Genomic DNA, 42,865 nt, shown 5'->3' with positions numbered 1-42,865 from the left:
CGCGCCGCGGCCGAGACCCACAAGGTGGGCGATCCGCTGGCGGAAGACACGGTGCTGGGGCCCCTGGTCTCCCAGCTCCAGTTCGACAAGGTGCAGCGCCTGATCAAGGCCGGCATCGACGAGGGGGCGACGCTGGTCAGCGGCGGTCTCGGCCGCCCGGCCGGGCTCAACCGCGGCTATTACGCCAAGCCGACCGTGTTCGGCGACGTGCAGCACGAGATGACGATCTCGCGCGAAGAGATCTTCGGCCCCGTGCTCTCGATCCTGCCCTACAAGACCGAGGCGGAAGCGATCGAGAAGGCGAACGACACGGTCTACGGCCTCGCTGCCTATGTCGCTTCGACCGATCTCGACCATGCCCGCGCCGTCGCTCGCCAGCTCCGCGCCGGCACGGTGAACATCAACTACCCCGATTGGGATACCCACGCGCCCTTCGGCGGCTTCAAGCAGTCCGGCAACGGCCGCGAATATGCCGATTGGGGCATGCACGATTTCCTGGAGATCCGGGGTATCGTCGGCTACGGCGCCTGAGCATCCGTCCCGTGCCCGGTTTCCGCCGGGCACGGGACCCATCATAACGGGGGAGGATTGGGGTGAGCGATACCGTGGCCCCGCGCCCGATCACGCTGAAGCCGATCGTCGAGTGCAGCCGGGCGCAGCAGGAAGCGATCCGCGACATCCGCAACCAGCCCGCCATCCGGGCCGCCATGTACAGCGACCATGTGATCGGCGAGGCGGAACATTTCGCCTGGCTCGAACGCCTGCGCGGCGACGAGCGGCAATTGATCTTCGCCGTGCTGGACGACACGGAAACCCCCCTCGGCATCGTCTCGGTCAATGCCTGGGACCGGCGCCACAAGCGTTCCGACTGGGCCTTCTACCTCGATGCGGCGGCGCGTGGCGGGCTCGGCGCGGCGCTGGAATTCTTCTTCCTCGACTTCGTCTTCGACACGCTCGGCATCGAGAAGCTGAATTGCGAAGTGCTGGAGACCAATCCCGCCGTGGTCGCCCTGCACCGGAATTTCGGCTTCGCCGAGGAAGGCTTCCGCCGCGCCAACGTGGAGAAGGACGGTCGGCGCATCGGTGTCCATTTCCTGGGCCTGACACGCGAGGAATGGCACGCCGGGCGTGCCGGCGTGGCCGAGCGTTTCGCCGACAAGCTGGCCCGTTTCTCGATCGCGCTGGCACCCGCTGCATGACCCTCGAGCTGATCCGCGTGCGCCGGACGGAGGAACATGTCGCGGCCCTCTACGAGCTTCTGAAGGCGCGCGTCCACAGCATCAGCCACCGGGACTTGCCGGATTACGCGGCGCACCGCGCCTTCGTGCTGAAGCATCCCTACCGGGTCTGGTACCTGCTGCGGGACGGCGGGCGCCTGGTCGGCACGCTCTATATCCTGTCGAGCAATTTCATCGGCATCTCCACCCTGCCGGGGGAGGAAGGGCAGGTCGCGGCGGCGCTGGACCAGGCGACGGCGCGCCACCGGCCGCTGCCCGCCATCCCTTCGGTCCGGGCCGGGCACTATGGGATCAATGTGGCGCCCGGCAATGCCGTCCTGATCGCCGAACTGGAGAAATATGGCGCGCGCCTCGCCCAGGTGACCTACGCCTTGCCTTGAGGGGCGGCCGGTCCTGGGGCTAGACTTGGCCCTGCACGTCCGGGGGAGGAGCGCATGAGGTTGGGGCTCGCGGTCGCTGTCCTGGCGGCATTGCTGGCGGCCGCCGTGGGGCCGGCGCTGGCCGAGGTCTCGGGGACCTATCGCTCCCAATTCGGCGAGCCCGTCGCCTTCGCGCTGAGCCACGGCGTCGCCGCCTATTACGACGACGCCGAGGGTCGGGAAGGGGGCAAGCCCTATTACCGCATCCTGCTCGCCTCGAAGCCGCTCGATGCTGCCCTGGCCTTGGTCGACATCGGCGTGGTGAAGTACCGGGGCACCGCTGAGGGTGGCGCCGTCCTGGCGCTCGAAGTGCCGGTCGAGGCGCCGGGGGCCGGGTCCTATAACGCCTACCTGCCCGGGGACGCCGGCTTGCAGTTCGGCACCGCCGACGTCGAGGCCCTGAAGGCGGGCGGCGACCGCCTGTCGGGTCGGGCGCTGATCGACGGCCAAGCGATCGCCTTCGACGTCGACCTGGTGCCGCGCCCGAAGGCCGAAGTGCTGGAAGGCGCCGCGGCGCGTGCCTCCGATCCCTACAAGGCCTATGACGCCATGCTGACCGCGGTGATGGCCGGCAAGCTGGAAGACGCCCTGAACTATGTCGCCGCAGGGGAGGAGGACAAGCTCAGGGCCGATTTCCCCGAGATGGTGTCCGTCTTCGAGGAATTCGGCGAGAATCACCTGAAGACGGTGCGCAGCAGCCCGCTCAAGGTCTTCGTCCGCGGCGATCAGGCGACCCTGGTGTGGGATGACGGCCTGTCCGCCGTGGCGGTGCGCGCCGGCGGGCGTTGGGGCATCTCGCTGATGTGACGGCTCAGCGGCCTTCCCAACTGCCGACGATCCGGTAGATCGCCTTCACGCGGGTGACGGGGAAGCTCAGGTCCCGGGTTTCCGGGTTGAATTCGCGGAGCACCAGCGTGTCGTCTGACTGGCGCAGGAACTGCTTCACGTAAGCCTCGTGGGCGCCGAGCTCGACCACCACGAAACAGCCCTTCACCGGCGGCAGGTTGGGGTTCACGAACAGAAGATCGCCCGCCTGATACTTGGGCTCCATCGAGTCGCCGACGGCATAGACGGCGAAGGCATTGGCGACGCCGGCCAGTTGCGCCGGCCGGTAGACATGTTCGAGCGCCTGGCCCTGGTCGACGAAAAGGGCGTTGGCGCCGCCCCGCGCCGCGCCGCAGACCGGCAGGTCGCGCGCCGGCACGCCGCCCGGGCCGAGCGCCCAGGGGCTGGCCGGCAGGGCATTGGTCGCGGGTTCCTCCGGCGGCAGCAGGTCCTTGGGCTCGCAGCCCAGCGGCTTTGCCAGGCGCAGCATCCAGTCGACCGTCAGGCGGCGCTCGCCCCGCTCCAGCTTCACGATCTGCGAGCGGACGGTGCCGGCCGCTTCGGCCAGCTGGTCCTGGGTCAGGCCGGCCCGGCGGCGCATTTCGGCCAGGCGATTGGACATGGATTGCTCCCGTTCCGTGTACATCCCTTCTACAGCATTTGCCCGGATTGGGCAAATTGTTCTTGTTTTGTTCCTTTTCAATGGTAGGCTTTGGCCCGTACAACGCAGGCGGGAGGGGCGGCATGTGGACGAGTGAGATGGTCGCGGCGCGGCTCGAGGAAGCGGCGGACACGCTGCGCCGCCTGCCCGATGCGGACGCCAAATTCCGCGCCGGCCTGCATTCCGCCTGGCCGGACGTGGTGCGGGAAGCGGTCACGGCCTATGCCGCCGCCGGCCCGCGTGTTCGCCTGGGGCCGCCGGCACCCGGGGCGATCGACCGGCTGGAGGCGACGATTTCCTGGCTCGCCTGGCTCACGGAAGCCCAGCGCCGCATCGCCTGGGCGCTCGCCTCCGGCCTCTCGGCCGCCCGCCTCGCCCGCATGATCGGCTGCCACCGCAACACGATCGCCAACCGCCAGGCCGCGGCGCTGCGCATCATCGCCGGAAGACTGAACAACGCCCCAGCGCCCGCCCTTCCAGGTGCAAGGGCCGGTGCATCTGGCGCCTGAGAGCCAAAGTAAATGGGCCATTGAGGCCCCGCGGCGCTTCAGCGGAGCGAGCCAAGGCCGCGGCCGCGGCCGCCCGGCGCCTGAGGGCCAAAGGAATATGGGCCATTGAGGCCCCGCGGAGCTTCAGCGGAGCGAGCCAAGGCCGCGGCCGCGGCCGCCCGGCGCCTGAGGGCCAAAGAAATATGGGCCATTGAGGCCCCGCGAAGCTTCAGCGGAGCGAGCCAAGGCCGCGGACGCGGCCGCCCGGCGCCTGAGGGCCAAAGAAATATGGGCCATTGAGGCCCCGCGGAGCTTCAGCGGAGCGAGCCAAGGCCGCGGACGCGGCCGCCCGGCGCCTGAGGGCCTGCCAGAGGCCTAAGGCGCGAACTGCTCGGTCAGGATGCGTTCGCCGAGCGCGCCGCCGGGATCGAACAGGAGCTGGAGGGCGATCGAGCGGTCTTCCTCGATCTCGACTTCGACGATGCTGCGCACTTCATTGTGGTCGGCCACGGCGGAGACGGGGCGCTTTTCCGCTTCCAGGACTTCGAGGCGGACGACGGCCTCGTGATGGAGCAGGGCGCCGCGCCAGCGCCGGGGGCGGAAGGCGCTGATCGGGGTCAGCGCCATGACGCCGGCGTTGAGCGGCAGGATCGGGCCATGGGCCGAGAGGTTGTAGGCCGTGCTGCCGGCCGGGGTCGCCAGCAGGATGCCGTCGCAGGTGAGCGATTCGAGGCGCATCCGGTTGTCGACGAAGATCCGCAGCTTGGCCGCCTGGTGGGTCTCGCGGAAGAGCGAGACTTCGTTGATGGCATGGGCCTCGGTGATCTTGCCGTTCCGGCCGCGCGCCTTCATGCGCAAGGGATGCAGGGTCGAGGATTCGGCGACCGCGAGGCGGATCAGCAGGTCGTCCTCGGCATAGGGGTTCATCAGGAAGCCGAGGGTACCCTGGTTCATGCCGTAGATCGGCAGTTGCTGGCCATGGAAGCCGCCGGTCATCACCCGGTGCAGGCAGGACAGCATGAGCCCGTCGCCGCCCAGCGCCACGATCACATCGGCATTGTCGCCGGCATCGCCATAGCGCTGGCGCAGGCGCTTCAAGGCGGCCTGGGCTTCCGGGGATTCGGAAGCGACGAAAGTGACGCGGTCGCGAGTCATGATGCTGGTCAGCCGCCCGTGGTGTTCATGTGGCGCTTGACCGCCGGTGCAGCGCCCGGCCGGTCGATCACGAAGTCGTGGCCCTTGGGCTTGCGGGCGATCGCGGCATCGATCGCGGCGTGGAGCACGCGGTCGTCGTCGGTCTCGCGCAGCACGGCGCGAAGATCCGCCGCGTCGTCCTGGCCGAGGCAGAGGTACAGGGTGCCGGTGCAGGTGAGACGCACGCGGTTGCAGGATTCGCAGAAATTGTGGCTGAGCGGGGTGATGAAGCCGATCCGCCGCCCGCTGCCCTGGACATGCATATAGCGGGCCGGCCCGCCGGTCCGATAGGCGCTCGGCGCCAGGGTGTAACGCGTCTCGATCTGCCGGCGGACGGCGTCGAGCGGCAGGTAGTGATCGGTGCGGTCACCGTCGATGTCGCCCATCGGCATGGTTTCGATGAAGGTGATGTCCAGGCCGGCTTCATGCGCGAAGGCGACCAGGGGCAGGATCTGCTCCTCGTTCACGCCCTTGAGCGCCACCGTGTTCAGCTTGACCGCGATGCCGGCCGCCCGCGCGGCCGCGATGCCGTCCAGCACGGGGGCGAGGTCGCCCCGGCGGGTGATGCGGCGGAATTCGTCCGGATCCAGCGTGTCCAGGCTGACGTTCACCCGGCGCACCCCGGCGGCCGCCAGCTCGGGCGCGAAACGGGCGAGTTGGGAGCCGTTGGTGGTCAGGGTCAATTCGTCGAGCGCGCCGCTCTTCAGGTGGCGGCCCAGGCTCGAAATCAGGGTCGTCAGGCCCCGGCGTACCAGGGGCTCGCCCCCGGTCAGGCGGAGCTTGCGCACGCCGCGTGCTACGAAGGCGCTGCACAGCCGGTCCAACTCCTCGAGCGTGAGGAGGTCGGCCTTGGGCAGGAAGGTCATCTCTTCCGCCATGCAGTACTGGCAGCGGAAGTCGCAGCGGTCGGTCACCGAAACGCGCAGATAGGTGATCCGCCGGGCGAAGGGATCGACCAGCGGGCTGTCCTGCGGCGGGGCAAAGGTTCCGTGCATGGCCCCTCTTATGGCACGGAATTTCCGCCGCCACCATTGCGCGCCGCTTGACCTGGACTTGCGCTGCCGGAACCATCCCGGCAACGACGGGGGAGCGCATGGCGGGCAAGCGGCAGATTCTGGCGATCGATCAGGGCACCACCTCGACCCGGGCGATCCTCTTTTCGGAAGATGGCACCCCAGGGGTGGAGGCGCGGCGCGAGCTTCGCCAGATCTATCCCGCCGAAGGCTGGGTCGAGCACGACGGCGAGGAGATCTGGGCCGCGACCCTGGAGGTGGTGCGCGAGGTGCTGGGCCATGCCGGCGTCGCCGCCCGCGATATCGCGGCGATCGGCATCACCAACCAGCGCGAGACGACATTGGTCTGGGAGCGCAAGACCGGCCGGTTGCTGCACCATGCCATCGTCTGGCAGGACCGCCGCACGGCCGAGACCTGCGCCCGCCTGAAGGCGCAGGGGGCGGAGGCCCTGGTCACCGCCCGCACCGGCCTGCTGCTCGATCCCTATTTCTCGGGCACCAAGCTCGCCTGGATCCTCGACCATGTACCGGAGGCGCGCCGCCTGGCGGCACGGGGCGAGCTCGCCTTCGGCACGGTCGACTGCTATCTCCTGTGGCGGCTGACCGGCGGCAAGGTCCATGCGACCGACGCCACCAATGCGGCGCGCACGCTGCTCTACGACATCCATGCCCAGCGCTGGGACCCGGAACTGCTCGACCTCCTCGGCATCGACGCCAGCCTGCTGCCCGAGGTGCGGGACTCGGCGGGCGATTTCGGCGCCACCGATCCCGGCCTGTTCGGCGCCGCCATCCCGATCCGCGGCATCGCGGGGGACCAGCAGGCGGCGGCGGTCGGCCAGGCTTGTCTCGCCCCCGGCACGATCAAGGCGACCTATGGCACCGGCTGCTTCGTCCTGGTCAATACCGGGGACTGCGCCATCGCCTCCGGCCACCGGCTGCTCTCGACCGTGGCGCTGCGCCTGGGGGGCAGGGCCAGCTATGCCCTGGAAGGTTCGATCTTCGTCGCAGGCGCCGCCGTGCAATGGCTGCGCGACGGCTTGCATCTGTTCAAGGGCGCGGCCGAGACGGAAGCCCTGGCGCGGGCGGCGCGGCCGCGGTCGCAGGCCTATATGGTGCCGGCCTTCACCGGCCTCGGCGCACCCTATTGGGACCCGGATGCGCGCGGTGCCCTGCTCGGCCTGACGCGGGATACCGGCATTGCGGAAATCGTCCGCGCCGCCCTCGAATCCGTGGCCTTCCAGACGCGCGACCTGATCGAGGCGATCGGCGCCGATCTCGCCGCGCAAGGGCGGCCGCTGCCCGCCTCGCTCCGCGTCGACGGCGGCATGGTGGTGAACGACTGGGCCATGCAGTTCCTGGCCGACATGCTGGGCATTCCGGTCGAGCGCCCGAAGGTGACCGAGACGACGGCGCTCGGCGCCGCCTTCCTGGCCGGGCTCGGCGCCGGGATCTATGGTTCGACCGACGCCATCGCCAAGGCCTGGGCCCTCGACCGCGCCTTCGAGCCCGCCATGGGCGCCGACGAGCGCCAGGCCCGCTGGGACGGCTGGCGTGCCGCCGTCGCCCGGGTGTTGAGCCGGGCGGAGGGGTGACGCCGGTCGCTGCGGGCGGTCGCCCCGGCCATTCTCAAGCGGCCGCCAGGGCGCGCATGACGGCTTCCGGGTCCCGGCTGATCACGCGGAGATAAGCGGTCAGGGCGGTATCCGGCCTGGTACCGCGGGCCTGCTCGATATCGCGCAGGCGGCCATGACTGATGTGAAAACGAGCGGCGAATTCGCGCTGGGTCAGTCCGAGCGCCTTGCGGGCACGCTGGGCCAGGGCGGCGACGCGGATCCGCTCGATTTCGTCTTCCGACATCGGCGGATTGTCGGGGTCTGTCAGGGCTGCGGCGGTGATTTGCTCGTCGGTCATGGTGTCCTGGGCAGCCAGCTCGGCGGCGGAGAACTTCGGCGGATTGGCGGGGTCAAGTTTCAAGCGGGCCATAAGTGCGGTCCTCCTGTTTGTTCGTGCGACGGGCGGAGATCACCCAGCAAATGTCGCCGCGCATGGTGAAAACGAGGGCATAGAGTTTGGTGCCGATGCGACCGATCGCCTTGAAGCGCTCCTCGCCGTCGTCGACGCGGATGGTGGGAACGACGACAGCCTTCGGGTCCAGGAAAACCGCGATGGCACCATTGGACGAAACATGGTGCTTGGTCGCGTTGGCCGCGGCTTTGGCGGGATTCCAATCGAATTCGGTCGGCGTCCTCATGACGCGAATGTACTGAATTTCCGCACTTTTGGCAAAGGAGCGGATGCGGAAGTTCCGTATAGTTTTGTTGATGCCACGCGGGGGCGCACCCCCGGGAACCGCTTTTTTCATTGGAGCCACCGGTTCCGCCCGCGTAGCATCCCGCTTCGATCCTCGGAACGGTGAGTGGAATGCGGGCGCGTCTCTGGCCGGCACGAAAACGCCGGCCGGCGCCGGAAGCGGCCCCGGTCGATGCGGTCGCGAGCCTCGTCCAGCAGCGCAAGGCGGCCGGCTCGCGCCCCGGGCAGCGGGACGACGGCTGCCGCCTCGCCCTGGTGATCGAGGGTGGCGGGATGCGCGGCGTGGTCGGGGGCGGCATGGTCGCGGCGCTCGAGGCGCGTGGGCTGGTCGATTGCTTCGACGCGGTCTATGGCACTTCGGCGGGGTCCTGCGCCGCCGCCTATCTGCTGGCGGGCCAGGCGCTCTACGGCACGCGGATCTTCTACGAGAATATCAACAATCCGACCTTCCTTCGCCTCGGCCGGGCGCTGATCCGCCGGCCGGTGATGAACATCGATTATCTGATCGACCAGGTGATGACCCGGATCCGTCCGCTCGATACGGCGCGCATCCTGGCCTCGCCCATTTCCCTGACCATGATGGCGACCGACGTGGCCGACGGCTCCGCCGTGGCCCTGACGGGCTTTTCCAGCGGGGAGGAGATCCTGACCGGGCTGCGCGCCTCGACCCGGCTGCCCCTGGTGGGCGGGCCGCCGGTCGCCGGGCCGGGCGGGCGGCGATTGGTCGACGGCGCCCTGTCGATGCCGATCGCCTATGCCCTGGCGGCGGCGGAAGGGGCGACCCATATCCTGGTGCTGGCGACGCGGGCGGAAAAGCCGGGCATCGACGGCGGTCCCAGCCGGCCCACGGTGGCGCGCCTGCTCGCCCGCCACATCTCGCCCGCCATCGCCGAAGCCTATATGAACCGGCCGGCCCGCTATTACGACATGGTGGCCAAGCTGGCCGGCCCGCGCCTGCCCATGGGCGCGGAACCCCATCTGGCCGTGGTGCGGCCGAGCCGGCGGCTTCGCGAGGTGCGCAAGATCGAACGCGGCCGCGGCCGCCTGCTCAAGGGCGCCAATGCCGGCTGGAAGGCCGTGCTGTCGTGGCTGGGCGAGGCGGAACCGCCGCCGTTCCCCGATCTGGCGGTCCGGCGCCTGCGCATATCCCCCATCTCCAGGCGGCGATAGAAGGGCCGGCGGCTTCGTCTATCGTGTTCCCCCGATAAGGGAGGGACCGAATGGCCGACTACACGCTCTATTGCTTCGCCCAGTCCGGCAACGCCTATAAGCCGGCGCTCTACCTGGCGCTGGCCGGGGCCGACTGGACGCCCCGTTTCGTCGACTTCTTCAATGGCGAGGTAAGGACGCCCGCCTATCTCGCCATCAACGAAATGGGCGAAGTGCCGGTCCTGGAGCACGGGGCGGTGCGCCTGTCGCAATCCGGCGTGATCCTGGATTATCTGGTCGAGCAACTGGGCCAGTTCGGCTGGCGCGACGATACCGAGCGGCGCGAGATCCTGCGCTGGATCCTGTTCGACAACCACAAGTTCACGTCTTATATCGCGACCTATCGCTTCCTCTTGAATTTCGCGCCCAGGCCGGCGGCGCCGGAAGTCTTGGAATTCATGAAGGGCCGGGTGCGCGCCGCCATCAAGGTCCTGGCCGGGCACCTGAACGGGCGGGATTTCGTGGTCGGCGACCGCCTCACCATCGCCGACCTGTCGCTCGCCGGCTATGTCTATTACGGCGCTGAATTCGGCGTCGACTGGGCCAAGGATTATCCGCCGATCCATGCCTGGGCCGAGCGGATCAAGGCGCTGCCCGGCTGGCAGCACCCCTACGACCTGATGCCCGGCCATCCGCTGCCCGGGCGCTGAGATCAGGCGTTCAGGTCCTCGCGGCGGCAGCCCTCGATTTCGAGGATGAGGTCGGGGCCATAGGCCCCGGCCGGCGTCTGATAGCCGGGCAGGGCGCCGCCATGGGCTGCCTTGCCGGCGATCAGCAGGGCGGTTTCCGCGGTCAGGGCATAGGGCTCGATCACCTCGAGCCGGCTGCGCACCACCCGGCCCGCGGCATTGCGCGCTTCGCCGAGCAGGGTCGCCCGCGCGGTCTGGCGCACGCGGGCATCGGGGCCTGGCGGCATGGTCCAGGTGACGAGCTGCTTCAGGATCGCCTGCATGGGCCCGGTGCCCATGAATTTCCGCACCGCCCTGGGCAGGCCCAGCGCCCGTTCCAGGGGACCACTCGATTCGAAGAAGACTTCGATGTCGGGAATCCCGGTCGAATGGAAGGCGGTGGCGACATCGCCCCAGGAAACCCCGATCGCGGCGACCGGCCCCTTGCCGAAATCGATCTGCCGCCGGGGCACGCCGTCGATCTCCATGATCCGGCCGCCGCGGCGGACGGCGGTGCCGCGCGCGACCGCCTCGATCGAGGTCTTGGCCGTGCCGCGCGACATGTTGGTGAGCCCGGCCATGGCGAGGGTGAGCGAGGTCGCATCCGGCAGGCGGCGCTTGACATGGAGGGCGAGGCAGTCCGACGGCACGACGTCGAAGCCGACGCCGGGCATCAGCATGACGCCGGCCGCCCGTGCCTTCTCGCCGAGGGCCGCGCAACGCTCGAAGATCTCGATCTCGCCCGTGATGTCGAGGTAATGCACGCCGTTTCGCAGGCAGGCTTCGACCATGGGGGCGGAGGTCGCGGAGAACGGCCCGGCGACATGGAGCACCACCGCCTTGCCCTGGAGCGCGCGGTCGAGGCCGGCCGGATCGCCCAGCGAAACCGCCAGATGCTTCAGGCCGAGGGGCTGCGCCACCGCCGCGACACCCTGGGCGTCGCGCCCGGCGCAGACGAGGTCGATGCCCCGCCGCGCCGCCTTTTCGGCGATCAGGCGGCCGGTATAGCCGGTCGCGCCATAGAGAAGGATGGTCCCGGTCATCGTCTCTCTCCTCGTTTGCCGGCAGCAATAGCACGGATGGCGCCTGCGCGGCACGGGTTGCATCTCCGGCCCGGCGCCACCACAATCCCGCGGGCCACGGGGGATGACATGATCGAGGTCGAAGGGCTGATTTTCGACTATCCGGCCAAGCGCGCGCTGGATGGGGTGAGTTTCTCGATTGCGCCCGGCACGGTGACCGCCCTGGTCGGCCCGAACGGCGCCGGCAAGACGACGCTGCTCCGCTGCCTCGCCTCGCTCGAAGTGCCCTATGCCGGCACGGTGCGGCTGGGCGGCATCGACACGGCCGAAGAACCGCGCAGGGCGCGCCGGCTGCTCGGCTTCCTCGACGAATTCTTCGGCCTCTACGACGACCTCACGGTGTTCCGCTGCCTGCTCTATTGGGCGGGGGCGCATGGCGTGCCGGGGGACCAGGCCCAAGCCGCGCGCGACGCGGCGACCCGCCTCGGCCTCGGCGACCGGCTCGAGGAAAAGGCCGGCGGCCTGTCGCGCGGGCTGCGCCAGCGCCTCGCCATCGCCCAGGCGATCATCCACCGCCCGCGCATCCTCTTGATGGACGAGCCCGCCTCCGGCCTCGACCCGGAAGCCCGCGCCGGTCTCGCCGACCTGATCCGTGGCCTGCAGTCCGAAGGCATGACGGTCGTCGTCTCGTCCCACATCCTGGCCGAGCTCGAGGATTATTCGAGCCATATGCTGATCGTCGACAACGGCAGGATCGTCGACCATGCGCCGATCGGCGGCCGCGAGCCGGGCCATGTGCCCACGCGCCGGCTCCGCCTCGTGCTGGCCGGGGCGGCGGACCCGTCGGCGCTCCTGGCCGGTTACGCCGATGTCGTCGTCGGCCCGGACGGGCACAGCGCCACCTTCGATTTCCCGGGCGATCTCGCGGCCCAGGCGGCGCTGCTGCGCGACCTGGTGGGCCGCGGCCTGCCCGTCGCGGCCCTGGCCGAGGACCATGGCAGCCTGCAGGACCGCTATCTCGAAAAGGTGAGGGCGGCACGGACATGAGCGCACTCAATCCCGAATTCCGCCGTAACCTCTGGCTCGAACTCTCGACCCAGCGGCTGATCGCCATGCCGGCGATCCTCTTCCTCGTCTTCCTGCTCGGCTGGACCTTCGACAAGGCCGCGGGCATGGCCGGCGCCGCCATGATCGTGGGCTGGCTGCTGCTCGTCTTCTGGGGCACCAGGCTCGCCTGCGACGCATGGTTTCCGAGGTCCAGGCGCGCACCTGGGACGGCCAGCGCCTGTCGGGTATCGGGCCTTTCGCCATGACCCTGGGCAAGCTCTTCGGCGGCACCTCCTATGCCTGGTACGGCGGCCTCATGTGTCTCGCCGCCGTGCTGCTGGGCGGCGGCCTCGCGGGCGATCCTTGGGCGCCCGTCCGCCTGGTCGAGACCGGGCTGTTCGCCCAGGCGGTGGCGCTCTGGTTCGGGCTGGTGCAGCTTCGCCTGCAGGCGGGTGTCCGCCGCTTCCAGATCACTTTCGCCCAGATCCTGGCGATCCTCGTCTCGGCCCAATTCGCCCCGGCGCTGACCCGTTTCGACGTTTCCGTGACCTGGTACGGGATGAGTTTCCCCGCGGCCGATTTCGCCCTGTTCGCGACCGGACTCTTCACCGTCTGGGCCTGGGTCGGCTGCTGGCGCCTGATGCGGGCCGAGCTGCAATACCGCTGCCGGCCGATCGCCTGGGTCACCTTCCTGTGCTTCCTCTTCGTCTTCGTCGGCGGTTTCACCGGGGGCGTGTTGCAGGCGATCGCGATCCGCGAGTTCGAAGGCGGGCTGATCGCCAATACGCTGGGCTTCCACGTCCTGCTCGGGGCCAATTGGCTGGCCGCCTTGCTGGAGCCGAAGAGCATCGTCCGCCTGCGCCGGCTGGGTGAACGGGCAAAGCGCGGCGAGATCGGCCGTGCCCTCGAAGACCTGCCGATGTCGGTCGCCGGCCTGCCGGTCGTCTTGCTGCTCGGCATCGCGGCGGTGGCGAGCCTGGGAGGGGACGGCGCTGCGGCGGGCCAGCTCGGCTCCGAATTCCTGTTCCTGCTGCGCGACGGGCTGCTGATTTATTACGTCGTCCTCGGGCCGTCGGCCCGGCGCGGCCATGTCGCCGCCATGCTCTATCTCGTCGTGCTCTACGGCCTGGTGCCGGCGCTCCTCGAAGGGGCGGGCGGGGGCGAGGTGATCGCCGCCTTCCTGCCGCTCGGCGGCATTTCGCCGGTGATCGGCATCGTCGGGCCGCTCGTCCAGGTCGCGGGTTTCGCCGTCCTGCTGGCGACCCGCTTCACCACGCCCCGGAGGGACCGGCCATGACGGAAATCTGGCGCAATTGGTCCGGGCTTCAGACCGCCTCGCCGGCCGTCGCCTTTACCCCGGTCGAGGAGACCGGGATCGTCGCCGCCGTGCGCGAGGCGGCGGCGCGCGGACTGCCGCTTCGCGTCGTCGGCAGCGGCCATTCCTTCACGCCGCTCTGCGTCACCGGGGGCGCCCAGCTCACCCTCGCCGGCCATGCCGGGCTGATCGCGGTCGAGGGCGAGCAGGCGACGGTGAAATCCGGCACCACGATCCGCAGCCTCGGCCCCTTGCTGCGCCAGCGGGGCCTTGGCCTCGCCAACCAGGGCGACATCGATGCCCAGGCGATCGCCGGTGCCGTGGGCACCGGGACCCACGGCACGGGCAAGGGCCTCGGCAATTTTTCCTCGATGGTGCGGGGGCTCAGGCTGGTCACTGCGGATGGTTCGGTGATCGATTGCGACGGGGAGCACGAGCCCGAGATCTTCGCCGCCGCACGTTGCTCGATCGGTGCGATCGGCATCTTCTCGACCCTGACGCTGGCCTGCGTGCCCGCCTATTCGCTCCGCGAGGGATTGACGGTCCGCTCGCTCGACAGCGCGCTTTCAGGCTTCGCGGAGGAAGCGGCGGGCCATCGCCATGCCGAATTCTTCTGGTTCCCGCTCTCCGACAAGGCAGTGGTGAAGACTCTGGACCCGACCGATGCCGCTCCCTCGCGCGGGCGCCGTTTCCGGGGTGTCAAGGAACTGGTGCTGGAGAATGGCGCGCTCTGGACTATGGCCCAGCTCGCGCGCGTGCTGCCGCCGCTGACCGGCCCGCTCGCCCGCTTTTCGGCAGTGCTGGGCGGCGGGGGCGGTTTCGTCGACCATTCGGAACGGCTCTTCCCCTCGAACCGGCTCGTCCGCTTCAACGAGATGGAATATGCCGTGCCGGCGGAGCAGGGGCTCGACTGTATCGCCGAGATCCGCGCCTGGTTCCGCCAGACCGGAACCCGCGTCTATTTCCCGGTCGAATTCCGTTATGTCGCCGGTGACGACGTCTGGCTCAGCCCCTTCTCGGGGCGGGACAGTGCCACGATCGCCGTGCACCGCCTGGCGGGCGAGGATTTCACCGCCTATTTCGCCGCTATGGAGGCGATCTTCGCCAATCACCGCGGCCGGCCTCATTGGGGCAAGCTCCATACGCTGAAGGCGGCGCAACTGGCCGCCCTCTATCCCGACTGGGAGCGTTTCCAGGCGGTGCGCCGCCGGCTCGATCCCAAGGGCCTGTTCCTGAACGACTATCTGCGCGGGCTGTTCGAGCCTCAGGCGTGATCGTGGCCGCAGGGGCGGAAAGTCTCCGCCTCTGCAAGCCCGGCCACGTCCGCCTTGCGGAAGAAGCAGGTGCGGGCGCCGGTGTGGCAGGCAGCCCCGGTCTGGTCGACGATGGCGAGCAGCGTGTCGCCGTCGCAGTCGATCCGAAGCTCGCGCAGGTGCTGCTCGTGGCCCGAGGTATCGCCCTTCCGCCACAGCGCTTGGCGCGAGCGCGACCAATAGACGACGCGGCCGCTCTTCAGCGTCTCGATCAGCGAGTCCCGGTTCATCCAGGCCATCATCAGGACTTCGCCGCCGTCATGGGCCTGGGCGATCGCCGGCACCAGGCCCTGGGCGTCGAATTTCACCGCCGCGAGCACCCGTTCGATCGCGCTGTCGTCCATCACCGTCCACTCCTGCGTGATAATATCACATGGGCTTGTAGCATCCCCGGCCCGAGGCGGTATAGTGCATGGCAATGAGTAACCACCATCCCCACGCGCATGACCACGACCGCTGCATCGCCGACGCCCTGTCGCGCGCGGAGGCGCTGTGCGCCGATCGCGGTGCCCGCCTGACCGATCTGCGCCGCCAGGTCTTCGAGCTGGTGCTGGGTAGCCACCGGCCGGTCGGCGCCTATGATCTGGTGGCCCGCCTGGGCGAAGTCGAGGGCAAGACGGTGGCACCCCAGACGGTCTATCGCGCCCTGGATTTCCTGATCGAGCAAGGCCTGGTGCACCGCATCGCCTCGCTCAACGCCTTCGTCGGCTGCAGCCATCCCGGCACCGACCACGCCGGTCAGTTCATGATCTGCAACCGCTGCCACGAAGTCGCCGAATTGGGCGACCCCGCCGCCATCGCCGACCTCGCCGCCCGCGCCGCCGCCCAGGGCTTCAAGGTCGACACGGTATCGATCGAACTGACGGGCACCTGCGCGGCTTGCCGGGCGGGTTAAGGGCGCAAGGGAATCCAAAGGCCGGCCATGGCCTCTTCGATCTCGGGAATTCGGCAAGGGGCGAGTTGGCGCCAACCTTCGTCGAAACGTTGCGCGATCAGGGTGGGGCGTCCGACGGTGCTGTTGTCGAAAATGTGGCCGGCGTCGGCCTGCTCGGCGAACCGGCGGAGGCTGTAGACCGACTTGTGCCATCGGGAGACGATCCGGTCCGACGGCACGTCATGGCCTCCACCGGCGACGCGCTGGCTTACACGCTCGATCGAAAGCTGAGGGTCGCGCAGGACGACGTAGGTCAGGACAAACAGAAATCCCTTGGCCTTCGCGAGGGTCACGCGCGGCCAATATTTGCCGGATGAAAGCACTGTCTCGACCATAAAGCTGCGCTCATCCCGAATGCAGGCGTCGACACGGGCATCGGCTTCCCGGGCGGCACGCAGGCTCCGTTTGTCTTCCGGTTCCGTGGGGGCGTCGCGCCGCATTTCGGCTGCTATGTCGTCGGCGTTGATGTGCTCAAGACCGGGTGGTGGAATCAAATGCGACCGCGCAACCGTCGATTTTCCTGAACCGTTGGGCCCGGCGACCAGCCACATCAACTGCATCGCCGTTCGCTCCCGTCATCAGAGCTTTGTGGGTCGTATGCCGGGTATCAATAGGCGGAACCGGTTGCTTTGTGACCCGGCGAACGGACCAGCTTGGTGCGGCCAGTTCCCCGGCCTTTGCGGACATCGGGGTGCGCCGAATTCTCCCAGAGGGTCTTTATGACAAGGGCATGCGCAGAGGCCGCCGCGGTTGGCCCTTCGGGCAAGTCGCCGGCGACGGTGATGCCGGCCTCCCGTGCCTGCCGAACAGCCTCGGTCGCAGCACGGGTGAAGGCAGCCGTGAGGGCTGCACCAAATGTCTCCGACCGCAATTCGGCAAGAGACATCGCCGAACTCGGCAGGTCGGAGCGCTGTCCCTGAGTCGTCTTCGTCATGGCCTCGATATGGGATCGCCGATGAACAATGCTCATAACTTTCTTCTCGATACTGCCCTCTGTCCACTTCAAAGCAAGGTTCACCCCCCGGCCATCCGTGCGAAGCCGGCCTCCAGGTCGGCGATCAGGTCGGCCGGGTCTTCGAGGCCGGCGTGGAAGCGGAGCAGGGGGCCGGGCTCGGTCCAGCGGGTAGCGCTGCGCAGGCTCTCCGGGTGCTGGGGGATGCACAGGCTCTCGTAGCCGCCCCAGGACCAGCCCATGCCGAAGAATTCGAGACCGTCGAGGAAGGCGGCCAGGGCGTCGTGTGAAACCGGGTGAAGCAGGGCGCCGAAAAGGCCGCTCGCCCCGGTGAAGTCGCGCTTCCAGAGGGCGTGGCTGGGGTCGCCGGGCAGGCCCGGGTGCAGCACGCGGGCGACTTCCGGACGGGCCTGGAGATAGCGGGCGAGGGCGAGGCCGGTCTCCTGGTGCCGCTCCAGGCGGACGGCGAGGGTGCGCAGGCCGCGCTGCGCCAGATACATGTCGTCCGGCCCGGTCCACAGGCCGAGGTCGCCCGCCGTCCGCTGCAGCCGCGGGAAGATCTTCTGGTTCGCCACGATGGTGCCGATCAGGGCGTCCGAATGGCCGACGATATATTTGGTCGCCGCCTGGATCGAAACGTCGACGCCTAGGCTCAGCGGCTTGAAGAAATGGCCGGCGGCCCAGGTATTGTCGATCGCGGTCACGATCTCGTGATCGGCCGCTTTGGCCGCGGCCACGATCGCCGGCACGTCCTGCACCTCGAAAGTGAGGGAACCCGGGCTCTCCAGGAAGATCACGCTGGTATTCGGCCGGATCAGGGCGGCGATGCCGGCGCCGACCAGCGGATCGTAATAGCTCGTCTCGACGCCGAGGCGGGTCAGCACGCCGTCGCAGAAATTGCGCGTCGGGCCATAGCAGGTGTCGACCATCAGGACATGGTCGCCCGCCTTCGCGAGGCCGAGCAGGGCGGTGGTGCAGGCCGAGAGGCCGGACGGCGTAATGACGCAGCCGGCGCCGCCTTCGAGCGCCGCCATGGCTTCGGCGAAGGCGAAACTGGTCGGTGTGCCGCGCCTGCCATAGGTGACGCGGCGGGGATCGTCGCTCGGCCTGTGGGCGGCCTCGATCGCGTCGAGGGTCGGGAACAGGATCGTGGAGACGTGATAGACCGGGGGATTGACCGCGCCCTGGTGGTCGAACGGCCGGCGGCCGGCGTGGACGATTTCCGTATCCGGGCGAGCTTTGCGCGACACTTCCGTCTCCTTCTCTCGAAGGAGTTTTGATAGCCGAAGGCGGGCCTTCTGTCGCCCCGGCTGTGGCTCTTGTCGCACTGCCTAAAGAGCGGGCGCAAATGCCAAAGTGCGCTGTGCGGCGCACAAAATCTGCGCCATCCGGCTTGGCAAGCCGCGCGATTGGCTGTTAGCGTAACCCTCGATCGGATTGAATCGAGACAAGATCGACCGGTCAGCCATTGCCAAAAGGGGGCTTCCTGAGATGAACAAGCTGAGCCAGTTCACGATTGGCGCGCTGCTGGCGCTCGGTACCGTTACCGCAGCGCAGGCCGGCACGCTCGACGACGTGAAGAAAAAGGGCTTCGTGCAATGCGGGGTCAGCGCCGGCCTCGCGGGCTTCTCCGCGCCCGACGACAAGGGTAATTATTCCGGTATCGACGTCGACGTGTGCCGCGCCGTGGCCGCCGCCGTGTTCAGCGACGCCACCAAGGTGAAATTCACGCCGCTGACCGCCAAGGAGCGCTTCACCGCCCTGCAGTCCGGTGAAGTCGACCTGCTGTCGCGCAACACCACCTGGACCCTGAACCGCGACACGGCGCAGGGCCTGTCCTTCACCGGCGTCACCTATTACGACGGTCAGGGCTTCATGGTGCGGAAGTCGCTGGGCATCACCTCGGCGAAGCAGCTCGACGGCGCCTCGATCTGCACCGAGACCGGCACCACGACCGAGCTCAACCTGTCGGATTTCTTCAAGACCAACGGCCTCAAGTACACCGTCGTCGCGCTGGGCTCCAATTCGGAAGCCGTCGCGGCCTATGACTCGGGCCGCTGCGACGCCTATACGACCGACGCCTCGGGCCTCTATGCCACCCGTATCGCGCTCTCCAAGCCCGACGACCACATGGTGCTGCCCGAGATCATCTCGAAGGAGCCCCTGGGCCCGGTCGTCCGCCAGGGCGACAGCCAGTGGTTCAACGTCGTGAAGTGGTCGCTCTTCGCCATGGTCGCGGCCGAAGATTACGGTCTGACCGCCGCCAATGTGGAAGAGCAGAAGAAGTCGTCGACCAATCCCGAAGTGCGCCGCATGTTGGGCGTCGAGGGCGAATTCGGCACGCCGATGGGCCTCTCCAACGACTGGGCCTATCAGATCGTGAAGCAGGTCGGCAATTACGGTGAAATCTTCGACCGCAACGTCGGCGAAGGTTCGCCGCTGAAGATCGCCCGCGGCATCAACGCGCTGTGGAACAAGGGCGGCCTGCAGTACGCCCCGCCGTTCCGCTGATCGGACACAAGGGAAGAGCCAGTCGCGGCGCATCACGGGAAACCTCGTGATGCGCCGTCTTGCTTTACAGGGCCGAGGGTCCGGCTGCGGTCGGTGAAGGGGGCGATGCATGGCTAAGGAAGACGGGACGGCGAGCGGGCGCGGCACATCGATCTGGAACGATCCGGCGTTCCGTTCTGTGGTCTTTCAGGTGGTCCTGCTGGTCGGGGTGGTGGTGGTCGGCTGGTACCTCTATTCCAACACGTCCCACAATCTGGCCAGCCGCAACATCAATACGGGCTTCGGCTTCCTGTTTCAGCCTTCAGGCTTCGACATCATCCAGTCCCTGATCCCCTATGGCCAGTCGGCCACCTATGGCGAAGCCTTCATCGTCGCCCTGCTGAACACCGTACTGATCTCGGCCATCGGCATCTTCTTCGCCACGGTCATCGGCTTCGCCATCGGCATCGCCCGGCTGTCGGGCAATTGGCTGATCTCGAAACTGGCCATGGTCTATGTCGAGGTGCTGCGCAACATCCCGTTGCTCTTGCAGATTTTCTTCTGGTATTTCGCCGTGTTGCGCACCCTGCCGGGGCCGCGCCAGTCGCTGTCGCCCTTCGACGGCATGTTCCTGAACCAGCGCGGCCTCTATGTCCCGGCGCCGGTCGCACTGGACGGTTTCTGGGTCGTGCCGGTCGCCCTGGTGCTCGGCATCGTGGCGGCGATTGCCATCACCCGATGGGCGCACAAGCGGCTGGAAGCCACGGGCAAGCTGTTTCCCGCCTTCTGGGCCGGGCTCGGCGCCATCGTCGGCCTGCCGCTGCTGGCCGCGGCAGCGGCCGGCTTCCCGCTCACGTTCGACTATCCGACCTTGCAGGGCTTCAACTTCAAGGGCGGCCTGGTCATGATCCCCGAGTTCATGGCCGTGCTCTTCGCGCTCTCGCTCTATACCGGGGCGTTCATTTCGGAAGTGGTGCGGTCCGGCATCCTGGCCGTCTCCAAGGGCCAGTCCGAGGCCGCGGCAGCGCTGGGGCTGCGCCGCGGCCTGGCACTTCGCCTGGTGATCATCCCGCAGGCGATGCGGGTGATCATTCCGCCGCTGACCAGCCAATATCTGAACCTTTTGAAGAATTCCTCGCTCGGCGCCGCGGTCGGCTATCCCGAACTGGTCGCGGTGGTTGCCGGCACGGTGCTGAACCAGACCGGCCAGGCGATCGAGGTGATCGCCCTCACCATGGCGGTCTATCTGACCTTCAGCCTGATCATTTCCTTCCTGATGAACATGTACAACGCCCGCAAGGCGTTGGTCGAACGCTGAGGGGGAGACGGCAGATGGCCAACGGCACCACCCCCGATACCGGCGATTTCGTCTTCACCCCGACGCCGCCCCAGCCGCCGCCGGCCAATATGGTCGGTATCGTCGGCTGGCTGCGCAGCAATCTGTTCAAGGGCTGGGTGAATACCGGCCTGACCCTGCTGGCGCTCTTCATCCTTTACGAGACCCTGCCGCCGCTGATCGAATGGGCGTTCATCAACGCCACCTTCTCCGGTGCGACGCGCGAGGCCTGTGCCACTGCGACCGGCGCCTGCTGGACCTTCATCTCGGTCCGCTTCAACCAGATCCTGTTCGGCTTCTATCCCGAAGGCGAGCAATGGCGGCCGATACTGGTTTTCTTCGTCGGCTTCATGGCGCTGATCTCGACGGCCTTCCGCTCGCCCGCGCGGCGCTGGACCGTGCTCTTCCTGCTCACCGCCTATCCGGTGCTGGCCTTCGTGCTGCTGACCGGCGGCTTCCTGGGCCTGGAGGAGGTCGAGACGTCGCGCTGGGGCGGCCTGACCGTGACCCTGGTGGTTTCGGTCACCGGCATCGTGGCGTCCTTCCCGATCGGCATCCTGCTCGCTCTCGGGCGGCGCTCGAACATGCCGGTGGCGCGTTCGGCCTCGGTCGTCTTCATCGAGGTGGTGCGCGGCGTGCCGCTGATCTCGGTGCTCTTCATGGCCTCGGTCATGCTGCCGCTGTTCCTGCCGGAAGGGGTCAATTTCAACAAGCTGCTGCGCGCGCTCGTGGGCGTCACCCTGTTCACCGCGGCCTATATGGCGGAAGTGGTGCGCGCCGGCCTGCAGGCGATCCCCAAGGGGCAATACGAGGGGGCCAAAGCGCTCGGCCTGTCCTATTGGCAGATGATGCGCATGATCATCCTGCCCCAGGCCCTGAAGCTGGTGATCCCGTCGATCGTCAACAGCTTCATCTCGCTCTTCAAGGACACCACGCTGGTCTACATCGTCGGCCTGTTCGACGTTCTCGAAGTGATCCGGGTCGCGACCAAGGATTCCAACTGGATCGGCCTGGAGAAGGAAGGCTACGTCTTCGCCGCCCTGGTGTTCTGGGTCTTCTGTTTCACCATGTCCCGTGTCTCGCTCATGATCGAGCGCCGCCTCGATACCGGCCACCGCAAGTGACGGAGTAGGAATCTGATGACCATCCCCATTCCCGCCGTTTCCGACAAGGTCGCCATCGTCCTGGACAATGTGAACAAGTGGTACGGCGAGTTCCATGTCCTGCGGAACGTGAACCTGACCGTCCACAAGGGCGAACGAATAGTCATCTGCGGCCCTTCGGGGTCGGGCAAGTCGACCATGATCCGCTGCATCAACCGGCTGGAGGAACACCAGAAGGGCAAGATCGTGGTCGACGGCATCGAACTCACCAATGATCTCAAGCGGATCGACGACATCCGCCGCGAGGTCGGCATGGTGTTCCAGCACTTCAACCTGTTCCCGCATCTGACCGTGCTGCAGAACTGCACGCTGGCCCCGATCTATGTCCGCGGCATGCCCAAGAAGGATGCGGAAGAGATCGCGATGAAATACCTGCAGCGGGTGCGCATCCCCGAGCAGGCCAACAAGTTCCCCGGCCAGCTCTCGGGCGGGCAGCAGCAGCGCGTGGCGATCGCCCGGGCGCTGTGCATGAATCCCAAGATCATGCTGTTCGACGAACCGACCTCGGCGCTCGATCCCGAGATGGTGAAGGAAGTGCTCGACACCATGGTCTCCCTCGCGGAAGAGGGCATGACCATGCTCTGCGTCACCCACGAGATGGGCTTCGCCCGCCAGGTCGCCAACCGGGTGATCTTCATGGACCGGGGCGAGATCGTCGAGCAGAACGAGCCGAACGAATTCTTCGCCAATCCGCGGAGCGATCGGACCAAGCTGTTCCTGTCCCAGATCCTGCACTGAGGCGGTTGGCGCCTCAACCCTGCTGGTTCGCGGCCAGCCGCGCCGCGAATTCCTCGACCGGGATGGCGCGGCCGAAGAAGAAGCCCTGGCCCACGGTGCAGCCGAGCAGCACCAGGGCCCGGCGCTGTTCCGAGGTTTCGATCCCCTCGGCGACGCATTCGACCGCCAGCGTCTTCGCCATGGTCAACACGATGGCGGCCAGGCTGTTCTTGGCCCCGCGCACGCTGAGTTGGCGCACGAAACTGCGGTCGATCTTCAGGATGTCGATGGGCAGGCGATCGAACTGGCCGAGCGAGGAATAGCCGGTGCCGAAATCGTCCAGCGCGATCCGGTAGCCGGCGGCCTTCAGGGCCCGCACCTGGTCGAGCGCGGTTCCCGATTCCTGCATCGCGATGCTCTCGGTCACCTCGAACTCCAGCGTCTCCGGCCCGAGGCCGACGCTGCGCGCCAAGTCGATGACGTGGCCGGCGAAGCCCGGATTGTTGAGGTCGACCATCGACAGGTTGACCGCGATCGGTACCCGGTGCGAGACGTCGCGGGTCATCCGGGTCCGGCCCAGGGTGCGGATCACGAAATCGGTCAGGGCCATGATCTGGCCAGACGCCTCGGCGATCGGGATGAATTCGTCGGGCAGGACGACCTGGCCGTCGACCGACCAGCGCAGCAGCGCCTCGGCCCCGACGATGGTGCCCGACATCAGGTTGACCTTCGGCTGAAGATGCACCGAAAGCCCTTCCTCGTTGGCCAGCGCCTGGGACAGGGCGAGCTCCAGATAGACCCACCGCTGCTCCTGCGCCCGCATCGCCGCGTCATAGAACAGGCATCGCCCCTCGTGCCGGCGGCGGACGTGGAGCAGGGCGGAGATCACCCGGCGCAGGATCGCCTGCGGCTCGTCGCCGAGGTCGAGAAGATCGGCCGCGACACCGGTGATGCCCGGTTTGAACTGCACGCCGCCGACGTCACACAGCGCGGTCGCGGCGTCGTGCAGCCGATCGGCATCGATCGCCGTCCTGGGGGCGAGCACGGCCAGGAATGCATCGCCGATGCGGGCGACCAAGCCGTCCGGCCCCACCGCGCCCACGATATGGTCGTGGATCGACAGGAGGCAGTGGTCGGCTGCCCTGATGCCGTGCAGGGCGGCGACGTTGCGGTGCGATTCGACCAGGACGAGGGCGATTCGGCAGGATTCCCCACCCCGGTCGAGGCAATCACCCAGCGCCGCCTCGACGGCGTTCAGATTGGGAATGTCAAGGGTCTGGTCGACATAGGCGAGCCGGTCCAGCCGCTCGATCAGGGTCAGGGTTTCGAGGGCGATTTCGACCGCGGTCTCGAACAATCGGAACAGTGCCGGCGTGCCGGGTAGCGAGGCCGGGCCGGGCGACAGAATCACCGCCGACAGGGCGCGGCCCGAGGCCGCCTGGAAGCGGAGACAGAGCGCTTCTGCAGGCGCTTCGTCTGCCGATCCGCCGGCCAGCAGGTCGTGCAACCAAGCCGGTTCGATTTCGGCCAGCGCGTGGCCGGTCCAGGCGGCCAGGCAGCCGCGCGCATGGATGATGTGCCCGCCCGCCGGGCCGCCGTCCGAAATGCCGAGATCGCAGATAATCCCGTCGGTCGGTGTGCCGGTCATGGCCGCGATCTCTTCGATCAGGGCTTCGGCAAGCTGGCCGATGGCGGTGCAGCGGGCCAGCCGCGCGGCACCGCTGGCGGCGCGTTCCAGCAACAGTCTTTCCTGGGCCAATTGGTGCATCCGCTCGAAACCGCGAATGCCCGCCTGCAGGATGGTGGCCATGCGTTCCGGCACCAGGTCGGATTTGGTGCAGACGTCGTCGATCTCGAAGCCGGTGGCATCGGGCAGGGGAGCCGTGGCCTCGGCCCGCAGGATCACGCGCATCTCGACCAGGCCGGCATCGCGCCATTCCCGCAGCAGACGCACGCCGGCGCCGCTGCCGCCGAGATCGACGCCGAGAAGGGCGACCGCGATGTCCCGCTCGCGCGACAGGAGCAGGCACGCCTCCTCGCAGGAGCGGGCGTGAAGCAGGTCGATCTGGCGCCCCTGGACTTCGGTGCTGGCGAGCGCCGAGCGGGCGCGGGTATGAATGTCTTCGTCGTCGTCGGCGATCAGCACCAGCCAGACGGAGGCAGTGCCACCGCGCGTAGAGGCCCACGGCAGCGGCGGTGTGGCCTGCCTCGCCGGCATGTCGCCTCCGTCACTCATCATGGCGGCTCGCACCTCCAGGCATGTCGACCACAGCCGGAGTCACAGGCCGGGAGACCCATGCACCGCGTGACCAACGAACGCACCACGGGACCACTATCGACAGAATTGTTTAATCGCTGCCGATGCTTGCGCCCCTATCTTCAGGACAGCGTAGGGCACGGCACAAGCGTTAACAAGAGGACGTGTCCACCCTGAGTAGTCGTGCCGGCCGGTTCGGCGACAGGCGGGGTCACCCAGCGCGCTGCATCTTCCGGCGGCGCGGACGCGGACAGACGCAAACTCGAAATGTCGGAAAAGAAAGAGGGAAGCGATGGCATTCCACCGCTTCCCTCTGATCTGGCTCCCCGGGCCGGATTCGAACCAGCGACCAACCGGTTAACAGCCGGTTGCTCTACCGCTGAGCTACCGGGGAACAGCCGGACGAACCGGCGAAATCGTTCCCGCCGAAGCGGAGGCGGGCCTTATACACCGTGCTTCGGTGCCTGCAAAGCCCTTTGTTCTCCTGGAGGCGACGACCGGAATCGAACCGGTATACACGGATTTGCAGTCCGCTGCGTAACCATTCCGCCACGTCGCCCCGCGGGAGAGCGGCGGATATAGCAGAGCGTCCGGAGGATGGCAATAAACAGCGCGTCGGCGCTGCCGCAATTACCCTTTCGGCCGCGTTGTCAGGGGCGAGGGGACCTCGTATAAGTCGGGGATCACTATCGTAGCGGATCAGAGACATGGCCGATTTCGCCGCCCTCCGGCGCCTCATGCTGGATAGCCAGATCAAGCCGAACAAGGTGACCGACACCCGTGTTCACGAGGCGCTGATGAGCGTGCCGCGCGAGAATTTCGTGCCCGACGCCCTGCGCACGGTCGCCTATGTCGACGAGGACCTGTCGATCGGCGGCGGCCGCTACCTGATCGAGCCCCGGGTCTTCGCCCGCATGCTCCAGGAAGCCGGCATCCGCGCCGGCGAGAAGGTGCTCGATCTCGGTGCCGGCGGTGGTTACACCACGGCGGTGATCGGCCATCTGGCCGCCAGCGTGGTCGCGGTCGAGGCGGACAAGGCCCTGGCCGATGCCGCCAAGGCGTCGCTCGCCGGCCTCGGAATCGGCAACGCCACCGTGGTGGTGGGTGATCCCGCCAAGGGCCAGGCCGCGGCCGGCCCCTTCGACGTCATCCTGATCGAAGCCTCCGTCCCCGAAGTGCCGGCAAGTCTGTTCGAGCAGCTCGCCGACGGCGGGCGTCTGGTCGCCGTGCTGCGCGACGGTCCGATCGGCGTCGCCACCCTGTTCTCCAAGTCGGGCGGCGTGGTCGGCCGGCGTCCGCTGTTCGACGCCGCGACCCCGATTCTGCCGGGCTTCGAGCGTCCGGCCGCCTTCGTCTTCTGATCCGATGGCGGTCACCCAATTGCCGCCCGAGGGCCTGGCCGAAAAGCTGGCCCGGGGCGAGACTCCCTATCTCCTGGACGTGCGCGAGCCCTGGGAGTTCGAAATCTGCCACCTGGCTGGCGCGGTCAACCTGCCGCTCGGCCTTTTGGCGCGGCAGTTCGATCCGACCGTGCTGCCCGAAGGGCGCGAGGTCGTGGTGATCTGTCATCACGGCATGCGCAGCCTCCAGGCGGCGATGTGGCTGCAGTCGCGCGGCGTCGAGGGCGTCCTCAATCTGGCCGGCGGGATCGACCGCTGGGCGGCCACGGTCGATCCGGCAATGGCCCGTTATTGACCCGATTTCACGCCGCATGCCGTGGTATGACGGCAGGAATGCAGCAAACGGCAGTTGACGCCGCGCTAGAATGAACGTTCATTCTATGGTGTCGGGCGGGTGCCTGCGACGGCCGCGACAGTCGTGTCGGTTGTCACCGGGCCGCCCGCCCTATAGTTTGTTGTCGGTTTGCCGCACCTCGATGTGCGGCATCGTACAGGGCAGGACGGTTGATATGGCGAAGCGGTTGGTAAGCCTCGTGGCCCTTTTGGCGTTCGGCGGCGCGATGCCGGCGCTCGCCGAATCCCTGCCGGAGGCGCTGGCCTCGGCCTATGCCACGAACCCCACCCTGGAAGCGCAGCGCGCCTCGCTCCGCGCCACCGACGAGGAGATCGCCAAGGCCCTGTCTGGCTGGCGGCCCACGGTCACCGTGCAGGGCTCGATCGGGCATACCTCGAGCGACAGCAAGGTGAAGGGGATCAGCGCGTCGACCGACTACGATCCGTGGTCGATCGCCCTGCAGGGCAGCCAGCCGATCTACCGCGGCGGCCGCACCATTGCCGAGACCAGCGCCGCGGAGAACCAGATCCAGGCGGGCCGGGCCCAGCTCAAGTCGACCGAGCAGCAGGTCCTGCTCGCGGTGGTCAACGCCTATGTCAACGTGCAGACCAATCAGGCCGTGGTCGAGCTCAACCAGAAGAACGTCACCGTGCTTCAGCGGGAATTGGACGCCAGCCGCGACCGCTTCCGCGTGGGCGAGGTGACGCGGACCGATGTCGCCCAGGCGGAAGCGCGGCTCGCCGCCGCCGTGTCGACGCTGAAATCGGCCGAGGCAGACCTGAACGCCGCCCGCCAGGCTTACGAGAAGGTCGTGGGTCATGCCCCCGGTACGCTCTCCCCGGTGCCGCAGTTGCCGCCGCTGCCGCCCTCCAACGACGAGGTCCGGGCCGTCGCGCTGGCCGAAAATCCGGATCTGATCGCGGCCCGTTATGCCGAAGCCGCCTCGCGCGATGCGGTCGACGTCGCGACCAGCGCGATCAAGCCGCAGGTCGCCCTGACCGGCACCGTCGCCCGGGTCAAGGACCAGTCGGCCTCGACCGTGGGGGTCACCACGAATCAGGCCGAAGTGGCGGTCCAGGTCACTGTGCCGCTCTATCAGTCCGGTTCCGAATACGCGACGATCCGCCAGCAGCAGCAGACCGCGAGCCAGCGCCTGTCGCAGGTTTCGGAGGCGCAGCGCACGGTGATCGAAGGGGCGAGCAACGCCAACAACCAGCTGCAGGCCGCGCGGGCCGTCATCGTCTCGCAGCAGCAGGCGGTGCAAGCCAATACGCTGGCCCTCGAAGGCGTCCGGCAGGAAGCCTCGGTCGGCTCGCGCACCGTGCTCGACGTGCTGAACGCGGAACAGGAACTGCTGAATTCCCAGGTCGCCCTGGTGCGTGCCCAGGGTTCGGAACAGTCGGCGGCCTACAGTCTGCTGTCGGCCATCGGCCGCCTGACCGCAGAGAACCTGAACCTGTCCGGCGACCGTTACGACTCGACCAAGCATTACGACAGCACCCGCGGCCGCTGGATTGGTTTCGACTGATCGCGGCCGGCCGGTCCATGGGCCTCTTCCTTTCGGCGAACACGTAACGTAGTTTGGGCGGTCGCTGGGTACGCCGTTCTGGCGGGGACATGGAATGACCGACGAGTTGAAGCGGGGCGGCGACGCGGCAAAGGCCGGCGCCGACCCGACGATGGAAGAAATACTGGCGTCGATCCGCCGCATCATCGCGGAGGATGGCGAGGGGCGCGACGGCGACGCGGAGCCGGCGACGGCACCCGCGGTCCTCGATCTGACCGAGATGGTGGCGGACGACGGTTCGGTCGTCTCGCTGCAGCCTCATGCCGGCGAGGACGAGGGCGAACCCGAAGCCCTGCCGGCCAAGCCCGAGACCCCGGTGTTGGTGCCCGATCCGGCGCCGCTGGAGAATTTCATGGCGCCCGAGCCGCCGGTCGCCCCCGAAGCGCCTGGCGAAGCGGCCGCCGTTCCCGTCACCCCCGCTGCACCGGCGCCGTCCCGCGCCGTGGAAGAGGAATCCGTCATGCCGAGTGCCGGCCCGTCGCAGGATCAGCTCGTTTCCGAGGCGATCGCCAATCAGGCCCGCAACGCCTTCGCCCAGATCGCCGACGCCACCCGCCCCGCCGCCCCGCCGCGCCCCGTATCGGCCGACGCCAGGACGGTCGAACAAGTGGTGGAAGACCTGCTGCGTCCCATGCTGAAGGCTTGGCTGGACACCAATCTGCCGGCCATCGTGGAACGCGCGGTCGCCAATGAACTGGCCCGCATCGCGGGGCGTAGCCCGGCCCCCTGAGGCAACGTCCCCGAGGCAGGCACCCCGAGCCCCTGGTCCGCGCCGGCCCCGCTCGCGTGGACATGCGCCGCCGGCCCCGGCCCGCAGGCGCGAGCGTCGAAGAGTCGAACATGCTTGAGAAAACTTACGATCCCGCCGAAGTCGAGCCGCGGCTCTATGCCGCCTGGGAAAATTCCGGTGCCTTCGCGGCCGGGCGCAATGCCGGCGGCGAGCCCTTCACGATCGTCATCCCGCCGCCCAATGTTACCGGCAGCCTGCACATGGGCCATGCCCTGAACAATACGCTGCAGGACATTCTCTGCCGCTTCGAGCGGATGCGCGGGCGCGACGTCCTCTGGCAGCCGGGCACCGACCATGCCGGCATCGCGACCCAGATGGTGGTGGAGCGCCAGCTCGCCCAATCGGGCCAGAACGTCACCCGGCGCGAGCTGGGGCGGGCGGAATTCCTGCGCCGCGTCTGGGCCTGGAAGGAAGTCTCGGGCGGCACCATCACCCGCCAGCTCCGCCGCCTGGGCGCCTCCTGCGACTGGAGCCGCGAGCGTTTCACCATGGACGAGGGCCTCTCGGCCGCGGTGCGCCGGGTCTTCGTCGGCCTCTACCGCGACGGGTTGCTCTACAAGGACAAGCGCCTGGTCAACTGGGACCCGCATTTCCTGACCGCGATCTCCGACCTCGAGGTCGAGGCGCGGGAAGTCAAGGGTTCCATGTGGCACATCCGCTATCCGATCGAGGGCAGCGACCGCTCGATCACGGTGGCCACCACCCGGCCCGAGACCATGCTGGGCGACAGCGGCGTCGCGGTCCACCCGGACGACGAGCGTTACAAGGATCTGGTCGGCAAATTCGTCGTCCTGCCCCTGGTCGGCCGGCGCATTCCGATCGTCGCCGACAGCTATTCCGATCCCGAGAAAGGCACGGGGGCGGTCAAGATCACCCCGGCGCACGACTTCAACGACTTCGAGGTGGGCAAGCGCCACGGCCTCGAACAGATCTCCGTGCTCGACGTCCATGCGAAGGTCGTGTCGGCCGATTTCATTCCGAAGCCTACCGCGGCCTCGACCGTTTCGACGCCCGCCGCCGCATCGTCGAAGACCTGGAAGCCCAGGGATATCTGGTCGAGGTCAAGGATCACGTGTTGATGCAGCCCTTCGGCGACCGCTCCGGCGTGGTCATCGAGCCGATGCTGACCGACCAGTGGTATGTCGACGCCAAGACCCTGGCCAAGCCCGCCATCGCCGCGGTCGAGCAGGGCGACACGGTCTTCGTGCCCAAGAACTGGGAAAAGACCTATTTCGAGTGGATGAACAACATCCAGCCCTGGTGCGTCTCGCGCCAGCTCTGGTGGGGCCATCAGATCCCGGCCTGGTACGGTCCGGACGGCCATGTCTTCGTCGAGGAGACAGAGGCCGAGGCGCTGGCGGCGGCCAAGGCGCATTACGGCGCCGAGACCGCGCTGACCCGCGACGAGGATGTGCTCGACACCTGGTTCTCCTCCGCCCTCTGGCCCTTCTCGACCCTGGGCTGGCCGGAGCAGACCGACGTCCTGAAGCGCCACTACAAGACCGACGTGCTGGTCACCGGCTTCGACATCATCTTCTTCTGGGTCGCCAGGATGATGATGATGGGCCTGCACTTCATGCAGGAAGTGCCCTTCCACACGGTCTACATCCATGCCCTGGTCCGCGACGAGAAGGGCCAGAAGATGTCGAAGTCGAAGGGGAACGTGATCGATCCCCTCGACCTGATCGACCGGTTCGGCGCCGATGCGCTGCGCTTCACCCTGGCCGCCATGGCGGCCCAGGGGCGCGACATCAAGCTGTCGACCCAGCGCGTCGAAGGCTACCGCAACTTCGCCACCAAGCTCTGGAATGCCGCGCGTTTCTGCGAGATGAACGAATGCCGGATCGTGCCCGGCTTCGCGCCGAAAGCGGCCGCTCACACGATCAATCGCTGGATTCTGGGCGAGGCGGAACGGGTGACCGCATCGCTGGTCGCCGCCCTCGAAGCCTATCGCTTCAACGAGGCGGCAGGGGCGGCCTATCAGTTCGTCTGGGGCACCTTCTGCGACTGGTACCTCGAACTGGTGAAGCCTCTGCTGAACGGCGAGGACGAGGCGGTGAAGGCGGAGACGCGGGCGGTCGCCGCCCATGTCTTCGACCGCATCCTGCTCCTCCTGCATCCCTTCATGCCCTTCATCACCGAGGAACTCTGGGCCAAGACGGCGGAAGGCGCCGGTATCGCGCGGGCGAGCGACCTCGTCCTGGCGCCGTGGCCGGTGGCGGACCTCACGCTCGCCGATCCGGCGGCGGATGCGGAAGTCGAATGGGTGATCGCCCTCGTTTCCGAGATCCGGGGCCTCCGGGCCGAATCCAATGTGCCGGCGGGGGCCAGGCTCGGCCTCGTGCTGGTCGGCGCCGACGACGTGGCACAGGCACGGGCGACTCGCCACGGTGAGCTGATCGGTCGCCTGGCGCGGCTCTCGGGCATCGAGTTCGCCGCGGCGGCACCCGCAGGCTCGGTCCAGCTCGTGATCGGCGGGGTTACCGCGGCGCTGCCGCTCGGCGATGTCATCGATCTCGTGGCCGAACGCAAGCGGCTCGAAAAGGAGATCGGCAAGGCGGACCAGGAACTGGCCAAGATCGCGGCCAAGCTCGGCAATGCCGCCTTCGTCGCCAAGGCCCCGCCCGAAGTGATCGAGGAACAGCGCGAGCGCAGTGAAGAGACCCAGCGCAGCCGCGGCCGCCTGGCCGAAGCCCTGGCCCGCCTCGCGGTCGGTGTCTGAGGTAACGGAAAGTAAAATCCTTGCACTGCAAAATCGCCCGACTCCGGTTTCGAGTGTCGGGAGGGTGCGATGGCCAGTGGCGGTGCAGGTGGTTCGCCGATCTATCGGGCGATGACGCCGCGCGCGCTGGCGGTCGCGGTCCTCGCGCTCGCCGCGGCAGCGATTTCCGTGGTGGCGCTCGACTGGCTGCTGCGGGTCCAGCACGGTGGCGGTGACGCCGCGGTGGAGGCGGCGGCCTTTTGGTCTTGGCTCGAAGTCGGCGCCCTCGCCTGTGTGGCGGCGGCGCTGGTCCAGTTGATCGCGGGGCTGCGCGGCAATCTGCCGGCGCTCGGCGTCGGCGATGCGGCTTGGCCGCCGCCGACCGTGGTCCTGTTCGCTACCCTGCCGGGGCTGAACATCGTCTTCGCCGGGCTCGTGATGATCGAGACCTGGCGGGCCAGCGACCCGGACCGCCCACAATCCCTCTTCGTCAATTGGCGGGCCTCGCCGGGGGGCGGAGCGGTGGCGATCTGGCTCGTCCTGCTGATCGCCGGCCTCTGCCTTCTGGTCCTGCCGTGGGCTTTGCTCGGCCTGGGCGCCCAGGGGGAGGCGCAAGGCCTGCTCGACGGCCCGCTGTTGATCAGCATCGGCCATCTCTGCCTGATCGCGTCCCAGGTCATGCTGGGCCCGCTCGCCGTGCTGCTGGCCCGGCGCCAGCATCTCCGCGCCGGGCGGCCCGATGTCGGTGCCCTGCCGGTCTGGTGATCAGGCCCAGGGCGTCGGTGGCGGAACCGCGCAGGGGCCCTCCATCTCGATGGTGGCGAAATCGGCCGGGCCGACGACTTCCAGATATTCCATGTCCGGCGAATAATCGAACAGGTAGTGCACGATGCCCGGGCGCTGATGCACGCAGTCCCCGGCGGAGACCAGGGTCTCCTTGTCCTCGTACATGAAACGGGCCCAGCCTTTCAGCATGATGACGATGTGGAAATCGGCGACATGGCGGTGCCACCCGGTGCCTTCGGTCGGCGGGACGTCGCTCGCCTTGACGAGCTGGGCGATCACCTTGCCGCCGGTCGCCGCGGCGATGCCGAGATCACGATAGAGGAAGAAGTCGCGCAGGCCCGCGCCCTGAAACTCGGTGTCGCCGGGCTTGACGTGGGAAAAGCTCGTGGCTGCATCGTCTGGCATGGGCACGCTCCGCACAGGTCACGGGGAACTGCCATCGATGGTCCCGAATCTGCCGCGATGCGGCAAGAATTATGGTGCGGTGCCGCGAAAAATTACGGGCGCAGGCAGGTGCTGAGGGCCTTCTTCGCGCTCAATCCGCTGGTCCGGCCCAGGCAGCGAGCGGTTTCCGCGTCCTCGCAGGTGAAGCGAGGGCCACCGTCGTCCATGCTGACATAGGCCCAGCCGGTGCTGCCGCGGGAATTGCGGCACATGGGCGTCCATTCGCGGTCGCCCTGGGCCCGCCAGGCGACGCGATAGCGCCACAGCCCGGGCAGGAAGGGATCGTTCGAGGCATCGATGATCGAATAGACCATGCCGCCCTCGTCGAAATCGGTACCGATGACCGCCCCGGCGTCGAGCTTCTTGCCGTCGACGTCGCCGGTCAGGCGGCCGTCCTGCACGGCGACGCCGTCCAGTGTCTCTGTCGCGGCGGCGGAACCGCTGAGTCCGGCGACGAGAACGAGGGGCATCAGCCACACCGAGCGGGTCGATCCGATCGCCTTTCTCCGCATGTCCATGGCCCCTCCGGCGTCAACGATCCGGTTACCATAACCGACGGGTCGATCAATTCTGTGATCAAGATCATCATCGCGGCAAGAACTGCTGGTGGCTGGCCGCGGTTTTTTCGATCGCCGCCGGCTCGGTCGGGATCTCGACATAGCGGACCTCGGCCCAAAGGGGGGCCAGATCGTCCCAATGGGGCGAATAGGGATTGCCCGATTCGCCGGTCGAAATCACGAAGCGCGAACGGTCGAGATCGGCCAGGTCGTAAATCGCGCGGTAGCCGGCGCCATGAACGGCGGCATAGGGGGTCGGCCCGCCGAAGCGCATGGCGGCACGCAGCAGCGTGTCGTCCCCGCCGGGAAGCGGCGGCGTGATCGCCGTCGCCCCGTCCAGCCCGGGCACGAAGCGGAACAGCGGGTGGCGCATGTCGGCGGCATGGGCGTGGTCCCAGCGCCAGTCGGCGGGGTCGCCGCCCTGCAGGGCGGCCAATTCGGTCAATGCGTCGTCCAGGGCGCCGCGTATTTGGGCCTCGCAGGTCTCGACGGCAGGTGTCGCGGGGTCGTCGCACCATTGGCTCTCCCCGCCCAGGACGGCGCGAAGCTGGAGCGGCCGAGGCCCGGCCCAGCCGATGAATTCGAGACCCAGGCGGCTCTCGAACAGGCGGCGGTTCACGGCCCGCGCCCAGGCGGTCAGGATCAGGGGCGCCGGGCTCTCCGCGCTCATGTGCCGGTCCCAGGATTTCAGCAAGTCGATCGCCGTCGCCGCGCGCCCCGTGGCCGGGCCGTAGAGCGCGATCAGCCGGTCGGTGAATTCGACCGCGAAGGGGGACAGCGTGTCGGCCTGACCGCGGGCGGCATCGTCCAGGCCGTAGCCCGCCGGCACCGCGGCCAGCAGTTCGGCCAGGCGGCCGGCGCGATAGGGCAGGTCGTAGTCCTTGCCGATGAAATAGGGGGCGTCCGGCCCGGTCACGGCATTGTTGGCGTTCAGCACCCTGCCGCTCGCCGGGTTGCGCACCTGGGGCAGGCCCTCGAAGGGCACGAAGCCGACCCAGTCGCCGGCACCGCTGGCCCCGTCGGCGGGCAGGCGGCCGTCGCCGCTCCGTCGGATCGGTACCAGCCCGGCGGAGACCATGCCGATGGTGCCCCGGTCGTCGGCATAGGTCAGATTCTGCTGCGGGCTCATGAAATTATGGGCGGCCGCCAGGAAATCGTCGGCATTGCGGGCGTCGATGAAGCCGAGCAGGGCCTGGGGCGTGTGGTCGCCCGGGATCAGCGCGGTATGGGCCAGCGCCAGGGCGGTGCCGGCCGGGCGCGGCAGGTCACCCGCCGGCATGTCGGAAATCACCGGGCCGTGGCGGGTCGTCCGCACCGTGATCGTCACCGGGGCGGCGAAGCGGACGTCGATCACTTCCTGGCGGGTCTCGAAGGGTTGCGGCCCGTCGGGGGTGAGGTAGCGGCCGGCATCCTGCGGGTCCGGCGTCTCGACAAAGAGATCGGCGGTGTCGCCCCCGGTGGTGGTCAGGCCCCAGGCGACATGGTCGTTATGGCCGAGCAGGGGGAAGGGCACGCCGGGCAGGGTGGCGCCGACCACATTCATGTCTGGCGCCGAGAGATGGGCGAGGTACCAGAGGCCGGGGGCCGCCAGGCCGAGGTGCGGATCGTTGGCCAGGATCGGCTTGCCCGTCGCCGTGTGGTCGCCCGCGACCGCCCAGGCATTGGAAGCCCCGGGGCCGATCGGCCCGGTCGACAATGCCGCCGCGGCCAGGGTGCGGTGCAGGGCCTCGTCCATGCCGGCGGCGGCGAAGTCCGGCAGGCGGGCGGCACCATCGGGCGCCGGGCCGCCGCCGACCGGCGGGGTCAGGAACTCCAGCGTCTCGCCGTCCAGGCGGGCGGCCAGGCGCGCGCGCAGGGCTTCGAGCTGCCAGTTGCCGGTCAGCATCAGGGCCATCATCTTGCCGACCAGCAGGCTGTCGACCGGCGTCCAGGGCGCCGGTTCCAGGATCAGCAGGGTGAATTCCGGCGGCAGCGGGCGGTCGCGCCCGGCGATCCAGCTGTTCACGCCGTCGGCATAGGCGGCGAGCGCCGCCTTCAGGTCGGGGCTCGCGGTCGCGTAATCCGCCTCGGCCGCGCGGGCGGCGCCGATCGTGCGGGCGTAAGTGTCCATCGGCAGGGCGGTCGCCCCCATCACCGCGGCCAGCTCGCCCCGGCCGAGGCGGCGTCCCAGTTCCATCTGGAACAGGCGTTCCTGGGCATGGAGGCGGCCCAGGGCGAAGAAGGCGTCGTGGCGATCGCGCGAAAGGATATGGGGAATTCCATGCGAATCGCGCACAATCCTGACAGGGCCGTGCAGGCCCGCCACCGACTGGTCATCCCGGTCGTCCGGCACCGACCGGACGAGCCACAGGGCGATTGCGACCCCTGTAACCACCAAGGTCGCCACCAGGGCCATGAGCGTCCAGGAAATCCATCCGAAAATCTTGCGCATCGGCCTCATAGACCCAATTCCTCGTATTATTTTTATGTGACGCCACAAAATCCGGGGGACAGAGGCGAGCGGCGGCGCTTAGAATAATCACGTTGTGTTCGAGGTGAAAAGGCTAACGACCCTGACCGCTTCCTGCCACATCTCACCCCCGATCCCCGCCGTCGCGATGGCATTTGTCGCGATCTGCGTGACGAGCGATGACGAGCCGCCCTTTGTTGGCGGCTTTTTTATTGCCCGCACACCGGCGACGGAAGGCGGTGACTGCTTGCCTCTCTTCCCTGCTTCGAGGAGTGCCGCATGACCAAACGAGCCACCCGCACCAAATCCCAGGCCGATGCCCACGACGGCAAGATCCGCACATTGTTTCAGGACACGGCGAGCTGGGACCCGGTGGAGGAGGACGATCGCGAGCAGCGCTACGTCCGCAAGGTCCGGCCGCAGAGCGACAACCAGCGCCTGCTGATCGAGGCGATCCAGAGTCACAACCTGACCCTGGCGCTCGGCCCCGCGGGCACGGGCAAGACCTATCTCGCCATCGCCCAGGCGGTCGAGGCGCTGGAGGCGGGTAACGTCAATCGTATCGTGCTGTCGCGCCCCGCGGTCGAGGCGGGCGAAAGCCTGGGCTACCTCCCGGGTGACATGCACGAGAAGCTGGCGCCCTATCTCCAGCCGCTCTACGACGCCCTGAACGAACGGCTCGGGGCCAAGCGGCTGAAGGCCTATCTGGCCAACGGCTCGATCGAGATCGCCCCCGTCGCCTTCATGCGCGGGCGCACGCTGAACGGCGCCTTCGTGGTGATCGACGAGGCGCAGAACTGCACCTATGCCCAGATCAAGATGCTGCTGACCCGGCTCGGCTGGCATTCCACCATGGTGCTGACCGGGGATCCGGACCAGAGCGATCTCCTCGAAGGCCTGTCCGGCCTCGCCTCGATCGCGGTGAAGCTCGAAGTGGTGCCGGGCATCGCTGTCGTCCGCCTGTCCGACCGGGACATCGTGCGTCACCCGCTGGTCGCTTCCATGCTGGGCGTGCTCTGAACCTTCGGTTAGTCTCCCCTCGCAAAACGAGGGGAGACGCCGAATGGCGCGCGAACGCGAATTCCTGGAAGACTTCGAAGTTGGCGAGACGATCGTCTCGCCCGGCCGCACGATGACCGAGGCGGACATCGTGAATTTCGCCGGCCTGACCGGCGACTGGCACCCGATCCATACCGATGTGACCTTCGCCGCCAATACGCCCTTCGGCGAGCGCATCGCCCACGGCATGTTGGTGCTCTCGATCGGCTCGGCGCTCAGCCTCCGGCTCGGCCAATATGCGGTGCTGCCGAAGACGTTTCTCGCCTTCTACGGCATGGAAGGCGTGCGTTTCACGGCGCCGGTGAAGATCGGCGACACGATCCGCAACGAGGTCGAGATCGTCGGCCTCGAGCCGAAGGACGAGTATCGCGGCATCGTCATCTCGAAGGCGCGGATCAAGAACCAGCGCGACGAGGATTGCTGCGTCTATACGACCAAGATCCTGTGCTGCCGCCGGCCGGCGTGACGGCGCAGCTCATTCGACGGGACATCGGTCCTTAGTCGTCATCGCCGGGCTTGACCCGGCGATCCACGTCTCTCGGCCCGGGGCGCGGTGTTCTCGTGGATGGCCGTGTCGAGCACGGCCATGACGAGAGAGGGGGCAGTCGGTGCGCTGGCGCAACGCCCGCCCGTGTCCCGGCCCGCCGCTCAGGCGGCGTCGTTGTAGGCGATACCCTTTTCGGCCAGCAGGGCCTGCAGTTCGCCGGTCTGATACATTTCGCGCACGATGTCGCAGCCGCCGATGAATTCGCCCTTCACATAGAGCTGGGGGATCGTCGGCCAGTCGGAGAAGCGCTTGATGCCTTCGCGGAGCGAGGGGTCGGAGAGCACGTCGAAGCCCTTGAACTTCACGCCGAGGCGGCCGAGCACCTGCACCACGGCAGAAGAAAAGCCGCACTGCGGGAAGATCGGCGTGCCCTTCATGTAGAGGACGACGGCGTTTTCGTCGATGTCGCGACGGATGCGATCGAGGACTTCTTCACTCATGGGCGTACTCCGGGGCTCCGCCGGGGCGGAGAAAATGGGGCGATAGCAAAAACTAGTGCGGGGCGCCGCGTCACGCAAGGGATGCCGGTTGACGCAGGGGATACGGTGCAATTCGCGCCGTGCATGATTGTCTCGGCGCGCCGCCTCCCGCATGATCGGCGGCGGGGGCGGACGTGACCGGCGCAGGGGGCGCCGGCCGGTCCGCACCGAAGGGGAGTGTCTGATGTTCGACGTGAATACTTGGCTGCGCTTTGATGAATTTCTCACGCCGAAGGTGGTGAAATTCTTCTATTTTCTGGGCTTGGTCGGCGTGGCGTTGGGCTTTCTCGGCAATCTTCTGGCCGGGCTCGGTGTCTTCGGCACGGGATTCAGCCTTCTCGGCGTGCTGCTGTCCTTCGTGATCTTGGTGGTGGGCGTCATCGGCGTCCGCATCGGCTCCGAAATGGTGTTGCTGGCCTTCGAGACCTTCCGTCGTCTGGGTGAGATCCGCGACCGCCTGCCGCCGGCCCGCTGAGCCTTCGCCCGGCCCGGCATCGCCGGACCGGGCGTCGCCTCAGACGACGCGGATATTCTTGAACTGCCAGGGATCTTCGCGGTCCAGGTCTTCCGCGAAGAGTTCCTCGCGCTGGTGGAGCGGCGTCCAGTCGGTGAAGACGCCGACGCGCGGGCCCCAATAGGGCGCCACGATCTCGAGACAGCGCTTGAAGTCCATCTCTTCGGGTTCGACCAGGCCGGCGCGCGGGTTTTCCAGCGCCCAGATCATTCCGGCCAGCACAGAGGAGGTCACCTGCAGCGAGGTCGCGTTGTTGTAGGGCGCCAGCTTGCGCGCGGTAGCGACCTCGAGGTGGGAACCCAGCCAATAGGCGCCCTTGGCGTGGCCCGCCAGCAGCACGCCCAATTCGTCGATGCCGGAGACGATCTCGTCCATCATCAGGCGCTTGCTGGCTTGCATATGCCAGTTCTTGCCCGCGAGTTCGTGGACAGAGAGCACGGCATCGTCGCAGGGGTGATAGGCATAGTGGCAGGTCGGGCGGTAGACCACCGCCCCGTCCTGCTCGACGGTCAGATAGTCGGCGAGCGAGATCGCCTCGGAATGGGTGATCAGGAAGGCGTGGAAGGGGCCTTCGTTGGGCGTCCAGCTGCGCACCTGGACCGAGGCGCCGGGCCGCTTCAGATAGATCGCCGAACCCGTGCCGAAGGCGTGGCGCGCCCCGTCGGCCGGGAAATGGCGCTCGTGCGCGCCCCAGCCGAGCTCGGCCGGCTGGCAACCTTCGCCGACGAAACCGTCCACCGACCAGGTATTGACGAATTCGCCGATCGCCTTCGGCCGGTCGGCCTTCTGGGTGTCGCGTTCGGCGACATGGATCACCTTGATTCCCAGGCGATGGGCCAGCGCCGCCCAGCCGGCGCGGTCCGCCGGCGGCTCGACCGTCTCGCCGCAGGCGGCGGCGATGTCCAACATGCCCTGTTTCACCAGGTGGCTGACATGGCCCGGATTGGCGCCGTGGGTCAGCACCGCAGTCGGCCCGCCCGGATATTTCGCCTTGAGCGCCAGCGCCTTGGCGCGCAGGCCATAGTTCGAGCGCTCGGATTCGGACAGCCGCGTGTCGGTATAGCCGCCGGCCCAGGGCTCGATGCAGGTGTCGAGATAGAGGGCACCCGCTTCCTGCGCCAGTTCGACCAGGGCGAGCGACGAGACGTCGACCGAGAGATTGAGCAGGAAATCGCCCTCGGCCAGCAGCGGCTCGAGGATCCGGCGGTAGTTTTCGGGAGTCAGCGGCTCCTGGATGAAGGTCACGCCGAATTCGGCGGCTTCTGTTGCCCCCTTTTCCTCGGCCGTGACGATGGTGATCTGCTCCGCCGAAAGGTCGATATGGCGCAGGATCAGGGGCAGAACGCCCTGGCCGATCGAGCCGAAACCAACGATCACGAGCCGTCCGGCGAATGCCGCGTGCTTGGTGGGGCGGTCCATGGTCATCGTTCTCCTGAAAGTCGAGCGTAAAGCGCGGAGGCTATAGCCGGTTATGGCACCCAATGTAAGGTTTGGATTGCGTTGAGGGGGAATGGCAGGTTCGATTTTGAACAATGCCACGTTGAAATGTGCGCCGATCATGAGAAGAGTCGCGCAAGCGTAAAAGAATATCAGAACAACGACGATCGATCCGAGACTGCCGTATGTGACATTATAGTTACTGAGGTTGCGCAAAAACAACGAGAAGAGGCCGGCCGCGGTGATCCAGCCGATCGTGGTCAATATGGCACCGGGCAGCACGAGGCGAATCTTCAATCGCCGGGCCGGCAGCAGCCAGTGGGTGAAGACCAGCGAGACAAGCACCATCAGCGTGCCGGTGCCATAGCGCGCAATGTCCCACAGCGGCCGGCTCCAGGATTTCGGAGCAAAGGGCTTCACCAGCCAGTCCCACACCTGCGGCCCCAGAATGACGGCGAAGGAAATACCGATCATCACGACGGCGCCCAGCAGGACCAGGCTCATGTGCAGGGCATAGACCAGCACGATGTTGCGGTGCTCGACCGCGGCATAGGCGCGGTTCAGGGCGACGCGGACGGCCGCGACGCCATTGCCGGCCGACCAGACGGCGACCACGATGCCGATCGTCAGCACGTCCGACTTGTGGCCGGAGAGCAGGACCTGGCGCACCGCAGGGGCCAGCGTCTTGGCCACGTCCTCGGGCATGAAGGTGAACAGGGTCTGCACCGCCCGCTCGGCGCTGCCGTCGGTGCCGAGGCCACCGGCCACGGCCGCCAGTGCCATCAGGAAGGGGAACAGGGCGAGCAGGCCGGAAAAGGCCAGATAGGCGGCGAGGTGGGTGGCGTCCTCGCGGCTCGCCCGCAGCAGCGCGTGGACGAGCGCCTTGCCCACCCGGCCGACAAGCAGTACCGGGGCCATAATCAGACCCAACCAGGGCCCCGGGGCTGTCCGGGCTGCCTTGGCGCCCGCGTGCTCCGTTTCGATCTCGACATCGGCCATGATCGTCTAGGAATGCCGGTCCGGGTAACCAATGGTCAAGAGATCGTTGTGCATAAAGGATCTGTCGTCGCGAACGGGCTCGCGCGCGCGGTGTAGGGGACGACGAGGCATGGCGGAACTGGTGGAGCGCAATCTGGTCTGGGAGGTGCTGGTCCTGCGTGACGGGCGGTGGAATGTCGTGGAAATCCACGACAGCCGCGAGGATGCGCTGGCCGACGCCGAACGCCGGCGTTCCGGCCAGAGCGGCGTCAAGGTGACGATCGAACGCTACGACCCCGAGAGCCGCACCTATATGTCGACCACGGTCTGGGAATGGATCGCGCCGGTGAAGTCCCGTTCCGCCGGTACTACCAAGGCCTGGCCGGACGTGACGATCGCTCGCCCGGCGGCGCGCGAGCCGGCGCGGCGATCCTGGTGGCGACGGCTGTTCGGCCGGCGTTAGGCCGCCGTTAACCGCGGCGCGTCGATGATCGCCGCATCGAGACGAGGATTCGGATCATGGCCGAGGCAGCGATCAAGGACCGCAACCCCCAGCAGCGCAGCGCCGCCGCCGAGCAGCGCCAATTCGTGACCATGACCGTGGCCGGCCAGCAGTTCGGCCTGCCCATCCTGGATGTGCATGACATCGTGGTGCCGGAAAAGATTACCCCCGTGCCTCTGGCCGCGCGCGAGGTTGCCGGGCTGATCAACCTGCGCGGCAAGATCGTGACCGCCATCGACATGCGCGAAGTGCTGCGCGTGCCGCCCATGACCACGGGCCAGAAGCGGGTCGGCGTCACCGTTTCCCACAAGGGCGAGACCTATACCCTGCTGGTCGATTCGGTGGGCGAGGTGATCGAACTGGACAGCCGCAATTTCGAAGCCAATCCGCCGACCCTGGATGCCCGCTGGCGTGCACTCGCCGACGGTGTGTTCCGCCTGGAACAGGGCCTGCTCGTCGTCTTGAAGATCGACCGCATCATGGACATCGGCGCCTGAGCGCAGCTCGTCGCCGAAGCCCTCTCCCCACGGCGGGGGAGGGCTTTTTTGCTGCCTCGCGTTGTCAGCGTCCTTCGCGCCACCAGGCGGCCAGCATGACCCCGAGGACGAGGACGACGGCGAGCGTCGCCGGCAGCAGCGAGACCTGGGTCACCGCGGTCACCTCATAGGCGCCGTTGCGGCGAAGCCCGATCCAGCCGCTGCCCGCGGCGCTGCGGCCGGAGCCGACCTGGCGCAGGTCCGGCACACCGTCCTCCGACAGGAAGCGCGTGCTGCCGCCCGATGCCGTGGCCAAGGGGCCGAGCGGGCCCAGGCTGGCGCGGACGTCGGCCATCTCGCGCCCGCCGGTGTCGCCGACCGCGACCGAAACCACCCTCGTGCCGTCCGAGACATGCCACAGGCCCTGTTCCTCGGCCGGAATGCTCGCGGTGGCGGCGCCGTCCTCGTGATCGTCGAGGCGGAGCGTGCGCACCTTGCCGGACGGCGCCTCGACCTGGACCGGCGGCGGTTCGGGCTTCAGGCTGCGCCGCTCGATCTCGATCGTGCCGTCGTGGGCGACGGCGCGCAGGTCCTCTTCCTCGAGGTCGGGTTCCTGCATCGACCAATGCGCGATCCGGCGTAGCAATTCCGCCTGGGGCCCGCCGCCGTCGAAGCCGCGCTGCCAGAGCCAGGCTTCGTCCGAGGCGAGGAGGGCGACCCGGCCCCGGCCGACGCGGTCGAGGATCAGCAGCGGCCGGTCGCCCGCCCCGGTCATCACCACGGTGCCGGAATGGACTTCGAGGTCGGACATGCGGAGCCACCGGCCCCAGGTCGGCTGGCCGCCGCCGCGCCCGGAATCGGGCAGCAGGGCGGTGACCGGATGGCGCTTGCCGGCGGTCGTCAGGGTCGGGCGGAATTCCTGCTCGATGTCGGGGCCGCGCGGGCGGGCGGGCAGGATCTCGGCCAGCGTGCTCTCGTAGAGGTTCAGGGGCGCGTCGGCCTCCGGGCTCGCGGCGATCATCAGGGCGCCGCCGTTTCGCACATAGTCCGCGACATTGGCCAGGTAATTGGCCGGCAGGATGCCGCGCTGGCGGTAGCGGTCGAAGATCACCAGGTCGAATTCGGAGAGTTTCTCCTCGAACAATTCGCGGGTCGGGAAGGCGATCAGCGAGAGTTCCATCACCGGCGTGCCGTCCTGTTTCTGGGGCGGCCGCAGGATGGTGAAATGGACGAGGTCGACGGAGGGATCGGACTTCAGGATGTTGCGCCAGACC

At 67.9% G+C, this 42,865-nt stretch carries 43 protein-coding genes, 2 tRNA genes and 3 pseudogenes; 28 read left to right on the top strand and 20 right to left on the bottom strand.

Annotation, left to right across the window (positions count from 1 at the left end; translation table 11 throughout):
• From WC493_RS10140 to WC493_RS10125, 4 genes are all read left to right on the top strand, one after another.
• Positions 1 to 531, top strand: a 531-nt coding sequence (locus WC493_RS10140) for an aldehyde dehydrogenase family protein (protein WP_373065172.1), incomplete at its 5' end; no start/stop codon positions are given.
• A 62-nt stretch (positions 532 to 593) separates the two neighbouring features.
• The gene (pseH, locus tag WC493_RS10135; protein ID WP_373065170.1) at positions 594 to 1,199 is read left to right on the top strand and encodes a UDP-4-amino-4,6-dideoxy-N-acetyl-beta-L-altrosamine N-acetyltransferase; all 606 of its coding nucleotides are present in this window, start codon (positions 594 to 596) and stop codon (positions 1,197 to 1,199) included.
• A complete protein-coding gene (locus WC493_RS10130) occupies positions 1,196 to 1,618 on the top strand; it encodes a hypothetical protein (RefSeq protein ID WP_373065168.1) in 423 nt (140 codons plus the stop codon). The genes pseH and WC493_RS10130 overlap by 4 nt, the downstream gene beginning before the upstream one ends.
• A 54-nt stretch (positions 1,619 to 1,672) precedes the next feature.
• Complete coding sequence (locus tag WC493_RS10125; protein ID WP_373065166.1) at positions 1,673 to 2,464, top strand: hypothetical protein; 792 nt, start codon at positions 1,673 to 1,675, stop codon at positions 2,462 to 2,464.
• A gap of 4 nt (positions 2,465 to 2,468) precedes the next feature.
• On the opposite strand, the gene WC493_RS10120 is transcribed toward WC493_RS10125, so the two are convergent.
• Positions 2,469 to 3,104: a S24 family peptidase gene (locus WC493_RS10120; protein WP_373065164.1), complete on the bottom strand. Its 636-nt coding sequence runs from the start codon at positions 3,102 to 3,104 to the stop codon at positions 2,469 to 2,471.
• A 122-nt stretch (positions 3,105 to 3,226) separates the two neighbouring features.
• Here WC493_RS10120 and WC493_RS10115 point away from each other — a divergent pair, with 122 nt between their 5' ends.
• A complete protein-coding gene (locus WC493_RS10115) occupies positions 3,227 to 3,652 on the top strand; it encodes a DUF6362 family protein (RefSeq protein ID WP_373065162.1) in 426 nt (141 codons plus the stop codon).
• A gap of 354 nt (positions 3,653 to 4,006) precedes the next feature.
• Here the strand turns inward: WC493_RS10115 and WC493_RS10110 are convergent, their stop codons facing one another.
• Positions 4,007 to 4,786 carry an NAD kinase gene (locus WC493_RS10110; RefSeq protein WP_373065160.1) on the bottom strand — a complete coding sequence of 260 codons (780 nt, stop codon included), beginning with the start codon at positions 4,784 to 4,786 and terminating at the stop codon, positions 4,007 to 4,009.
• Positions 4,787 to 4,794: 8 nt separating this feature from the next.
• The gene (gene moaA, locus WC493_RS10105) at positions 4,795 to 5,820 is read right to left on the bottom strand and encodes a GTP 3',8-cyclase MoaA (protein ID WP_373065158.1); all 1,026 of its coding nucleotides are present in this window, start codon (positions 5,818 to 5,820) and stop codon (positions 4,795 to 4,797) included.
• Between the two features lie 98 nt (positions 5,821 to 5,918).
• On the opposite strand from moaA, the gene glpK reads away from it, so the two are divergent.
• Positions 5,919 to 7,430: a glycerol kinase GlpK gene (gene glpK, locus WC493_RS10100; RefSeq protein ID WP_373065156.1), complete on the top strand. Its 1,512-nt coding sequence runs from the start codon at positions 5,919 to 5,921 to the stop codon at positions 7,428 to 7,430.
• A 34-nt stretch (positions 7,431 to 7,464) separates the two neighbouring features.
• Here the strand turns inward: glpK and WC493_RS10095 are convergent, their stop codons facing one another.
• Both WC493_RS10095 and WC493_RS10090 read right to left on the bottom strand, forming a co-directional pair.
• Entirely contained in the window at positions 7,465 to 7,821 is a 357-nt protein-coding gene (locus WC493_RS10095) for a helix-turn-helix domain-containing protein (protein WP_373065154.1), read from the bottom strand.
• Positions 7,802 to 8,200: a BrnT family toxin gene (locus WC493_RS10090; RefSeq protein WP_373065152.1), complete on the bottom strand. Its 399-nt coding sequence runs from the start codon at positions 8,198 to 8,200 to the stop codon at positions 7,802 to 7,804. Before WC493_RS10090 ends, WC493_RS10095 begins: the two co-directional genes overlap by 20 nt.
• A 59-nt stretch (positions 8,201 to 8,259) precedes the next feature.
• Between WC493_RS10090 and WC493_RS10085 the strand changes: the two genes are divergently transcribed.
• Together WC493_RS10085 and WC493_RS10080 are read left to right on the top strand one after the other, a co-directional pair.
• Positions 8,260 to 9,318, top strand: coding sequence for a patatin-like phospholipase family protein (locus WC493_RS10085; RefSeq protein WP_373065150.1), 1,059 nt, complete (start codon positions 8,260 to 8,262; stop codon positions 9,316 to 9,318).
• Between the two features lie 50 nt (positions 9,319 to 9,368).
• Positions 9,369 to 10,007 carry a glutathione S-transferase family protein gene (locus WC493_RS10080; protein ID WP_373065148.1) on the top strand — a complete coding sequence of 213 codons (639 nt, stop codon included), beginning with the start codon at positions 9,369 to 9,371 and terminating at the stop codon, positions 10,005 to 10,007.
• Positions 10,008 to 10,009: 2 nt separating this feature from the next.
• On the opposite strand, the gene WC493_RS10075 is transcribed toward WC493_RS10080, so the two are convergent.
• Complete coding sequence (locus WC493_RS10075) at positions 10,010 to 11,068, bottom strand: trans-acting enoyl reductase family protein (RefSeq protein WP_373065146.1); 1,059 nt, start codon at positions 11,066 to 11,068, stop codon at positions 10,010 to 10,012.
• 108 nt (positions 11,069 to 11,176) lie between these two features.
• On the opposite strand from WC493_RS10075, the gene WC493_RS10070 reads away from it, so the two are divergent.
• From WC493_RS10070 to WC493_RS10055, 4 genes are read left to right on the top strand one after another with little or no spacing between them, the layout of a single operon-like run.
• Entirely contained in the window at positions 11,177 to 12,094 is a 918-nt protein-coding gene (locus WC493_RS10070) for an ABC transporter ATP-binding protein (protein ID WP_373065144.1), read from the top strand.
• Positions 12,091 to 12,360: a hypothetical protein gene (locus WC493_RS10065; RefSeq protein WP_373065142.1), complete on the top strand. Its 270-nt coding sequence runs from the start codon at positions 12,091 to 12,093 to the stop codon at positions 12,358 to 12,360. The genes WC493_RS10070 and WC493_RS10065 overlap by 4 nt, the downstream gene beginning before the upstream one ends.
• Positions 12,291 to 13,391, top strand: coding sequence for a hypothetical protein (locus WC493_RS10060; protein WP_373065140.1), 1,101 nt, complete (start codon positions 12,291 to 12,293; stop codon positions 13,389 to 13,391). The genes WC493_RS10065 and WC493_RS10060 overlap by 70 nt, the downstream gene beginning before the upstream one ends.
• Positions 13,388 to 14,683 (top strand): D-arabinono-1,4-lactone oxidase, encoded by a 1,296-nt coding sequence (locus WC493_RS10055; protein ID WP_373065138.1) that lies wholly within the window; start codon positions 13,388 to 13,390, stop codon positions 14,681 to 14,683. The genes WC493_RS10060 and WC493_RS10055 overlap by 4 nt, the downstream gene beginning before the upstream one ends.
• On the opposite strand, the gene hisI is transcribed toward WC493_RS10055, so the two are convergent.
• Complete coding sequence (gene hisI, locus WC493_RS10050) at positions 14,674 to 15,066, bottom strand: phosphoribosyl-AMP cyclohydrolase (protein ID WP_373065176.1); 393 nt, start codon at positions 15,064 to 15,066, stop codon at positions 14,674 to 14,676. The two genes, WC493_RS10055 and hisI, sit on opposite strands and share 10 nt — an antisense overlap.
• A gap of 68 nt (positions 15,067 to 15,134) precedes the next feature.
• Between hisI and WC493_RS10045 the strand changes: the two genes are divergently transcribed.
• Positions 15,135 to 15,617 carry a Fur family transcriptional regulator gene (locus tag WC493_RS10045; RefSeq protein WP_373065136.1) on the top strand — a complete coding sequence of 161 codons (483 nt, stop codon included), beginning with the start codon at positions 15,135 to 15,137 and terminating at the stop codon, positions 15,615 to 15,617.
• Here WC493_RS10045 and WC493_RS10040 read toward each other — a convergent pair.
• The 3 genes from WC493_RS10040 to metC are packed head-to-tail and all read right to left on the bottom strand — an operon-like array spanning position 15,614 to position 17,858.
• A complete protein-coding gene (locus WC493_RS10040; RefSeq protein ID WP_373065134.1) occupies positions 15,614 to 16,216 on the bottom strand; it encodes an AAA family ATPase in 603 nt (200 codons plus the stop codon). The two genes, WC493_RS10045 and WC493_RS10040, sit on opposite strands and share 4 nt — an antisense overlap.
• 47 nt (positions 16,217 to 16,263) lie before the next feature.
• The gene (locus WC493_RS10035; protein WP_373065132.1) at positions 16,264 to 16,626 is read right to left on the bottom strand and encodes a hypothetical protein; all 363 of its coding nucleotides are present in this window, start codon (positions 16,624 to 16,626) and stop codon (positions 16,264 to 16,266) included.
• 44 nt (positions 16,627 to 16,670) lie between these two features.
• Complete coding sequence (gene metC, locus WC493_RS10030) at positions 16,671 to 17,858, bottom strand: cystathionine beta-lyase (protein WP_373065130.1); 1,188 nt, start codon at positions 17,856 to 17,858, stop codon at positions 16,671 to 16,673.
• Between the two features lie 241 nt (positions 17,859 to 18,099).
• Between metC and WC493_RS10025 the strand changes: the two genes are divergently transcribed.
• The 4 genes from WC493_RS10025 (at position 18,100) to WC493_RS10010 (ending at position 22,335) form a co-directional block, all read left to right on the top strand.
• Positions 18,100 to 19,119, top strand: coding sequence for an amino acid ABC transporter substrate-binding protein (locus WC493_RS10025; RefSeq protein ID WP_373065127.1), 1,020 nt, complete (start codon positions 18,100 to 18,102; stop codon positions 19,117 to 19,119).
• A 109-nt stretch (positions 19,120 to 19,228) separates the two neighbouring features.
• The gene (locus WC493_RS10020; RefSeq protein ID WP_373065125.1) at positions 19,229 to 20,416 is read left to right on the top strand and encodes an amino acid ABC transporter permease; all 1,188 of its coding nucleotides are present in this window, start codon (positions 19,229 to 19,231) and stop codon (positions 20,414 to 20,416) included.
• A 14-nt stretch (positions 20,417 to 20,430) separates the two neighbouring features.
• Positions 20,431 to 21,558 carry an amino acid ABC transporter permease gene (locus WC493_RS10015; protein ID WP_373065123.1) on the top strand — a complete coding sequence of 376 codons (1,128 nt, stop codon included), beginning with the start codon at positions 20,431 to 20,433 and terminating at the stop codon, positions 21,556 to 21,558.
• A gap of 15 nt (positions 21,559 to 21,573) precedes the next feature.
• Entirely contained in the window at positions 21,574 to 22,335 is a 762-nt protein-coding gene (locus tag WC493_RS10010) for an amino acid ABC transporter ATP-binding protein (RefSeq protein WP_373065121.1), read from the top strand.
• A 13-nt stretch (positions 22,336 to 22,348) separates the two neighbouring features.
• Here the strand turns inward: WC493_RS10010 and WC493_RS10005 are convergent, their stop codons facing one another.
• The 3 genes from WC493_RS10005 to WC493_RS09995 all read right to left on the bottom strand — a co-directional run bounded on the left by WC493_RS10005 (position 22,349) and on the right by WC493_RS09995 (position 25,130).
• Positions 22,349 to 24,532 carry a putative bifunctional diguanylate cyclase/phosphodiesterase gene (locus WC493_RS10005; protein WP_373065119.1) on the bottom strand — a complete coding sequence of 728 codons (2,184 nt, stop codon included), beginning with the start codon at positions 24,530 to 24,532 and terminating at the stop codon, positions 22,349 to 22,351.
• A 358-nt stretch (positions 24,533 to 24,890) separates the two neighbouring features.
• Positions 24,891 to 24,965 (bottom strand) — tRNA-Asn (locus WC493_RS10000).
• Positions 24,966 to 25,056: 91 nt separating this feature from the next.
• Positions 25,057 to 25,130 (bottom strand) — tRNA-Cys (locus WC493_RS09995).
• Positions 25,131 to 25,278: 148 nt separating this feature from the next.
• Here WC493_RS09995 and WC493_RS09990 point away from each other — a divergent pair.
• The 6 genes and pseudogenes from WC493_RS09990 to WC493_RS09965 all read left to right on the top strand — a co-directional run bounded on the left by WC493_RS09990 (position 25,279) and on the right by WC493_RS09965 (position 32,128).
• Positions 25,279 to 25,932 (top strand): protein-L-isoaspartate O-methyltransferase, encoded by a 654-nt coding sequence (locus WC493_RS09990; RefSeq protein ID WP_373065117.1) that lies wholly within the window; start codon positions 25,279 to 25,281, stop codon positions 25,930 to 25,932.
• Positions 25,933 to 25,936: 4 nt separating this feature from the next.
• Complete coding sequence (locus tag WC493_RS09985; protein WP_373065115.1) at positions 25,937 to 26,266, top strand: rhodanese-like domain-containing protein; 330 nt, start codon at positions 25,937 to 25,939, stop codon at positions 26,264 to 26,266.
• A 238-nt stretch (positions 26,267 to 26,504) separates the two neighbouring features.
• Complete coding sequence (locus WC493_RS09980; RefSeq protein ID WP_373065113.1) at positions 26,505 to 27,833, top strand: TolC family outer membrane protein; 1,329 nt, start codon at positions 26,505 to 26,507, stop codon at positions 27,831 to 27,833.
• Positions 27,834 to 27,927: 94 nt separating this feature from the next.
• Entirely contained in the window at positions 27,928 to 28,602 is a 675-nt protein-coding gene (locus WC493_RS09975) for a DUF2497 domain-containing protein (protein ID WP_373065111.1), read from the top strand.
• Positions 28,603 to 28,712: 110 nt separating this feature from the next.
• A pseudogene (locus tag WC493_RS09970) lies at positions 28,713 to 31,384 on the top strand (valine--tRNA ligase).
• Positions 31,385 to 31,453: 69 nt separating this feature from the next.
• Complete coding sequence (locus WC493_RS09965) at positions 31,454 to 32,128, top strand: DUF4328 domain-containing protein (protein ID WP_373065108.1); 675 nt, start codon at positions 31,454 to 31,456, stop codon at positions 32,126 to 32,128.
• Here the strand turns inward: WC493_RS09965 and WC493_RS09960 are convergent, their stop codons facing one another.
• The 3 genes from WC493_RS09960 to WC493_RS09950 all read right to left on the bottom strand — a co-directional run bounded on the left by WC493_RS09960 (position 32,129) and on the right by WC493_RS09950 (position 35,581).
• A complete protein-coding gene (locus tag WC493_RS09960; protein ID WP_373065106.1) occupies positions 32,129 to 32,554 on the bottom strand; it encodes a cupin domain-containing protein in 426 nt (141 codons plus the stop codon). It abuts the gene before it with no gap.
• A gap of 92 nt (positions 32,555 to 32,646) precedes the next feature.
• Positions 32,647 to 33,111 (bottom strand): hypothetical protein, encoded by a 465-nt coding sequence (locus WC493_RS09955; protein ID WP_373065104.1) that lies wholly within the window; start codon positions 33,109 to 33,111, stop codon positions 32,647 to 32,649.
• Between the two features lie 67 nt (positions 33,112 to 33,178).
• Complete coding sequence (locus tag WC493_RS09950) at positions 33,179 to 35,581, bottom strand: penicillin acylase family protein (protein WP_373065102.1); 2,403 nt, start codon at positions 35,579 to 35,581, stop codon at positions 33,179 to 33,181.
• A 297-nt stretch (positions 35,582 to 35,878) separates the two neighbouring features.
• On the opposite strand from WC493_RS09950, the gene WC493_RS09945 reads away from it, so the two are divergent.
• Positions 35,879 to 36,619, top strand: a complete 741-nt coding sequence (locus tag WC493_RS09945; protein ID WP_373065100.1) for a PhoH family protein — start codon at positions 35,879 to 35,881, stop codon at positions 36,617 to 36,619.
• A gap of 43 nt (positions 36,620 to 36,662) precedes the next feature.
• Complete coding sequence (locus WC493_RS09940; RefSeq protein WP_373065098.1) at positions 36,663 to 37,124, top strand: MaoC/PaaZ C-terminal domain-containing protein; 462 nt, start codon at positions 36,663 to 36,665, stop codon at positions 37,122 to 37,124.
• Positions 37,125 to 37,306: 182 nt separating this feature from the next.
• Here WC493_RS09940 and grxD read toward each other — a convergent pair whose 3' ends face one another.
• The gene (grxD, locus tag WC493_RS09935) at positions 37,307 to 37,645 is read right to left on the bottom strand and encodes a Grx4 family monothiol glutaredoxin (RefSeq protein ID WP_373065096.1); all 339 of its coding nucleotides are present in this window, start codon (positions 37,643 to 37,645) and stop codon (positions 37,307 to 37,309) included.
• A gap of 223 nt (positions 37,646 to 37,868) precedes the next feature.
• Between grxD and WC493_RS09930 the strand changes: the two genes are divergently transcribed.
• Positions 37,869 to 38,159: a DUF4282 domain-containing protein gene (locus WC493_RS09930; protein WP_373065094.1), complete on the top strand. Its 291-nt coding sequence runs from the start codon at positions 37,869 to 37,871 to the stop codon at positions 38,157 to 38,159.
• A gap of 39 nt (positions 38,160 to 38,198) precedes the next feature.
• Here WC493_RS09930 and WC493_RS09925 read toward each other — a convergent pair whose 3' ends face one another.
• Complete coding sequence (locus WC493_RS09925; protein ID WP_373065174.1) at positions 38,199 to 39,617, bottom strand: homospermidine synthase; 1,419 nt, start codon at positions 39,615 to 39,617, stop codon at positions 38,199 to 38,201.
• A 120-nt stretch (positions 39,618 to 39,737) separates the two neighbouring features.
• Positions 39,738 to 40,553, bottom strand: a pseudogene (locus WC493_RS09920) (YihY/virulence factor BrkB family protein); the annotation flags it as partial.
• 190 nt (positions 40,554 to 40,743) lie between these two features.
• On the opposite strand from WC493_RS09920, the gene WC493_RS09915 reads away from it, so the two are divergent.
• Both WC493_RS09915 and WC493_RS09910 read left to right on the top strand, forming a co-directional pair.
• A complete protein-coding gene (locus WC493_RS09915; protein ID WP_373065092.1) occupies positions 40,744 to 41,076 on the top strand; it encodes a hypothetical protein in 333 nt (110 codons plus the stop codon).
• 56 nt (positions 41,077 to 41,132) lie between these two features.
• Positions 41,133 to 41,612, top strand: coding sequence for a chemotaxis protein CheW (locus tag WC493_RS09910; RefSeq protein WP_373065090.1), 480 nt, complete (start codon positions 41,133 to 41,135; stop codon positions 41,610 to 41,612).
• 64 nt (positions 41,613 to 41,676) lie between these two features.
• Here the strand turns inward: WC493_RS09910 and WC493_RS09905 are convergent.
• Positions 41,677 to 42,865, bottom strand: a pseudogene (locus tag WC493_RS09905) (hypothetical protein); the annotation flags it as partial.

This window comes from Zavarzinia sp., from assembly GCF_041650655.1.
In the GTDB taxonomy this organism is placed as follows: Bacteria; Pseudomonadota; Alphaproteobacteria; order Zavarziniales; family Zavarziniaceae; genus Zavarzinia.
This window is presented reverse-complemented; position numbering and strand designations above follow the sequence as displayed.

Coding starts and splice junctions, on each gene's coding strand:
- WC493_RS10125 (WP_373065166.1), top strand. CDS start 1,673: ATGAGGTTGGGGCTCGCGGTCGCTGTCCTGGCGGCATTGCTGGCGGCC.
- WC493_RS10130 (WP_373065168.1), top strand. CDS start 1,196: ATGACCCTCGAGCTGATCCGCGTGCGCCGGACGGAGGAACATGTCGCG.
- grxD (WP_373065096.1), bottom strand. CDS start 37,645: ATGAGTGAAGAAGTCCTCGATCGCATCCGTCGCGACATCGACGAAAAC.
- moaA (WP_373065158.1), bottom strand. CDS start 5,820: ATGCACGGAACCTTTGCCCCGCCGCAGGACAGCCCGCTGGTCGATCCC.
- WC493_RS10010 (WP_373065121.1), top strand. CDS start 21,574: ATGACCATCCCCATTCCCGCCGTTTCCGACAAGGTCGCCATCGTCCTG.
- WC493_RS10070 (WP_373065144.1), top strand. CDS start 11,177: ATGATCGAGGTCGAAGGGCTGATTTTCGACTATCCGGCCAAGCGCGCG.
- WC493_RS09955 (WP_373065104.1), bottom strand. CDS start 33,111: ATGGACATGCGGAGAAAGGCGATCGGATCGACCCGCTCGGTGTGGCTG.
- WC493_RS10085 (WP_373065150.1), top strand. CDS start 8,260: ATGCGGGCGCGTCTCTGGCCGGCACGAAAACGCCGGCCGGCGCCGGAA.
- WC493_RS10075 (WP_373065146.1), bottom strand. CDS start 11,068: ATGACCGGGACCATCCTTCTCTATGGCGCGACCGGCTATACCGGCCGC.
- WC493_RS10080 (WP_373065148.1), top strand. CDS start 9,369: ATGGCCGACTACACGCTCTATTGCTTCGCCCAGTCCGGCAACGCCTAT.
- WC493_RS10095 (WP_373065154.1), bottom strand. CDS start 7,821: ATGGCCCGCTTGAAACTTGACCCCGCCAATCCGCCGAAGTTCTCCGCC.
- WC493_RS10025 (WP_373065127.1), top strand. CDS start 18,100: ATGAACAAGCTGAGCCAGTTCACGATTGGCGCGCTGCTGGCGCTCGGT.
- WC493_RS10090 (WP_373065152.1), bottom strand. CDS start 8,200: ATGAAAAAAGCGGTTCCCGGGGGTGCGCCCCCGCGTGGCATCAACAAA.
- WC493_RS10065 (WP_373065142.1), top strand. CDS start 12,091: ATGAGCGCACTCAATCCCGAATTCCGCCGTAACCTCTGGCTCGAACTC.
- WC493_RS10015 (WP_373065123.1), top strand. CDS start 20,431: ATGGCCAACGGCACCACCCCCGATACCGGCGATTTCGTCTTCACCCCG.
- WC493_RS10035 (WP_373065132.1), bottom strand. CDS start 16,626: ATGAGCATTGTTCATCGGCGATCCCATATCGAGGCCATGACGAAGACG.
- WC493_RS10005 (WP_373065119.1), bottom strand. CDS start 24,532: ATGCCGGCGAGGCAGGCCACACCGCCGCTGCCGTGGGCCTCTACGCGC.
- WC493_RS09940 (WP_373065098.1), top strand. CDS start 36,663: ATGGCGCGCGAACGCGAATTCCTGGAAGACTTCGAAGTTGGCGAGACG.
- WC493_RS10115 (WP_373065162.1), top strand. CDS start 3,227: ATGTGGACGAGTGAGATGGTCGCGGCGCGGCTCGAGGAAGCGGCGGAC.
- WC493_RS10045 (WP_373065136.1), top strand. CDS start 15,135: ATGGCAATGAGTAACCACCATCCCCACGCGCATGACCACGACCGCTGC.
- WC493_RS10040 (WP_373065134.1), bottom strand. CDS start 16,216: ATGCAGTTGATGTGGCTGGTCGCCGGGCCCAACGGTTCAGGAAAATCG.
- WC493_RS10120 (WP_373065164.1), bottom strand. CDS start 3,104: ATGTCCAATCGCCTGGCCGAAATGCGCCGCCGGGCCGGCCTGACCCAG.
- WC493_RS09985 (WP_373065115.1), top strand. CDS start 25,937: ATGGCGGTCACCCAATTGCCGCCCGAGGGCCTGGCCGAAAAGCTGGCC.
- WC493_RS10060 (WP_373065140.1), top strand. CDS start 12,291: ATGGTTTCCGAGGTCCAGGCGCGCACCTGGGACGGCCAGCGCCTGTCG.
- WC493_RS09925 (WP_373065174.1), bottom strand. CDS start 39,617: ATGGACCGCCCCACCAAGCACGCGGCATTCGCCGGACGGCTCGTGATC.
- WC493_RS09915 (WP_373065092.1), top strand. CDS start 40,744: ATGGCGGAACTGGTGGAGCGCAATCTGGTCTGGGAGGTGCTGGTCCTG.
- WC493_RS10055 (WP_373065138.1), top strand. CDS start 13,388: ATGACGGAAATCTGGCGCAATTGGTCCGGGCTTCAGACCGCCTCGCCG.
- WC493_RS10110 (WP_373065160.1), bottom strand. CDS start 4,786: ATGACTCGCGACCGCGTCACTTTCGTCGCTTCCGAATCCCCGGAAGCC.
- hisI (WP_373065176.1), bottom strand. CDS start 15,066: ATGGACGACAGCGCGATCGAACGGGTGCTCGCGGCGGTGAAATTCGAC.
- WC493_RS09990 (WP_373065117.1), top strand. CDS start 25,279: ATGGCCGATTTCGCCGCCCTCCGGCGCCTCATGCTGGATAGCCAGATC.
- glpK (WP_373065156.1), top strand. CDS start 5,919: ATGGCGGGCAAGCGGCAGATTCTGGCGATCGATCAGGGCACCACCTCG.
- WC493_RS09945 (WP_373065100.1), top strand. CDS start 35,879: ATGACCAAACGAGCCACCCGCACCAAATCCCAGGCCGATGCCCACGAC.
- WC493_RS09950 (WP_373065102.1), bottom strand. CDS start 35,581: ATGCGCAAGATTTTCGGATGGATTTCCTGGACGCTCATGGCCCTGGTG.
- WC493_RS09965 (WP_373065108.1), top strand. CDS start 31,454: ATGGCCAGTGGCGGTGCAGGTGGTTCGCCGATCTATCGGGCGATGACG.
- WC493_RS09910 (WP_373065090.1), top strand. CDS start 41,133: ATGGCCGAGGCAGCGATCAAGGACCGCAACCCCCAGCAGCGCAGCGCC.
- WC493_RS09975 (WP_373065111.1), top strand. CDS start 27,928: ATGACCGACGAGTTGAAGCGGGGCGGCGACGCGGCAAAGGCCGGCGCC.
- WC493_RS09960 (WP_373065106.1), bottom strand. CDS start 32,554: ATGCCAGACGATGCAGCCACGAGCTTTTCCCACGTCAAGCCCGGCGAC.
- WC493_RS09930 (WP_373065094.1), top strand. CDS start 37,869: ATGTTCGACGTGAATACTTGGCTGCGCTTTGATGAATTTCTCACGCCG.
- WC493_RS10020 (WP_373065125.1), top strand. CDS start 19,229: ATGGCTAAGGAAGACGGGACGGCGAGCGGGCGCGGCACATCGATCTGG.